General features: G+C 42.3%; 33 protein-coding genes, 1 other RNA gene and 4 pseudogenes (1 of these 38 running past the window's edge). 26 read left to right on the top strand and 12 right to left on the bottom strand.

Annotation, left to right across the window (positions count from 1 at the left end; all coding sequences use genetic code 11):
• Window positions 1-435, bottom strand: partial view of a type IV pilus twitching motility protein PilT gene (locus L2096_RS14380; RefSeq protein WP_004935479.1) — the 5' portion only. 600 nt of this gene lie to the left of the window's left edge; the window shows 435 of its 1,035 coding nt (coding positions 1-435); the start codon lies at window positions 433-435; the stop codon falls past the left edge of the window.
• A 125-nt stretch (window positions 436-560) separates the two neighbouring features.
• Here L2096_RS14380 and L2096_RS14375 point away from each other — a divergent pair, with 125 nt between their 5' ends.
• Both L2096_RS14375 and L2096_RS14370 read left to right on the top strand, forming a co-directional pair.
• Window positions 561-1,253 carry a YggS family pyridoxal phosphate-dependent enzyme gene (locus L2096_RS14375; RefSeq protein WP_250365719.1) on the top strand — a complete coding sequence of 231 codons (693 nt, stop codon included), beginning with the start codon at window positions 561-563 and terminating at the stop codon, window positions 1,251-1,253.
• Between the two features lie 105 nt (window positions 1,254-1,358).
• Window positions 1,359-2,204 (top strand): undecaprenyl-diphosphate phosphatase, encoded by an 846-nt coding sequence (locus L2096_RS14370; protein ID WP_250365718.1) that lies wholly within the window; start codon window positions 1,359-1,361, stop codon window positions 2,202-2,204.
• Between the two features lie 94 nt (window positions 2,205-2,298).
• Here L2096_RS14370 and L2096_RS14365 read toward each other — a convergent pair whose 3' ends face one another.
• From L2096_RS14365 to L2096_RS14355, 3 genes are all read right to left on the bottom strand, one after another.
• Window positions 2,299-3,090, bottom strand: a complete 792-nt coding sequence (locus L2096_RS14365) for a transglutaminase-like domain-containing protein (protein WP_250365717.1) — start codon at window positions 3,088-3,090, stop codon at window positions 2,299-2,301.
• 180 nt (window positions 3,091-3,270) lie between these two features.
• Complete coding sequence (locus L2096_RS14360) at window positions 3,271-6,867, bottom strand: AAA family ATPase (protein WP_250365716.1); 3,597 nt, start codon at window positions 6,865-6,867, stop codon at window positions 3,271-3,273.
• A 9-nt stretch (window positions 6,868-6,876) separates the two neighbouring features.
• The gene (locus tag L2096_RS14355; protein WP_250365715.1) at window positions 6,877-8,127 is read right to left on the bottom strand and encodes an exonuclease SbcCD subunit D; all 1,251 of its coding nucleotides are present in this window, start codon (window positions 8,125-8,127) and stop codon (window positions 6,877-6,879) included.
• 121 nt (window positions 8,128-8,248) lie between these two features.
• Between L2096_RS14355 and L2096_RS14350 the strand changes: the two genes are divergently transcribed.
• The 3 genes from L2096_RS14350 to L2096_RS14340 all read left to right on the top strand — a co-directional run bounded on the left by L2096_RS14350 (window position 8,249) and on the right by L2096_RS14340 (window position 10,473).
• The gene (locus L2096_RS14350; RefSeq protein ID WP_111812736.1) at window positions 8,249-8,722 is read left to right on the top strand and encodes an OsmC family protein; all 474 of its coding nucleotides are present in this window, start codon (window positions 8,249-8,251) and stop codon (window positions 8,720-8,722) included.
• Window positions 8,723-9,049: 327 nt separating this feature from the next.
• Entirely contained in the window at window positions 9,050-9,496 is a 447-nt protein-coding gene (locus L2096_RS14345; protein ID WP_048763854.1) for an ABZJ_00895 family protein, read from the top strand.
• Window positions 9,497-9,567: 71 nt separating this feature from the next.
• Window positions 9,568-10,473: a TIGR01777 family oxidoreductase gene (locus tag L2096_RS14340; protein ID WP_004945893.1), complete on the top strand. Its 906-nt coding sequence runs from the start codon at window positions 9,568-9,570 to the stop codon at window positions 10,471-10,473.
• Here L2096_RS14340 and L2096_RS14335 read toward each other — a convergent pair.
• Window positions 10,470-11,597 carry an NAD(P)/FAD-dependent oxidoreductase gene (locus tag L2096_RS14335; protein ID WP_250365725.1) on the bottom strand — a complete coding sequence of 376 codons (1,128 nt, stop codon included), beginning with the start codon at window positions 11,595-11,597 and terminating at the stop codon, window positions 10,470-10,472. The two genes, L2096_RS14340 and L2096_RS14335, sit on opposite strands and share 4 nt — an antisense overlap.
• Before the next feature lie 29 nt (window positions 11,598-11,626).
• Window positions 11,627-12,640 carry a porphobilinogen synthase gene (hemB, locus tag L2096_RS14330; RefSeq protein WP_119025159.1) on the bottom strand — a complete coding sequence of 338 codons (1,014 nt, stop codon included), beginning with the start codon at window positions 12,638-12,640 and terminating at the stop codon, window positions 11,627-11,629.
• A gap of 109 nt (window positions 12,641-12,749) precedes the next feature.
• Between hemB and L2096_RS14325 the strand changes: the two genes are divergently transcribed.
• The 4 genes from L2096_RS14325 (at window position 12,750) to L2096_RS14310 (ending at window position 18,417) form a co-directional block, all read left to right on the top strand.
• On the top strand, window positions 12,750-13,247 hold the full coding sequence (locus L2096_RS14325; RefSeq protein ID WP_004935516.1) for a thioesterase family protein: 498 nt from the start codon (window positions 12,750-12,752) through the stop codon (window positions 13,245-13,247).
• Between the two features lie 328 nt (window positions 13,248-13,575).
• Window positions 13,576-14,712, top strand: a complete 1,137-nt coding sequence (locus L2096_RS14320; RefSeq protein ID WP_250365714.1) for an HlyD family secretion protein — start codon at window positions 13,576-13,578, stop codon at window positions 14,710-14,712.
• Between the two features lie 6 nt (window positions 14,713-14,718).
• Window positions 14,719-16,251, top strand: coding sequence for a DHA2 family efflux MFS transporter permease subunit (locus L2096_RS14315; protein WP_004935520.1), 1,533 nt, complete (start codon window positions 14,719-14,721; stop codon window positions 16,249-16,251).
• Between the two features lie 198 nt (window positions 16,252-16,449).
• Window positions 16,450-18,417, top strand: a complete 1,968-nt coding sequence (locus L2096_RS14310; protein WP_250365713.1) for a gamma-glutamyltransferase family protein — start codon at window positions 16,450-16,452, stop codon at window positions 18,415-18,417.
• A gap of 54 nt (window positions 18,418-18,471) precedes the next feature.
• Here the strand turns inward: L2096_RS14310 and glpK are convergent, their stop codons facing one another.
• A complete protein-coding gene (glpK, locus tag L2096_RS14305) occupies window positions 18,472-19,959 on the bottom strand; it encodes a glycerol kinase GlpK (protein WP_250365712.1) in 1,488 nt (495 codons plus the stop codon).
• A gap of 130 nt (window positions 19,960-20,089) precedes the next feature.
• Between glpK and ssrA the strand changes: the two genes are divergently transcribed.
• Window positions 20,090-20,449: a transfer-messenger RNA gene (ssrA, locus tag L2096_RS14300) on the top strand.
• A gap of 86 nt (window positions 20,450-20,535) precedes the next feature.
• Here the strand turns inward: ssrA and L2096_RS14295 are convergent.
• The 4 genes from L2096_RS14295 to L2096_RS14280 all read right to left on the bottom strand — a co-directional run bounded on the left by L2096_RS14295 (window position 20,536) and on the right by L2096_RS14280 (window position 25,808).
• Entirely contained in the window at window positions 20,536-21,885 is a 1,350-nt protein-coding gene (locus L2096_RS14295) for a DUF3100 domain-containing protein (protein ID WP_250365711.1), read from the bottom strand.
• Between the two features lie 363 nt (window positions 21,886-22,248).
• Entirely contained in the window at window positions 22,249-23,403 is a 1,155-nt protein-coding gene (locus tag L2096_RS14290; protein WP_250365710.1) for a M20 aminoacylase family protein, read from the bottom strand.
• A 3-nt stretch (window positions 23,404-23,406) separates the two neighbouring features.
• Window positions 23,407-24,915 carry an aldehyde dehydrogenase family protein gene (locus L2096_RS14285; protein WP_250365709.1) on the bottom strand — a complete coding sequence of 503 codons (1,509 nt, stop codon included), beginning with the start codon at window positions 24,913-24,915 and terminating at the stop codon, window positions 23,407-23,409.
• 14 nt (window positions 24,916-24,929) lie between these two features.
• The gene (locus L2096_RS14280) at window positions 24,930-25,808 is read right to left on the bottom strand and encodes an NAD(P)-dependent oxidoreductase (protein ID WP_250365708.1); all 879 of its coding nucleotides are present in this window, start codon (window positions 25,806-25,808) and stop codon (window positions 24,930-24,932) included.
• Window positions 25,809-26,061: 253 nt separating this feature from the next.
• Here L2096_RS14280 and L2096_RS14275 point away from each other — a divergent pair, with 253 nt between their 5' ends.
• Window positions 26,062-26,970 (top strand): LysR family transcriptional regulator, encoded by a 909-nt coding sequence (locus L2096_RS14275; RefSeq protein WP_250365707.1) that lies wholly within the window; start codon window positions 26,062-26,064, stop codon window positions 26,968-26,970.
• A gap of 32 nt (window positions 26,971-27,002) precedes the next feature.
• On the opposite strand, the gene L2096_RS14270 is transcribed toward L2096_RS14275, so the two are convergent.
• Window positions 27,003-27,893, bottom strand: a complete 891-nt coding sequence (locus L2096_RS14270) for a LysR family transcriptional regulator (RefSeq protein ID WP_250365706.1) — start codon at window positions 27,891-27,893, stop codon at window positions 27,003-27,005.
• 182 nt (window positions 27,894-28,075) lie between these two features.
• Here L2096_RS14270 and L2096_RS14265 point away from each other — a divergent pair, with 182 nt between their 5' ends.
• The 15 genes and pseudogenes from L2096_RS14265 to L2096_RS16175 all read left to right on the top strand — a co-directional run.
• Window positions 28,076-29,020 carry a dihydrodipicolinate synthase family protein gene (locus tag L2096_RS14265; RefSeq protein WP_004935709.1) on the top strand — a complete coding sequence of 315 codons (945 nt, stop codon included), beginning with the start codon at window positions 28,076-28,078 and terminating at the stop codon, window positions 29,018-29,020.
• Window positions 29,021-29,190: 170 nt separating this feature from the next.
• Complete coding sequence (locus L2096_RS14260; protein WP_004935711.1) at window positions 29,191-30,576, top strand: MFS transporter; 1,386 nt, start codon at window positions 29,191-29,193, stop codon at window positions 30,574-30,576.
• Window positions 30,577-30,656: 80 nt separating this feature from the next.
• Entirely contained in the window at window positions 30,657-32,003 is a 1,347-nt protein-coding gene (locus tag L2096_RS14255; protein ID WP_250365705.1) for an OprD family outer membrane porin, read from the top strand.
• A 285-nt stretch (window positions 32,004-32,288) separates the two neighbouring features.
• Window positions 32,289-33,971 carry a ShlB/FhaC/HecB family hemolysin secretion/activation protein gene (locus L2096_RS14250; RefSeq protein WP_502801300.1) on the top strand — a complete coding sequence of 561 codons (1,683 nt, stop codon included), beginning with the start codon at window positions 32,289-32,291 and terminating at the stop codon, window positions 33,969-33,971.
• Window positions 33,972-34,043: 72 nt separating this feature from the next.
• On the top strand, window positions 34,044-45,986 hold the full coding sequence (locus tag L2096_RS14245; protein ID WP_250365703.1) for a two-partner secretion domain-containing protein: 11,943 nt from the start codon (window positions 34,044-34,046) through the stop codon (window positions 45,984-45,986).
• A complete protein-coding gene (locus L2096_RS14240) occupies window positions 45,986-46,537 on the top strand; it encodes a hypothetical protein (protein WP_250365702.1) in 552 nt (183 codons plus the stop codon). The genes L2096_RS14245 and L2096_RS14240 overlap by 1 nt, the downstream gene beginning before the upstream one ends.
• 86 nt (window positions 46,538-46,623) lie before the next feature.
• A pseudogene (locus L2096_RS14235) lies at window positions 46,624-48,702 on the top strand (VENN motif pre-toxin domain-containing protein); the annotation flags it as partial.
• A gap of 8 nt (window positions 48,703-48,710) precedes the next feature.
• Window positions 48,711-49,109 (top strand): ribonuclease toxin immunity protein CdiI, encoded by a 399-nt coding sequence (gene cdiI / locus L2096_RS14230; protein ID WP_151839786.1) that lies wholly within the window; start codon window positions 48,711-48,713, stop codon window positions 49,107-49,109.
• A 203-nt stretch (window positions 49,110-49,312) separates the two neighbouring features.
• Window positions 49,313-49,696 (top strand): annotated as a pseudogene (locus L2096_RS16180) (VENN motif pre-toxin domain-containing protein); the annotation flags it as partial.
• Between the two features lie 419 nt (window positions 49,697-50,115).
• Entirely contained in the window at window positions 50,116-50,658 is a 543-nt protein-coding gene (locus L2096_RS14220) for an Imm42 family immunity protein (RefSeq protein ID WP_250365699.1), read from the top strand.
• A 226-nt stretch (window positions 50,659-50,884) separates the two neighbouring features.
• Window positions 50,885-51,994 carry a hypothetical protein gene (locus L2096_RS14215; RefSeq protein ID WP_250365698.1) on the top strand — a complete coding sequence of 370 codons (1,110 nt, stop codon included), beginning with the start codon at window positions 50,885-50,887 and terminating at the stop codon, window positions 51,992-51,994.
• Window positions 51,991-52,347 (top strand): Imm8 family immunity protein, encoded by a 357-nt coding sequence (locus tag L2096_RS14210; protein WP_250365697.1) that lies wholly within the window; start codon window positions 51,991-51,993, stop codon window positions 52,345-52,347. The genes L2096_RS14215 and L2096_RS14210 overlap by 4 nt, the downstream gene beginning before the upstream one ends.
• 366 nt (window positions 52,348-52,713) lie before the next feature.
• Window positions 52,714-54,651: pseudogene (locus L2096_RS14205) on the top strand (cysteine peptidase family C39 domain-containing protein); the annotation flags it as partial.
• Window positions 54,651-55,025: a hypothetical protein gene (locus tag L2096_RS14200; RefSeq protein WP_119690834.1), complete on the top strand. Its 375-nt coding sequence runs from the start codon at window positions 54,651-54,653 to the stop codon at window positions 55,023-55,025. The pseudogene L2096_RS14205 and the gene L2096_RS14200, both read left to right, overlap by 1 nt.
• Window positions 55,026-55,046: 21 nt before the next feature.
• Window positions 55,047-57,561, top strand: a pseudogene (locus L2096_RS16175) (hemagglutinin repeat-containing protein); the annotation flags it as partial.
• Window positions 57,562-57,671 lie beyond the last annotated feature (110 nt).

Here is a 57,671-nt window from a genome sequence, read left to right as displayed (position 1 = left end):
ATCGAGCATGGCGGCAAGAGTGGTCGACTTCCCCGAGCCTGTTGGGCCGGTCACTAACACCAAGCCGCGCGGATAGTCACAGATGTCTCTGAAAATTTTTCCGAGTCCGAGTTCTTCAAGCGTCAATACCTGTGAGGGAATGGTTCGAAAAACGGCACCTGCACCACGGTTCTGATTAAACACATTGACACGAAAACGGGCCAGATTTGGCACCTCAAAGGAAAAGTCGGTTTCGAGCTTTTCTTCGTAATCGCGGCGCTGTTTGTCATTCATAATATCGTAAACCAGTCGGTATACTTCGGAATGTTCAAGTGCGGGGAGGTTAATGCGTCGAACTTCACCATCGACGCGAATCATGGGTGCCAAACCTGCAGACAAATGTAAATCAGATGCTCTGTTTTGGACTGAAAATGCCAGCAGTTCGGTTATATCCATATTTCCCCCAAAAAATCGTTAAAATCTTTCATTATTTTGTAGAATATTAAGTGCTTTTCCCAAAGCTTAACAACATTCAAGGCCGAGGTTAAGTAAAAAATATGTTTGAAATGAGAACCCTGTCAATGAATCCGTTTAAAGATGCGCGAAATCACGTTATTGATCAAATCCAGTCGGCTTGTGCGCGAGTACAGCGTGATCCGGCAACGGTCGAATTACTGGCAGTATCAAAAACACATCCAAGTTCGGCGATACGCGATATGTACGAGCTTGGTCAGCGTTGTTTTGGTGAAAACTATTTACAAGAGGCGCTCGATAAAATTCAGGCACTCAAAGACTTAAATATCGAGTGGCATTTTATTGGCCATGTTCAGCGCAATAAAACCAAATCGCTTGCGGAACATTTTGATTGGGTGCACGGGGTCGATCGTTTGATTATTGCCGAGCGCCTGTCATCGCAGCGCGCCGAGCATGCGGCTGATTTAAATATCTGTCTTCAGGTCAATATTGATCACCAGCAAACAAAAGATGGCTGCCCACCTGAGGACGTCGCGGAACTAGTGCAAACTATTAGCCGCTTACCCAAGCTGAAGTTACGCGGAATTATGGTCATTCCTGCACCAGAGCATGCAGAGGCTTTTGAGGCAGCCAAAACGCTTTTTGATGCTGTCAAAGCCCAGCATGCACATCCTGAACAGTGGGACACCTTGAGCATGGGCATGTCGGCAGATTTGAATGCTGCCATTGCAGCAGGCTCGACCATTGTACGCATTGGTACGGCTTTATTTGGTGCACGTGACTATAGTCAAGGCGTATAAATCTGCAAACTTGATATATGAAATATTTGTGATCATTGAGATTTTTTAATTCAGATTTAATGGTTGGCTCGTATACCACTAACACTGGTTTTCACGAGACATTTCATGGATCTTTTGCATGTTTTTATTTTAGCGGTGATACAGGGGCTGGCGGAGTTATTGCCAGTTTCTAGCTCTGCCCATGTGATCTTGGCAGAAAAGCTGATGGGTTTCGACCCTTCGGCGCCAAATATGACTTTTTTGCTGGTGATGCTCCACACAGGCACCATGTTTGCGGTCATTGTGTATTTTTGGCACTCATGGAAAAAAACCTACTTTTCTGATTGGGCGTCATTTAAGCAGCGCGCTTGGTATGTGTTACTGGCGACTGCCATGACGGGTGTGTTGGGACTTTTGTTGCAATCACTGATTAAACACGTATTTTTTGGTGGAGCGAGTAGCTTTGAAATAGAGCATTTATTCAGCAACGCCAAATTAATGGCTGCTGCACTTGCTGCGGCAGGTGTGTTGATTATTTTATCTTCTCGTTTGGATCGTGGTCAGCAAGGTGATGTGCGTTTGCCAAGTGCCATCATCATCGGTGCGGTACAGGCGTTGTGTCTGCCTTTTCGTGGTTTTTCTCGCTCGGGTGCCACCATTTCCACAGGTTTGTTTTTGGGAATTTCCCGTCAGAAAGCAGAAGAGTTTAGTTTTGCTCTGGCGGTAGTTTTAACCCCAGCGGTAATTGCCAAAGAGCTGTTACGCTTGTTGCATGCCCAACACACCACCACTGGTACAGCACATCTGGCCTTAAGTAGCTTATTTTTGCCGAGCTTGTTTGGAATGGTTTTTAGCTTTCTAACGGGGTTGTTGGCACTGAAGTGGCTTTCGGCGTGGCTGGAGCATGGTCGCTGGTATTTATTTGGAATCTATTGCCTGGCCTTTTCAAGTGTGGTGTTGGCATTGGCCTAGATGTGTGCTTTTACAAAATACGTTGGAGAGCATAGGTTCTCCAACGTATTTTATTTCTATATGTATTTGTTCAATTGAACGTTGAATACATAATTTAAGGCTCAACACGTTCGATAGCAGGTTCAATCGATAACAGTTCGATTTCACCAAATACCGTGGCGAAAGGAACGTCTTTGGCATCGAGTCCAGTGCCGATTCGAACAAACTGATCGATAGGCCCCATGCGTGTGGCATCGAATAATACCCATTGATTTTCAAGATACACTTCAAAGATGGCATGGAAGTCGGGATCTGCATTGTAGAACGGCATGTAACCCACCACAAAGCGCGCAGGAATATTTAAGGCACGGCAAATCGCAATACCTAAGTGAGCAAAATCACGACATACACCTGCACGATTGACCAATATATCGCGCGCTGTGGTGGTACTGTCGGAAGATCCAGCTTGATACACAATATTGTCATGAATCCAGTCACAGATGGCTTGCACTCGTGCATAACCTTTGGGAAATTCACCAAAAGTATTTTGTACCATAGTGCCAATCAAATCTGATTCGCAAAAGCGGCTTGAACCCAGATAAAACAGCGTATAAGACGGCAATTCATGAATTTCACATTCGCGTAATGCGGTATTACGCTCAGGGATATGCGTATCTACGTCGGCATGATAAGAAACACGCAGTTCACCTTCTGGTGCATGTAACCGAATCAGGCGATTTAATCCGCCGTCGCGCTCATATTGCTCGAAATCGAGCTGAGGTTGAAACTCAAATGACTCCTGCTTACAGGTTTGCCATGGATGATTGGCTGCTTCAAACTGAAAAATAAATTCGGTCGCTTGAATCACCCGGTAATGGAGATGACAGTCAATTTTAAAGCTAGGCATATTAAAGAACTCAAAGAAAAAATAAGATTTAATTCTTCTTCATCTAAAAAATTGATCTTTATTGTTGTCAGAAGAGATCATTTTTTGTTTTGAATCTGAATGAAAATCAAAGCTATCAGTTCTGATGAGTTTTTCAATTGTTGCTCCACCCAAAATGCGTTGTACAAAGGTAAAGCGTGTTTAGCCCACCACCTGAATTCGACTTGAACCTGAACCCAGTGGTTGTACCTGAATCTGGACTGGAATTCGTTCGTGCATATCCTGAATATGAGAGATTAGTACCACCTTACGACCCTGACTTTGCAACTGATCGAGTGCATTCATCACCATATGCAATGAAGATGCGTCGAGCGTGCCAAAGCCTTCATCGATAAACAAGGATTCGATTTTCATCGATCCAGAGGCCATATTGGCAATTGCCAGTGAAATGGCCAGCGCAGTAAGAAAAGATTCACCACCAGAAAGTGAGGCCACAGCACGTATTTCACCGTCCATATCATGATCGACAATGGCCAGACTCAGTGAGTTTTCTAGCCGTTTTAGCGTATAGCGCTGTGAAAGCTGAGTCAGTTGCTGATTGGCATATTCAAGCAGAATATCCAGATTATATTGCTGCGCCAGATCTCGAAATTCTTTACCCTTGGCATCGCCAATCAGGCTTGAGATTTTGTGCCAGCGATGCTCTTGTTGCTGGATCAGTTGAATTTGTGCTGCAAACTGCTGCTGCTTGATCAGATTTTGCTGATGTAACTCGAGTTTTATTTTTAAATCGTCACGCTGATCTGTACATTGCTGTAAAGCCACTTGATTGGTGGCAATCTGCTCAGATAACTGCGTAGCCTCTATCTGAGGCGCTGCCTCAAGATGTACATCGAGCTGATGTTGTAGTGTGTTGAGTGCAGAAATAGCCTCGCTCAAGCCACGATCTGCGTGTTGGATGGCTTGGCGAATCTGCTGTTCTTGAGAAGATGATATCGCCAGTAATGCTAGCAATTGATCTTCTTCAAAAAGAGGCTGCTGTGCCAGCCATGCATTGATTTCAGTGGTGCATTGTGTCAGTGAATCATGTTGTTGCTGTTGCTTGGCCTTTAATTGCTCGAGCGCATTTTTATGCTGTTCAAAACGTTCGCGTGCGAATTCAAAGCTTTGTTTAATCTGTTGATACTGCTGCTGCAATTGCTGGCGCTGCTGATCATGCTGTAGTAACCATTCATTGGCTTTAAGGTCTGTCGAAGCTGTCATGGTGATGATGAGCTGGTTGGCAGCTTCAGTATTTTGTTTACCCATCGTCTCAATGTCTTTTAATTGCTGCGTGCATTCTGTGTGCTGCGCATTGAGCCCGGCGAGATTGGATTTTAATAATAGTAACTGCTGATGTTGTTGCTCTTTATGTTTAACTAAGCGTTCTGTTTGTTCGAGCAACTGGTTCCGTTGTTGTAGTGCATTTAATATAGTTTGTGAAAATGTCACGCCATGCGTGTACCAAGCCGATTTATCCTCGGTAGTTAAGCACGCGACAATATGCTGAACGTGTTGTTGTAACTGATCGATCGTCTCAAGCTGATGGCGGGTGTGCTGAATACGTTGACTCAGCTGATGTTGCTGTTTACTGGCTTGCTGGAGTTGATGTAACTCATGCTCAAGCTGCTGTTGCTCCTGAGAGGCCTTTTGCATTAAAGCATCAAGCTGAGCGTTCGCCTCTTGTTCAGCCAAGCGCAAGTCGAGCTGTATATTGCACGCCAACAAATGCTGCTGTAATTGCTGTTCATGCACATTTTGTTTTTCATGCAGTTGCTGTAAATCGTCTTGCAATTGCTTGAGCTGGGTTTGACTTTGCGTGTACTGCTGCTGCGTTTTTTGCCAAAGGTCGAAACACTGTTGTTCCTGCTCAATGGCTTGCTGTTCTTGTTGTTGCTGGAGTTCATACAACGCTTTGGAGAGCTGGCTTTGATCTTCACGATAAGGATGTTCGGTACTGCCACACACTACACATGCTTCACCGTGTTTTAGCGCTGCGCGTAAATGTTCAATGTTTTCTGCGTGGAGCAAACGTTGCTGTTGCAATATCTGCTGAATTTTTTCGCGCTCTTGCTTTGCCAATACATAGGCTTGTTCGGATGTGTGGGTCGATGCATCTAATTGTTGATTGTGCTGTTTGATTGTCTCAAATTTATGTTTCAGACTGATCATTTCATTATTTAATTCGAAATATCGCTGAATTTTTTGCTGTGTACTGTGTAAATGGTTGCTATGAATCTGCTGTGCTTGTTTGCGTTGTTGTTTACTCTCGATATGCAGATCAATTTGTGCTGGAGTACCAAACTGCGATATTAAAGCATTTAATTCAGCCTCATCATGCTCAAGCTGCGTTTGTGCATCCCGAATGGAACCTAAACTCTGTTCTACTTTTTGGTACTGCGTAATAAATTGGCTCAACTGCTGCATGTGCGCATTTAAGCCTTGGTCTAGTGGGGCGTACTGAGCACTATTTTTTAATTGTTCCATGCTTGCTGTATGTTGTCCATCAAGCGTGTGAATGGTTTGCTCTAATTGCTGCTGTTGCTCAAGCAATGGCTGTTGCTGGCTTGTAATTTGGGTTAAGCGATGTCTGGTTTTGTTATAGTCTTCTTTAATATGCTCGCGTTTTTGCAAATGACCGCGCAAATCGGCAAGCTCTTTTTGATACTTTTGCTCAAAGGCTTGAAACTGATGTAGGCTTTGTTCGACTTGGCTATAGCGCGTTTTTTCTTGCTCGAATTGTGTGCTTAGGGTATTGAACTCGGTGTGCTGAAGTTGAATTTGCGGAATGAGTTGTTGTAGTGTTTTTTGGATCTGCTGCTGCTGAAATACAATGGGACGTATCTCAGAAAATGTTTCTAACTGGCTCAGCAACAGGCGATCTTTCTCAAGGCTTTCTTGTGCTTTAAGTTGTACATCGTAATGTTGTTGTTTTAAGCGGATATCCTGATCAAGTTTATCGCGTTGCTCAAACCATTGCTGTTGTTGTCTGAATTGCGTCTTTGCTTCTTCAAGCCGCACCACCTGTTGCTGAACCGATTCAAATTGCGCTTGTAACTCCGCTACTTCCTCATCTGAGCGTATCTCGATATAGCCCAAATGACTTTCTAAACTTTTACGCCGATTGCTGATTTCTCTGGTTTTTTCAAATGCCAGTTGTCCAATTTTAGCAAAAATCGCCGAGTTGGTCAGGTATTCAAGCAGTTCACCCCGTTCGTTGTCACGTGCTTTTAAAAAAGCCGTCACCTCAGATTGCGCCAGTAATACCGCACGGGTAAATTGCTCAAAACTGAGCTGCGTGATGTGCTGTATGTGTGACTCTACCGCTTTACTTTTGTCTGCAACCACCACGCCATCGGTGAGGCACTTGAGTGAGCGTTGAACATTTTGCAGTTTGCCGGTGGCATTCTCACGGGCACGTTTAATTTCCCAGCGCGCCATATAATGTTTTTGATCCTGCGCGACAAAGCAGAGTTCAGCAAAACCGTGCGCACAGCCGCGGCGTAAAACGGTCAAAGGGGAGTTGGTCAGGAGCTCGGAGCCATCGACATCGGTAAGCTTGCCATCGCTTTCTTTGAGTCGTGGAATTTTGTTAAATAAAGCCAGACACATGGCATCTAAAATGGTGGATTTACCTGCGCCTGTTTTACCCACAATCGCGATCAGCCCTGCACTGGCCAAAGGCTCAGATTCAAAATCAATGAAATGCTCGTCAGACAAAGAGGCCAGATTTTTGAGTCGGATGGATAAAATTTTCATGAGATGGCTTTAATTCTTTTTAAGTTCTTCAAGTTGTTGTTGTGCCTGCGCAACAAGGCTCATAAAGTCTTTTTTAACATCATCATCTGCGCTATAGCCTTTTTTGTCCCAAAGTTGTTCGAACAGTTTTTCAGGCGTTGGCGGTTCGAGATGAACCTGTTGCTCTAAGCGATGGCTTGATCCATCTGTGGCGTATTGTCTGGAAATCCGAACCAATCGGTAACGGTTTGTAGGCAAAGCCTGTTCAAATTGTTGACGAAGATTCGGCTGAGGTGGTGTGCGGCTGAAATATTCGATGTCGACGTATTCGCGCTGATCAATCTCTTCAATTTCGCCATGTGGGAGTGCTGCCAAGCTTGTTAAAACATCTTGCAATTCACCTGTAATTTTATGCAGCTTCACGCTTCTTGGCACCAGCAAGGCATCACATTGAAGATGATTGTCTGAAATTTCTGGCTTAATGGTCACATCCATTACTTGGTGCTTATAGTTGATTTCACTAAACGACAGGGGAATAGGGGAGCCGCTATAGCGAATATGGGTCTGACCCACTTTCTGAGGTTTATGTAAATGCCCCAGTGCGACATAATCGATCGCATCTTCAAAGAGTGCTGTGGAAAGTGCTTCTTCGTTGCCAATGATAATCGGACGTTCTGAATCTGAGGTTTCACCGCCCTGCATATGCGCATGTGACATCAAAATTAAGGCCTGATCATCGGTTTTGCGGCGTTTGGCCTCGGCAATCAGTTGCTGGTGTAAATAACCAATCGCATTTTGACTGTTACTGGTCTGTTCGTTCACGCCCGTAATTTCGGCCGAGCGTAAAAAAGGAAGAGCAATGCACCACGCCACAATCTGTTGTACCTGATCGTAAATCGGTAAAATCAAGCGATCAAGATTCAAGGTTTTATCTTGATTCCAGCGAATCACACCCACCGCTTTGGCATTGTATTTTTCTAATAACGGCTCGACCTGTTCAATGCGATAACCCGAATCGTGATTTCCTGCAATCATTAAGGTTTGCATATGCGGCGCAAGGTTATGCGCATCTGCCAGAAATTGATAAAGCTGCTTTTGGGCCTGTGAACTTGGATTAATCACGTCAAAAATATCACCCGCTATTAATAAGGCATGAGGTTGTTTGACCTTGATTTGTTCAAGTAACCATGCCAGAAATTGTTCATGCTCGTAGTGGCGGGAGTGATGATAAAAAAACTGCCCCAAATGCCAGTCTGAAGTATGAAAAAAACGCACGGTCATTGCTGATGAACTACCTGTTTTTGAATAGCAGATAAGGTAGCATAAATCACAATCCAATTCAGATGCTACTCAAGTGAAAAGCTGATTTGGTTTTTACTTAAAACAGAACAAGAGATTCATAATGACCATTCATCAATATGATTTAAAAATTCGTTGGATTGGAAACACAGGTGAAGGTACTCAAACCTATCAATCCTATCAACGTGATTTTGTCGTTGAAAGCAAAAATAAGCCCGCAATTCCTGGCTCGGCAGATCCAGCTTATCGTGGAGAGGCTAGCAGATGGAATCCGGAAGATTTGATGATTGCAGCAGCATCGGCTTGTCATAAATTATGGTATTTGCATCTTTGCGCAGTGAATCATATTTGTGTAGTCGATTATATTGACCATGCATCTGGATTTATGGACGATGCTCATCCTGAAAAACGAGGCCACATCACGCACATTGTTTTAAAACCACAGATTATTTTAAAAGCAGGTGCAAATCTTGATCTGGCACGTCAACTTCATGAGCAGGCGCATCATGAATGTATGATCGCAAACTCGGTGAACTTTCCAATTATGTGTGAAGCTTCTTTTGTATTTAACGCATAGCCTTTAAAATTAAAGCAATAGATTGAAAACTAAAAAATGGTCTTGGATAAAAAAAACAGATCACTAAAAAATAAAGACCGACGATTCGAGTGATGAGAAATCGTCGGTCAAAAACTTTAAATCACGTTTGGCTGCTAACAAAACATATCTAAAGTGGATGTCATAGTGAAAGGTCTCCGATTTATTGCGGATGCCGTGCAATTAAAATCGGTTGCTGCAGACCTTATACCCTTAATAACGAATGACCGACCAAAATGGTTGACAAGAACATGAAAAAAAATTGAAAAAAACATAAAATAAATTTTTATTGTTGATGTTGTGGTGTGCATGACTGCTTTACGCCGTTATTTTATCTGGTTTTTTCTGATCTGTTTACTGACTACCCTCATTGCAGGCGTAGTGGCTGCAATATTACCAATAGGCGTGGGTGGAATAGTAACAGCCGTACCGTATTTGGTGGCTATGATTGTAGTGCTCTATCAGTTTTTAAAACGTGAAAAACGCGCCCCAACGCAGCAAGAACGAAAAAAACTGACTTTGGGTTTCACCTTAATTTTCTGGGGCTATAACTGCGCTGGCGTATTGCTGGGTTTGTATTTGTTTTCACGAAATGACCCAGAAATTATTCAAAACTTTTTACTGTATTTGCAACAACCTCAATTTGTGAGCCTGATTGCGATTATGGTACTGGTTTTGGCGATTCCACTATATCTGATTACGTACTGGTTTTATGGTAAGCAGGCGCAACGTATGGCCGACAAAATGTTTCAGTAACAGGGTTTTAGTGGATCAATCGAGTGCGTTACACTCAAGCTTAAGAAGAGCAATAAGCAACGTGACAGACTATGAACCAAAAACTTCCAACACTTTTAATTACAGGCGCCTCAGGCTTTATCGGTAGCCATCTATTGCCTTATTTGCTGCATTTGAATTATCGCATTTATGCCCTGACGCGACATTTGGCGCAATCCTTTCAACATGAAAATTTACAATGGATTGACGATTTAAACCAGATCGATCAGCCTCTCGATTATGTGGTGAATCTGGCCGGTGAAAATATTGGTCAGCGGCGCTGGACCAAAGCACGTAAGCAAGCTCTGATCGACAGTCGGATCAAGACTACACAACGTGTCTTTGAATGGCTGCTACAGCATCAGCAACAACCAAAGCGGATTGTATCGGCATCTGCCATTGGTTATTACGGCATTGATGAAAGTGAAACTTGGCAACAGGTATGCGACGAACAATCACCACCGCAGTCAATTTTCATGTCTGAACTCTGCCAGCAATGGGAAAAAACTGCGCTGTCGTATACGCAGTTTGATACCAAAATCATGCGCTTGGGCGTGGTATTTGCCAAAAATGGGGGCATTTTGCCACAGATGATGCTGCCAATTAAGCTCAATACAGTGGGTGTGATTGGTTCTGGGCGCCAACCTGTAGTCTGGGTACATATTGAAGACGTGCTGGCGATTATTGAATTTTTACTGCATGTGCAGAGTGAGCAAATTGTGTTTAATGCCGTTGCGCCCGATCACACCACGCAAAAAGCCTTTGTAAAAACCGCCGCTCAGCAAGTAAAACGCCGTCCGTTTCTCCCTGCACCGGCGTGTTTGTTTAAAACTTTACTGGGTGAACAATCACAACTTATTTTAAATGGCCAGTTTGTTGCACCCAAAGCATTATTGGAAGCTGGATATCAGTTTAAATTTCCAGCTTTAGCGCAGGCCCTTCAAGATATTTACCCTTAAACGCTCAGCTCTATTTCGCTGCCCTGAAATAGTCGCTCGGGCGCGTATGGCTTTGGATCGGTGAAAGTGGGTTGATCAAGCATAAGCTGGCGTAACAAACGTGCAGAGGCTGGCCCCATGCACAGCCCATTTCGAAAATGTCCGGTGTTGAGCCAGAGATTTTCGATATTTGGCAGCATGCCGATATAAGGCACCCCGGTCGGCGAGCTAGGGCGCAAGCCCGCCCATCTTTTAATAACTGGAAACTGTGCCAGTTCAGGCACCATGTCCAAACAGGCCTCTAAAATACGTTGCTGTGTGGATGTGTCGGTGTCGGTGCTGTAGCCACAGTCTGCCATGCTCGAACCGCATACCACATGACCATCTTGTCTTGGAATCAAATACATCACCTGATTCATACACATGGTAGGTAACCAGTGCGCAGGCGTTTTAAATAACAGCATTTGGCCTTGTACAGGGCGTACTGGCAAACGAACGCCCAGTTGATCGCTCCAGAGTTGACTCCATGCACCCGTTGCCAGCACAAACTGGTCGGCGTGAAAAACTTGACCTGTAGCACTCTTCACGGCCTGTATGCTGTCTTGGTCAAATATAAATTTTTCAATGGGTTGATCATCAAAAAACGCAACGCGTGGATGCTGTTTTAAATACTGCACAATCGATTGCAATAGACGCGGATTACGAATATTAGACAGCGCTGAAAAATAAATCGCGTGCTGATATTTATTGGCTATCCATGGATTAATCTGTTCAAGTGCATCACGCTCGACATAGTCAGCGCGTTGCATAGGTTGATGAAAATGCTCGGCATAATCGAGCCCGATTTCAAAATCGGATTCATCGAAAATAAGCATGCCAGTATTGTGGATTTCAAAATCAATACCGGTCCGAGGCTGTAGCTTTTCATTCCATGTTTGGTACAGGTCTTTGCCATGCTGGGCAAGGGTATTGACCGCATGTGGATAGCGCCACGGATACATCGGTGACAATATTCCACCACCTGCCCATGAGGCAGCCTGACCGGCGCGCTGCTGATCAAAAATCGAGACCCGACAGCCGTGCTCGACCAGTTCCAAAGCGGTTAATAGGCCACTGATTCCAGCACCAATAATGGCAATATGCATGCTCATGTTCGATTCATTCACACGTGAGTTTAGTTCATCTCTTTAAGTTTTTGGGCTGCAACATCTGCAAAGTAAGTCCAGATTCCATCTGCACCTGCGCGACGACAGCTCATGAGTGATTCAAGAATCACGCTTTCGGATAACCAGCCATTTTGAATCGCACCTGCCAGCATGGCGTATTCACCACTGACCTGATAAATAAAAGTAGGCACGCCAAAGGTATCTTTGACTTCACGTACAATATCTAAATAAGGCATGCCGGGCTTAACAATCACCATGTCGGCGCCTTCTTGCAAATCCAGTGCAATTTCATGTAAAGCTTCGGCACGATTCCCTACATCCATCTGGTAATTGTATTTATTACCGCCTTTTAAGTTACTGGCCGAACCGACCGCATCACGAAACGGCCCATAAAAACTTGAAGCATATTTGGCTGAATACGCCATGATATTGGTATAGATAAAGTTGTTTTGCTCAAGTGCCTGTCGAATTGCCCCGATACGTCCGTCCATCATATCGCTTGGTGCAATTACGTCGGCACCCGCAGCGGCGTGGCTTAACGCTTGCTTGACCAGACATTCTACGGTTTCATCGTTGAGTACATAGCCGGTGTCATCGATAATGCCATCTTGACCGTGTGTGGTATATGGGTCGAGCGCGCCGTCGGTGATGAGCACCATTTCAGGCAGTTCTTTTTTGAGTAAACGACAGGTTTCTTGTACCAGACCGTCGTCACGCCAAGCAGCTTCAGCATTCAGGCTTTTGTCTTCTTGCGGGGTGACCGGAAAAAGAGCCAGCTTAGATACCCCAAGTTCGAGCAGCTGTTCAGCTTTTTTTAGCAACAGATCTGCCGACAAACGATGAATATTGGGCATACTTGGAATTTCTTGGCGCTGATTTTGGCCAGGCAATACAAATACTGGATAAATGAGATGATGAGGTGTCAGATGCGTTTCACTGACCATGGCGCGCAGTTGATCATTTTTACGGATACGACGCATGCGGGTTGCTGGAAAAGCGGGACGATTGAACGTATAAGTCATAACAATCTCAAGGTTCAGTATTAAACTTGTGGGATATTGTAGACCCATCAGCAGGCATTTGTACAAACTGAATTAGTGTTAACGCAGATTTATCGATATTGAGTGTTTTATGAGTGAATCAACAAAACTATGGACAGGGCATATTCATTTAGGTGAAGAAATTGACCTAAATGTAATTTTAAACCAGTTATGTCATGCGTTTAATCATTCGCCTTTCTTCTCGCACAATGCCATGACCATGCGGGTGGTCGATGGGCAAATTGAAGGTTATTTTGAAATGAAGCCCAGCCTGATTGGCAATGTTGCCTTTCAGATTTTGCATGGAGGGGTTGCCGCAACGTTACTCGATAGCATTGGTGGAATTGTCGCGATGGCAGAAGTTTATAAACGTACTGAAGCTGCGGATATGCCAGAGGCCATCAAAAAAGTATCACGTTTAGCCACTGTCGATATGCGTGTCGATTACTTGGCGCCGGGGCGGGGTAAATTTTTTATTGCGCGGGCGGAAACCTTAAGATTTGGCCGCAAAGGCTGCACCATGCGCATGACCATGTTTAACCACGAGCAAACCCCGATCGCTACTGCGATTGCCTCATATGCCTTTTAAATAGTCACCCAAAATCCACAAATCTGGGCCACAATTTTGAAGCGCTTTGCTGCGTGGTCGAGCGTTTGTGGGTTAAAAGCAGTACATCAGGTATCAGATTTATTCAAAAAGACTACAGGTCTGTATTCTCAATACATGCGGTTTTGAACGCTCAAGTTATTTTTTTATTCTCAGCATATGAAAAAAATAAGTAGAATTGCAAAATTTTGAAAATATCAATTGTCATCTTGCGTTTCTTTTAAGGTTCAGTTCAGGTTCTCTTCCTAAACTTAAAATTATCTTAAGAACATCGTGGCAATTTTTACTTGAGCTGATTTAGGAATACCCAATGACTGATTCTCCACAGGCTTCTGCATCCGATCAAAATGGGGATGCTTTAAAGGCGAAACGAAAGAAATTATTAAGTATTTTTGCTTTGGTGGTCATTGTTGCCGCGATTGTGTTTGGCATCTGGTATGTGTTTTTCAATCACACTGTGAATACCGATAATGCCTATGTGGGCGCCGACACTGCACAAATTACTTCCATGGTGACAGGGCAGGTGTCTAAAATTTTGGTCAATGATACCCAGCAAGTGCATAAAGGCGATATTCTGGTCAAAATTGATCCGAGAGATGCCGAAATTGCATTGGCAGAGGCCAAAGCAATGCTGGCCAAAGCACAGCGTACCTATCGTCAAACTGCTGCCAATGGACAATCTCTCAATGCACAGGTTCAGGTGAGTGATGACGGCATTGCCAGCGCACAGGCGCAAGTGTTAAAAGCACAGGCCGATTACAATAACGCCATGGAAGAACTTAAGCGTCGTCAGGTATTGAGCGAATCGGGTGCCATTTCTAAAGAAGAATTAAGCACTGCCCAAACTGCATCGCGCACAGCCAAAGCGGCTCTTGATGTGGCCAAAGCCGCACTGTCGCAATCGCAATCGAATCGTAATGCAGCACAGAGCACATTCGATGCCACACAGGCATTAATTAAAGGCACTTCTGAAGCTTCTGCACCGGATGTACTGAGTGCGCAAACACAGGTTCAAAAAGCACAGCTAGATCTTGATCGTACCGTGATCCGTGCCACAGTCGATGGGGTGATTGCAGGTCGAAGCATTCAGGTGGGACAGCGTGTTGCACCAGGTACTGTGCTGATGAAAGTTGTACCGGTTTCGCAGCTTTATGTCGATGCCAACTTCAAAGAAAGCCAGCTTACTAAAGTACGTGTAGGCCAAGCAGCTACGCTGACCTCCGATCTATATGGCGATGACGTGGTATATCACGGAAAAGTCATTGGTTTTTCAGGCGGTACGGGTTCGGCATTTGCACTCATTCCTGCACAAAATGCCACGGGTAACTGGATTAAAGTGGTACAGCGTTTGCCGGTTCGTATTGCACTTGATCCGAACGAACTCAAACAGCATCCTTTGCGTGTGGGCTTGTCGATGGAAGCCACGATTGATTTGTCTAAGAAGTAAGTTCTCATGACAACCCAGATAAAAACTCCATTTGCTGAACTCAGCGGCGCACGACTTTTTCTGGCCGCCTTCGTGATTGCACTGTCAAACTTTATGGTGGTGCTCGATACCACCATTGCCAACGTTTCGGTGCCACACATTACGGGTAATCTGGCAGTTTCTGCCTCACAAGGCACGTGGGTAGTCACATCCTATTCGGTGGCCGAAGCGATCTGTGTTCCACTGACTGGCTGGTTGGCCAGCCGTTTTGGCACTGTGCGTGTGTTTGTCGCGGGATTGATCGGTTTTACCCTGTTTTCTTTTTTATGTGGCCTGTCGACCAGTCTTGAATTACTGGTGCTGTGCCGAATCGGGCAAGGTTTGTCGGGCGGCCCACTCATGCCGCTGAGTCAAGCTTTACTGATGCGAATTTTCCCGAAAGAACAGCACGCGCAGGCCATGGGCTTATGGGCCATGACCACGGTATTGGGTCCGATTTTAGGTCCGATTTTGGGTGGGGTGATCAGTGACAATCTGTCATGGCACTGGATTTTCTTCATTAATATTCCGGTCGGAATTATTTGTGTCATGGCAACTTTACGGCTGTTACGTGTTGCTGAAACAGACACTATGCAATTGCGAATTGACCGAATCGGATTGTTTTTACTGGTGCTCTGGATTGGCGCGTTACAGTTAATGCTCGATTTGGGGCATGAGCACGACTGGTTTAGTAGCAGTCTCATTGTAAGTTTTGGAGTAATTGCGGTACTCGGCTTTATCTTGTTTTTGATCTGGGAAATGACCGATCAACAGCCTGTTGTGAATTTGAGGGTATTTCGGCACCGAGGTTTTACCGTTTCTGTACTGGCGCTGGCCTTTGGATTTGGTGCATTTTTTGGCAGTATCGTACTCATTCCTCAGTGGTTGCAAATGGATTTGGGGTACACCGCCACATGGGCAGGCTATCTGACTGCCACTATGGGAATTGGTAGTATTACAATGTCGCCAATTGTGGCCAAACTGGCCAGCAAGCATGATCCGCGCGCATTGGCCTGTTTTGGCTTGATCTTGCTGGGTGTTGTGACCTTGATGCGTGCTTTCTGGACATCCGACGCCGACTTTATGGCTTTGGCATGGCCTCAAATCCTGCAAGGTTTTGCGGTGCCTTTTTTCTTTGTACCGCTCTCGAATCTGGCGCTAGCAGCCGTCGAGCCACATGAAATCGCCTCGGCTGCGGGACTCATGAACTTTTTGAGAACCATGGCCGGTGCAATTGGTGCATCGATTGCAGTTACCTTATGGGATGACCACGCCATTGTGTCGCGCAGTGAGTTGGTGTCAAAACTACAGCCGCAAGAGGTACAAAATACCTTAACGCAAAATGGATTTAGCACTGAAACAGCGCTGGGCACCATTTCCAATTTGGTTGATAAAGAATCGATTACATTGGCCACCGATCATGTTTTCTTGGTATTTTCATTGGTGTTTTTGGTGGCTGGTCTGATTATCTGGTTAAGCCCTAAACCAAAGCATATGATGGAAGGTCCACCGCCGCATTAAGTCATTTTTGTTTTGATTAAACGTGGCCGTATTGAGCCACGTTTTTATTGTTTAAGTAAAAAATAATAAAATTCAATGGCATAAAATAATATGCTAGAAAATTGATCGATTGATCAAAAAACATTGTATTTTTTCTCCATATTGGCTTCATAATTGCTGACACAGGACGTTCGATAACAAGTAAAGCATGGAGATTCAATGCAAAAAAAATACACCCTGATTCTTGGCGGGTTTTTAAGTTTAGGATTACTACACGGTTGTAACGATTCTAATGATCAAGAACAAACTCAAAACTACACCATCACCGACAATAACCTCAATAGCTGTAATCAGCTCGCAAGTAATGGCTCAACGGTTGTTGTGGGGAGCGGGCAGGCAGGCGATCCATCAGCGCCCGAGCCAGCATCGGCTTACCGTTTGGGGCTTAAGGCCAAAACATCAGATCAATATATGGTGGTTGCCAATACACCACTTGCGACCAAAGCTGGCTGTGATGTTTTAAAAGCCGGTGGGAGTGCAGTGGATGCTGCGATTGCTGTACAGGCAGTACTGGGCTTGGTCGAGCCGCAATCAAGTACCATTGCCGGTAGTGCATTTATGATGTATTACGATGCAAAAACCCAGAAAGTCACGGCATATGATGGTCGTGAAACGGCACCTGCGGCTGCCAATGAATATTATCTGGTTCGACAAAATATTGACGATGCAAGCTCACCAGCACCTGTACCTAGCGCACGACGCAGTGGACGTTCAATTGGGGTGCCTGGCGTGATGCGCATGCTGGAAATGGCACACAATGAGCATGGCAAACTTAAATGGAATCAGTTATTTGACAATTCGGTACAACTGGCTGAAGGCGGCTTTAAAGTACCGGGACGTCTAGCGGCAGCCATTCAAAGCAATGCAGCATCGTTAGCTCTCGATGCCAATGCAGTCAAAACCTATTTTCACCCAGATGGAACGGCCTACGCTGTGGGTGAAACCATGACCAATCAGGACTATGCCAGAACCATCCGTACGATTGCGGCCAATGGTGCACAGGCGATGTATTCAGGCCCGATTGCACAGGCAATTGTAAATAAAGCCCAGCAAAGCGTAGGCGATGATGCAGCCAAAACTCCGATTACGCCAAGCTTGATGACACTCAATGATTTGTCGAACTATCAGGCTAAAAAGCGTGATGCGATCTGTTTTACGTATCGTAGCCAGTATCATGTATGTACCATGCCACCGCCGTCGTCAGGAGGGATTGCAGTGGCTCAGACGCTGGGAATTTTAGAGAATTTTGATCTTGCATCATATGCGCCGACACAGCCTGAAAACGAAGGCGGTGTACCAAGTGTCATGGGCGTACATTTAGTGTCTGAGGCTGAGCGTCTGGCGTATGCCGATCGGGATAAGTATGTAGCAGATACCGATTTTGTGGCTTTACCAGCACAAGGTATTAGCAGCATGATTGATAAAGCTTACCTGAAAAAACGCGCTGGATTGATTAACACTGAAAAATCGATGGGCGTTGCTACTGCCGGTGATTTTAATAGTAGTGCCGCAATTGATAAAACAGTGGAGCGTGGCACCACCCAATTTACCATTGTAGATGCCTATGGAAACGTGGTTTCCATGACCTCTACAGTTGAATCGAGTATGGGTTCGTTCCATATGGTCGATGGATTTTTACTTACTAACCAGCTAACCGATTTTAGCGCACAACCGATGGACAGTTCTGGCAATTTGGTTGCCAATCGTGTTCAGCCAAACAAGCGCCCAAGAAGTACCATGGCACCGACACTTGTATTTAAAGGAACTGCGCCGGGCGACTTTTATATGGCTACAGGTTCACCGGGCGGTGGAACGATTATTCAATATGTGGTGAAAACCTTGGTGGGTGCGCTAGATTGGAAACTCGATGCACAGCAAGCGACCTCATTGGTAAATTTTGGCGCAACCAATAGTGCTACCACCAATGTTGACAGCTCTAATACATCGCTAGATTTAAAAGCGCTTGTGGCAGGGCTGGAAGCCAAAGGCCATAAAATCAATTCCGCTGCGCAAAGTAGTGGTGTTGCTACCATTATGCGTATTGCTATGCAGAACCAAAAAGCGAAGTACGTTGGTGGTGTAGATCCGCGCCGTGAAGGTATCGTTTTGGGCAATGGTGCGTTGTAATCAAAAGCCTTTTTTAACTGTAAAAAAAGCTGCAATTCGTTGCAGCTTTTTGAATTAAATTAACTCAGATTTTGCGCGTTTCAGTGCCTGATTCCACTCAAACAATCGTGATTCACGTTGATCTTGCTGCATGGCAGGCTCAAAGGTACGATCAAGCTGCCAAGAGGCAGAGATTTCATCCAGATTTGAAAACACACCCGCTTTCAAACCCGCCATGGCAGCAGCGCCCCATGCGGTCGATTCAAGCATTTTGGGACGAAGTACGGGTACATTTAAAATATCGGCCTGAAACTGCATCAGCATATCGTTCTGACTGGCGCCACCATCGACGCGTAATTCTTTAAGCGGTTGAGACAAATCAGATTGCATGGCACACAGCACATCCGAAACCTGAAAGGCAATCGCTTCAAGTGCAGCGCGTGCAATATGCGCTTTTGTGGTTCCGCGTGACATTCCACATAGTAGTGCTCGGGCTTCGCTGTCCCAGTGAGGGGCACCAAGTCCGGTAAATGCAGGCACCAAAATCACGCCGTCACTACTTTTGGCTTGCTGCGCCAATTGTTCGACCTGCGCACTGTTTTGAATAATTCCAAGTCCATCCCGCAGCCATTGTACAATTGCCCCAGCCATAAATACGCTGCCCTCAAGAGCATAGCGGGTTTGATTTTGGCATTGCCACGCCAAGGTAGTCAGGAGCTGGTTTTGGCTTAATTTGAGGTGGTCGCCCGTATTGAACAGCATAAAACAACCAGTGCCATAGGTATTTTTGGCTGCCCCTGCATCGAAGCACGACTGACCAAACAACGCAGCTTGCTGGTCGCCTAAAATACCGGTAATGGGAATGGTACTGCCGAGTAAGCCAGGTGCCGTGTCTGCAACGTAGGCATCTGATGAAATAATCGTGGGCAGCATTTGATGGGGGATATTAAACTGAGCCAGAAGTTGTTCGTCCCATGTTTGTGTTGAAAGATTCATGAGCATGGTACGAGAAGCATTACTGGCTTCAATAATATGCTCGGCACCTTGGGTTAGATTCCATACCAGCCAACTGTCGATGGTGCCAAACGCCACATGGCCTTGTTCGGCCAGAGCACGAAGTCCGTCAATATGTTCGAGTAACCACACCAGTTTGCCTGCACTAAAATACGGATCGATGCGTAGCCCAGTTTTTTGCTGTACGGTATCCAGCATTTGCTGTTCGATTAAATGATTGCACCACGATGCAGCACGCCGATCTTGCCAGACAATCGCTGGCGCCAACGCTTTGCCTGTGCGTTTATCCCAAACCACAGTAGTTTCGCGCTGATTGGTTAGCCCTAAAGCTTTAATATCTTTGGCCAGAAGATGAGCGGAAGCCAACGCTTGTTGGATGACAGCAATCTGACTAGACCAGATCTCATTGGCATCTTGCTCCACCCAGCCAGAATGCGGTGTTTTAATACGGGTTTCGCGCTGAGCAGTGGCATGGATATGACCTTTTTCGTCAAAAATAATGGCGCGGCTAGAGGTGGTTCCTTGGTCGAGTGCAAGCAAGTAGCTCATATTTTTATAGTGATGGTCTTGAAAAATAAAATAGTAGCTCAATTATCAGGTTAAATACATGACTGCTGTTTAGTTGGTTATAAATTGCATAGCAATTTTTCAGGGTTGTGCTATAGTGTAAAACTCATCTGGGGATGTTATTGGCTTCGACGCTGGTGATGAAGCTCATAGATGCATGCCGAGAGCGCATTTTCTCTCGTAAATAAAATTTGCATTTTTATAGTCGCAAACGACGAAACTTACGCTCTAGCTGCCTAAGGGCAGCTTGTCCGCTTCCTAGAATACTTGTGGTTTAGGAACCCGACCGAAGCGCACGCACACAAGTCCGTATAGAGCCAAGCCTCGGGGCTTTATACCAAACTTAGAGGATCGCGCCTTGTACCCTGTTCGTCGGGTCGCTTGGTGTTAAATCAATAGACGATATCTAAGCATGTAGTATTCTCGAGTGTAGTGCTGGCGGACGCGGGTTCAACTCCCGCCATCTCCACCAAAATTCGAAAAAGCCCCGAATTCATCATTTGGGGCTTTTTTTATTTTGTTTTAATGTTTTTAAAAATCGGATAACTCATTCAATTTTTAGTGAAAAAATTCAGCCACAAACGCCGCTGCAATAAAAGTTCCAAAATTTGCGCATAAAGAAACGACCACGATACGCCAGCCCAGTTTTCTAAAAGCAGGAATATCTTTTGCAATTGAAAGGCCTGCAAATGCCAGCATAGGGGTAATTACAGATAATATATGAATCTCACCCACAATTCCTGTAACTGTTTCATGCCAAGGAAACCATGGAGAAGCCATATACATCGCGATAATCGATACATAGCAAACCGTTGGAACTTTCTTGCCAGTAAGATGGTAGATCAGATCTCCCAATATTGAGATTAAAACTAAAATAACACCCGCAATGATCACGGTAGCGCTAAATTTTCCAGTTAAAATGGTATTTGCTGTTGTCGCTAATGAAATAAGTGCAATCCAAGTGAAGGCTTTTTCAGCTAAACTTAACTTGGTTTTTTCCTCTTCAGATTCTTTTACGGTGCTATAAAGAAACTCATTGTCATGCTGTTCTACTTGATTTCTTTTAGAAAAACGCCCTAAAACTGGTTCGAGTATCTTATAAGCATAAATGGCCAACGGGAGTGAAATAAATAAAGTAAAGTAGGTGCCAAGTGTTGTGGTTAATAGATTAGACGCGGCAGCCAAAGCCATCACTTGTTCAGCCGTGGCCGGATCGACTTGAGCAGAAATAGCACCCGCTGCTGCAGCCATCATACTACCAGAGCCAATACCTGAGGCCATAGCTAAAGATAATGGATGAAAAACATTCAAGCTCGCGATAAAACCGGCAACGATAGCAATAAATAAAGCACCAATTAATGTTCCCGTTATGTATTCAGCTAAAACACCACGGCCTTCGGCAGAATTTAATCCATATTTTTCGGTAATGATGGCTAGACTAGGTTCGCGTCCGACAGAAAATGTTGCACCAATTGATTCGCGTTTGATACCTAGTAACAAGGCAATTGGCATTGCAAATAAAATGGTACCGACAAAATGCCCGAGCTCTTGAAACAATAATGCCCAACCCGATTGAATAATCAGTGGAATCGATGAGCCTACAATCAGCCCTTGTTTGGCGATAAAAACAAGCAGTGCAGGGTAAAGAATATGTGCACTTTTAATCTGTAAAGGCTTATCTATTTTAAGTGGCATCCATTGTTTTTGACTCAGTAAGCCAAATGTACAACCTAAAATCAGAGCCCATACCATCGGAAGTAAGGCAATTTTTCCGGAGCCTAAAGGGATATTAATTGTACCAATAGATTCGGCAATACAAATGATGAGAAATGCAGATAATATTATATATCCGTATCCATAATTTATATTTCTTGCGTTGGTTTTCATATTAAAAACATTATCTCGCATTTTACTTCTTCCTTTTAGTGGGCATAATTTATTTATTAATAAAATTGCAAAATATATGCCATGATTTCCTGTTTTTATAATACGCAATATGTATACAATGCTCAAATGATGTGCATCAAAATAAAAACACTAAATTTCATGTTTAATTATTTATTTTTCAATAACTTGTTATGAATTTTTGGATGGATGGTTGAGCGCTAAAAACATAAAATTTTGTTGCTTAAATTAGAACATAAGCTTTTCAAAATATTTTTTAAAATTAAAATAAATTTGCATAATAAAAGTGCATTTTAAATTTACTGATGGAAATAAAAAATCTCTTATAGAGGCTATAAGAGATTTTTTAAATATTTATTTTGATGATTATTTTGATAAGGTGGTTTCAACCAAACCGATCCAAAATTTTATACCCGTTTCAATGACATTGTCATTAAAATCATAATAAGCATTATGCAGTGGTTTGGATGGTTCTACTCCATCGACGCCTAGCCAAAAATATGCACCAGAACATTTTTCTAAAAAATATGAAAAATCTTCTGATGCCATAGAAGGTTTGATATTCCAGTGAACTTTAGAATCTCCAAATAGTTTTTGGGCGACATCGCGAATGGTGATGGCTGCATCTGTATGATTCATTGTCACTGGATAAGCGGAAAAAAATTGGATACTTCCTTTTACGCCGTGTACAGGAGGGAGCGCCTCAACCTGATCTTGAAGGAGTTGTTTGACCTGCTGACGAACTTGAGGGTCTAAACAACGAAAGGTACCTTTGATCGTGACATATTCAGGGATGATATTGATTGCTTCACCTCCCTGAATTTGAGTGATACTGAGTACAGCAGAATCTTGAGCAGCCAATCGTCTAGAGCTAATGGTCTGAATCGACAGAATGAGCTGGGCAGCTGCCACAATTGGATCAAACCCTAATTCCGGCATAGCAGCATGACAGCTTTTACCTTCAAGCTGGATTTCAAAGGTATCCATAGATGCCATCATTGCGCCAGGATTGACGGCAATATGGCCAGCAGGAAGTCCTGGCCAGTTATGTAAACCATAAATAGCAGACATTGGAAACTGATCTAACAAACCTTCTTCAAGCATTTTGGTTGCACCGCCTAAACCTTCTTCAGCAGGCTGAAATACGAAATGCACTTTTCCATGAAAATTTCGCTGTTCACTTAGGTATTTGGCCGCCCCTAAAAGTATTGCAGTATGTCCATCATGACCACAGGCATGCATGGTACCGTGATGACATGACTTATGCGGAATATCTGCCAGCTCGGTAAAGGGTAGGGCATCCATATCGGCACGAAGTCCAATTACTGGGCCAGAGCCATTTTCTAAAGTTGCCACCACACCTGTGCCAGCAATGCCTTCTAGCACATCCAAGCCAAACGAGCGTAACAAATCAGCGATACGTTTTGAGGTTTGAATTTCCTGAAATCCGATTTCAGGGAAGCGATGGAATTGTTGACGCCAAGTAATGACTTCATCAATAAAGACTTTAGAAATGTTCATAGCTTATCCCTCTCCAGCACCATAATTAAAACTAAAAGTGGGGGAATCAGATGTTTCGACCCAAACACTTTTTACTTCACTATACTCTCGAAGTACATCAATTCCTGAAGATCGGCCATAACCGCTGTCACCGTAACCCCCAAATGGTGAACTGACATGAATGGTTTTATAGCCATTAATCCAGAATGTACCCGCATTGATTTGCGCTGCTACACGATGTGCGCGTGCCACATTATTGGTCCAGACTGCACCTGCCAAACCGAAACGACTGTCATTGGCAATGCGGATAGCATCTTCTTCATCTTTAAATGGAATAGCAATGACCACTGGACCAAAGATTTCTTCACGCGCGACATACATGGCATTATGGCCTTTAAGCACCGTTGGGTTGATATAGAAGCCATCTGTCTTAGGCACTGAAATCACATCGCCCACTACTTCTGCACCTTCTTGTGCTGCCTTTTCTAGCATATTACAAACATGGGTATATTGTTTGATATTGTTGATTGGGCCCACTTCTGTATCTTTACTTTCAGGATGACCAACACGAATTTTTTGAGCTGCCTTAGCAACATCAGATACAAATTTTTCGTAAATACTTTCTTGGACCAAAAGACGTGACCCAGATACACAGCTCTGACCTGCGCCACCAAAAATTGCGGAAATTGCACCTTTGACGGCATGATCCCAATGTGTATCTTCAAAGACAATATTGGCAGATTTTCCACCTAACTCTAAGACACATGGTAAACAACGTTTTGCTGCTGCCATCGCAATATGACTACCCGTTGCAGGTGAACCGACAAAACAAATTTTTCGAATATCTGCTTTGGCAATCAGTTCTTGGCCAATTGTGTGGCCATAACCCAAAATAACATTGACCAGACCTTTAGGTGCACCTGCACGCTCAATTAAAATGCCGACAACCAGCGAACTAATCGGGGTTAATTCGGATGGTTTTAAAATGACGGCATTGCCTGCAGCAAGGGCAGGAGCAACCTGCCAGCCACACGTATTCATGGGGGCATTCCACGGGGTAATCTGCATGATGGTACCCATGGCTTCATAACGCACATAGTTCAAATGGCTGGTCGGTACCGGAATAACTTCACCATGAAATTTATCAACCCAACCTGCATAGTATTCAAACATTTCTGCCACACGAACCACATCACCGCGTGCGTCGTTGTAAGGTTTATTTGAGGTGACACATTCAATGTGTGTTAAACCGTCAATTTCTTTTCTAATCTCGGCACCTATCATGTACATGATTCGACCACGGTCTTTAGCAGTCAGTTTCCACCATTGTTTTTGTGCCTGTTTTGCCGCATCACTTGCTAAGGCAACAATCGACGCATCTGCATCTGGATAGCTAAACGTAACCTGATTGTCATGTGCTGAATGCATTTCAATGAGTTCGCCTTTTCCAATGACGAGTTCACCATTAATCCAGCTTCCGAGTTGTTCTGTACCTAAGTAAGACTTGATAATATTTTTTAATTCTTGAAACATGATGTTCTTTGTCCTTATCCAAAAATTTCGAGATCGGTATGTTTTACAATCGCTGTAAAATCATCTGTGTCGGAGAGCTGTGGCTTACTGCCTTCACGCCACAAAGCCACGATTTTTTTAGATACAGGTAAGTCGAGTTCAAGCGCATCAGCCATATCTTGGGCCAGTCCTACATCTTTGCGCATGAGCCCCATACTAAATCCAGAGTTGTAGGCTTTATTGAGTACCCACTGTGGAAACATGGCTTGGCTTGCTGCGCTTCGGCCTGAACCTGCATTAATGCCCGCTAACAGTTTTTCTGGGTCTATTCCGCAATGAACAGCAAGGCTCATGGCCTCTGCGGTGGTAATTAAATGTGCTGCTGCCAAAAGATTATTGGCAATTTTGGTAATATTTCCTGCGCCAACTCCACCTACATGCACTTGTGTTGTACTCATTGCTTCCAGCACAGGTTTGATTTTATGCATGACGTCATCTTCTGCACCAATTACCATACTCATCGTGCCAGTTGCAGCACCTTTTGGTCCACCAGATACAGGTGTGTCAGCAAAATACATTTGTTTTTCTGCAAGCGCTGCGGCAACTTTGCGACTCGTTTCTGGTGTCGAGGTGGTTGTATCGACGATAATTAAGCCAGCGTGACCCCGTGTTAGTACACCGTTTTCACCGAAAATAACTGCTTCAACATGTTCAGCTTTGGGTAATGAAATAATTAGAATCTCAATATGATCCAGAAGTTCTTTTAAATTTTTTACTGGCTGTACACCATGCTTTTGCGCTTCGATAATTGCTTGTGTTGATAAGTCAAATCCGTAAACCTCAAAATCTTTTGAAACGAGTGTGGCGGCCATACCCGCTCCCATATTACCTAACCCTAATACACCTACTTTCATATTTGATACTCGTAACGCTCAATGCGCTAAAGATGGTTTAAATCAAGATCTGTGCAAAGCCAAAGCGTATTTAGAAGCGTTTGAGATGTTGACCAAGTCATGATTGGTTTGGTCTGTTTAAGCTTTTATAACGGTCAAATATGCTTTACAAGATTTATGAATACGAGTATAGATATCAGACAAATTGGTTATCAATAACAACGATTCTTAAAGTTTGTTGCTTTTAGCGCAACACACAAGTTAGGTTAAAAGAATGAGCTATGTGCACGAAAACCGTATTAAATTTTTCTTTGAAGCGGTGAATAAAGGGAGTGTCCGTGCTGCTGCGGATGCGCTGGATGTTGCACCTTCTGCGGTGAGTCGACAGATCAGCCAACTTGAGCAAGAACTTGCGGTGACATTAATTGAACGACATCGACGTGGGATAAAAGCCACTGAAGCTGGCGAAGAAGTTCTCAAATATTACAAAGCCTACTTAATTCAGCAGGAATTGCTATTAGAAAATCTTCAATCTTTACAGGGATTGCAAAAGGGACACATCTTTATTGCAATGGGTGAAGGATATATTGACGATGTTGCGGGCTTACTCAGTGAGTTTTCTTCACAATTTCCCGAGATTAAGTTGCATTTATCGATTTGTAGCAGTAACGAGGTGATTCGAAAAGTAACGGAAGATGAGGCACATCTAGGATTGGTGTTTAATCCGGCAAGAGATCCCAAAATTCGTAGTCACTTAGCAATGGATCATCCGTTGTCTATTATTCTTCATAAAGAGCATCCGCTTGCACAAATAAGTCCAATTGAATTGAGTCAACTGAATCAATATCGACTTGCCTTAACGGATGTTTCACACGGAATTCGACAAATTATTTCTCAGGTGGAAAATCTCACAGGGGTCGTGTTAACCCCAACTTTGGAGTGCAACAATCTATCTACTTTAAAAGCATATGCGATAAATGGCGGAATTACCCTTTTACCGAAATTCACCATTGAACATCATGCACATTTATATCCTGATCTCATCGCACTTCCATTGCACCATCCGACATTTGCGCAAACAAAATCGCATATTATTACTCGATTAGGCAGGCAATTGGGCAACGCTTCTAATACGCTGTTGCACATGTTAGTTTATGAAATGAAAAAGCGTGATCACGATTAAACTACTCGAACTTCAAAAGCTTTAAGGCAAACTTACAGAAGATCTGCGATACGCTTGATCTCCTCCATCACCGCTTTACAGGCAGGTGTAAGATAACCATGCTTTGAAACCGATAGCGAAATATAACGTTTCAACTCAGGATTTACGATTTTTGCGGCGTTCACTGCCGTATATTGAGATGCCTTGATTAATGCTTGAGGGCCCAACAAGCTATATAGTCCATTTTCAGCAACCAGATGTGTCTGCAGGCTAATTGAATCTGCTTCAAATACAATATTTAGATTTAGCCCGTGTTCATAAGCCATATGATCAAGAAAATTACGCCAGTTACTTGGCCGGCAAAAGGTAACCAGAGGAAGGTGCTCAATGGCTTTAAACTCGATCTCTTTGGCTTGGGTGAGAGGGTCATTTGCGCAACTGACCAGATAGGTATCCGCTTCGGCCAGATAAATATCACCATGTTTAGGGGTTGGACTAAACCGATACAGTAAAGCGAGATCGACATTACCTTCTTCAAGCCATTTTTCCAAATGTACGCCTTGCCCCTCGCGAACCGATAACTTAATAAGCGGATATTTTTGCTGAAGTACTTTATAGAGCGTGGTGAGTAATGGGTGCGCGGTAGAGGGTAAGCTGGCAATCCTGACTGTGCCAACAGGCGTATCGGTTGAGTGTAAAATCTCATTATTAAACTGGTCGGTTACATTGATCCATGCATAAATTTTGGGCAATAAATGCTGACCTAAATCGGTCAGTTCGACACCTCGGCCTGTCCGGTTAAATAGCCGGCCTCCACATACGGCTTCAAGTTCATTGATTTGTCGGCTGATTTGCGGCTGATTGGTATTTTGTAGCGTTGCGACTTTACTTAAGCTTCCTAATTCAACTGCATCTAAAAAGGTTTTCCATAACGCGTAATTCATCGATCAATCCTGAATCGTTTTAAAAAAAGGTATACAAAAACAGTATAACTGAAATGCAAGAAATGGTAATTCCTCTATATCTGAACTCTTTCTATACTCCATTTATGTTCTCTGAAATCAAAAATGAACCCTGCTTAAGGGCGAATGAGAATGATAAATCACATAGTATAGGAAGTACGGTTATGAGCTTAGATTTACGTGGACTTACCCCAGCACCAGTAACACCATTCACACGCGATGGTGCGGTAGATCACGACGCGATTCAGCGCTTAGGTTCTTGGTTAGGTAGTATCGATGGCGTAAAAGGCCTAGTGGTTTTAGGCCACGCAGGTGAAGGTACATTTCTTTCACAAAAAGAGCAGATGCAGGTGATTGAAAGCTTTGTCAAATCTGTCGATGATCGAATTCCTGTAATTGCAGGGATTACGCTTGAAGGTACGTCTGTTGCGGCAGAAGAAGCAAAGCGTGCAGTCAGTGCAGGTGCATCGGCAGGACTCATTTACCCTTCGCATGGCTGGCTACGTTTTGGATATCAAAAAGGTGCTCCACAAGATCGTTACAAAGCAATTTATGAAGAGAGTGGTTTACCTTCAATTTTATTCCAATATCCAGATGCCACTAAAGCCACTTATGATTTAGATACCTTACTCGATATTTCTGCACAGCCTGGCGTATTTGCCATGAAAAATGGTGTGCGAAACATGCGTCGTTGGGATGTCGAAATTCCGATTATTCGCCGTGAGCGTCCTGATTTACAGGTATTGACCTGCCACGATGAATATCTTCTACATACCATGTTTGATGTAGATGGTGCTTTGGTCGGCTATGGCAATATTGCTCCAGAGCTATTGATTGAAATGATCAAGGCAGGTAAAGCCAAAGATTACGAGAAAGCACGAGCATTGCACGATCAGCTGCTTCCTGTCACACGTAATGTTTACCACCGCGGATCGCATATGGAAGGCACCGTCGCACTCAAACATGCTTTGGTTGCACGCGGGATTCTAGATCATGCAACTGTTCGTTCACCTTTACTTCCACTGGCAGAAGGGGCAGAGCAGGAGATTCATGAAGCGATGCGCCAGGCTGGCATTGGAAAGGTCAATCTCGCTCAAGCAGTCGCTTGAAGAAAAAAGGCTAGCCTATGCGCTAGCCTTTTTTTAGGTTACTCTGCCTGAGGTAAAAATCGGGCATGTCATTTAAAAATAACAAGAAAATATGCGTGCGATTTTTAGTCAAACGGTTTAGGTATAAAACAACAAAACTACGAGGAATGTAGTTGATAAGGAGAACGGAGATGACCAATCTAGCGGATGTAGAATCAATTCGTCATCATCAACAAAATGCACACATCATTGCACGATTAGAGCGACTACCCGTCACTAAACGATTGCAATTCATGCGAATCACCATTGGAATAGCCACTTTTTTTGATGCCTATACCGTACTTGCAATTGCCTTTGCTTTACCCCAGCTGATTACAGAATGGCATTTAACTCCAGCCTACGTGGGTGCCATCATTGCAGCGGGTTATGTTGGCCAACTCATAGGTGCCATTTTTTTTGGTTCTTTGGCTGAAAAAGTAGGGCGGCTACGGGTCTTGTTTTTTACCATCATGTTGTTTGTGATGATGGATATTGCATGTTTATTTGCATGGAGCGGATTATCGTTACTGGTTTTTAGGTTTTTACAAGGTGTAGGTACAGGTGGTGAGGTTCCTGTCGCGAGTGCTTATATCAATGAGTTTATTGGAGCAGAAAAACGTGGCAAATTTTTCTTGCTTTATGAAGTGCTCTTCCCGATGGGACTGATGTTTGCAGGAATGGCTGCATATTTTCTGATGCCGATTTATGGTTGGAAAGTCATGTTTATTGTCGGGCTGGTTCCATCTTTACTGGTTATTCCATTACGTTTTTTCTTACCTGAATCACCACGCTGGCTCGCCTCGAAGGGACGTTTTACTGAAGCCGATAAAGTTGTGAAAATTTTCGAACAGGGGGCGTTAAAACAAGGTAAGGCACTTCCTGAACCTGTCGTGAAAGATATCAATCCACAGGCAATGGCGAAAACCAACTGGCGTGAGCTATTTCAGGGAATCTATCGTAAACGTACCTTCACTTTGTGGGGAATGTGGTTTTGCGTATATATGGTGAATAACGCTATGGTGACCTGGTTACCTTCACTATATAAACAGCATTTTGGCTTACCATTGCAGACCAGCCTTGGTTATGGCTGGATTACCTCGGGAGTCGGGGTGATTGCTTCGATCATTTGTGCGCTCATGATTGATAAAGTGGGCCGCCGCCCTTGGTATAGTGCTGCTTTCTTTTTGGCGATTATTCCTTTAATGAGCCTGTCTGTGCTTGGCGCAACATCTGCGATACAGGTTGTGGTACTCGCTACGCTCAGTTATGCAATTTTACAAACCATCTCATTTTCTCTATATCTCTATGCTGCTGAGCTGTATCCGACACGTTTACGTGCGATGGGAATCGGCTTTAGTACCGCTTGGTTACGTGCAGGATCTGCAATTGGGCCAGTAATTGTAGGATTAATTGTTGGAGGTTATGGCATTCAGTATGTATTTAGCGTACTGGCAATTGTGGCACTAATTGGTGGATTGGTGACGTTCTGGTTTGCCATCGAAACCAAGGGCCAAGTCTTAGAGAAACTCTCTCCTTAACTTTATATGACATATCTAAAAATTGCCTAGCTGAAAGGTTAGGCAGTGTTTTTATTCATGCTTAAAAAAGGATATTTAAAATGAATAAGGGCTTATTATTAAGCGTATTTGGCTTGGGATACACTGCATTTTGCCATGCAGATATACCTCAGAACTATGGCCAACTCGAACTTAAACTCAATACCCGTTACTGGAATGATCAAGGCGTTGCACATCCAACATTACTCAATCCCAACCCGACGACCAGCCGCTATGAGCAAAGTGCGATAGGGATGGAACTAAATTACCGTTCGGTATATTGGCATGACTGGTTGGCAATAGATGGTTCTATATATGCGGTATCGAAACTGTTTGATACGGGTAAACCTACGGCGCAGCTGCTTGAAGTTGAAAATAATGGCAAACTGGCACAGAATTTTGCAGTTTTGGGACAGCTCTATGTTAAAGCCAAATTGGGCGAGGGGAGCGAGATTAAAATCGGTCGTCAGCTGCAAGATTCACTATTATTAAAAAGTACCAATACCCGAGCTGTACCCGATACATTTTCAGGCGTTAGTGCTCAATTTAAGCTGAATCCCGAGCTCAATACTTATCTGTCCTACTATGACCGCTGGAAGCCACGTAGTATGGACAGCTTTGAAAAGTTAGTAACAGATAACAACGAACATATTCCTTATGTGGCTTTGATTGGTGCGAAATATCAAACGCAGCAATGGACGCTAAATACCGAATACTTAAAGAGTAAGGATTATTTAGAAAAGTACGGCACAACGATTCAATATAAATTGCCGTTTGCGTCCAGTACATGGTTATTGACAGGCGGTGCATTCTTCTCAAGAGATGATGGAAATTTGTTTAAGTGCGCAGCAGAAGCGGATCTGGATTGTATAAAAGGACAACAGATATCTAATCGTGGGAACGGCTATTTTTTTGATATTAACTGGATGATCAAGCGTTTTGAACTGGGTGTAGCAATCTCAAAATTTGATGGTTTCTGGATTGAAGATAACTTTTCGACGCATTCAGATCGTATAGGGGGAATGACTCAGGATCATGGGACCAATCCTTTTCCGACGTCTTCTGCTATAGGGCCAGATTTTACCAACAATGACGAGACGGCGGTTGCGCTTCGCTTTAGATATAACTGGTCGGATATGATTCAGGGCCTCAAGACTGAATTAAAATACGCTTATGGATTTGGTGCGCACCAGAGTAACATCAGCAGCGAGATTGAAGGTCAGGAACGTTATTACGATATTGGCTTTAGCTACAGTGTACCTTGGATAAAGAATCTGGATTTTCGTTATTCATATCTGCATTATGATTCCAAATTTGAGCATGCTGCGTTAGGCGAAAAAATTAATGGAATGACCCGAAAAGATTGGGATCAGCATCGCTTACTGATCAATTATCGTTATACATTTTAATGCGCTATTAAACTGTAAATGAAAATTTGGAAATAATAAGTATCTAAGAAAGTGAAACAATAACGACCAGTCCCAAATTCATCATTTGGGTCTTTTATTATTTTTTTTAAATTATAAAGACAAATCTGTCTAAAAAATATTTACAAAAATGTAAAGCTTGCTATTATTTTGTTAACTGGTTCTCACTTTTATTTTACAATAATGAAAAATATGCATGCTCAGCTTCAAATATCTTTTAAAAAAACAGTATTGGCCTTAGCTTTAACGGGTACGTATAGCGCAGCAATGGCTGCTGAACCGAATCCGCAGCAGCAGATTGATGCGGCAAACTATCAGATTTTGCAGCAACAGCGTGATGAGGCCTTACAAAAACAGATTCAGCCGTCGGTCAACGTCAATTTGGGACAAAACGCTCCCGCGCTCACGGCGAATCAACGTCAGTTCCTACAATCAAATTCTGAAACGCCGTGCTTTGCCATTCAGTCGATTCTACTTGATGGGGATGGTGCTCAGCAATTTCAGTACACACTTAAAGACGTGACGCATGGGCAAAATAATGTCATCGGCAGATGCCTTGGTGTACAAGGCTTAAATCAAGTGTTGAATCTGGTGCAAAACCGGATCATTGCAGATGGCTATGTTACGACACGGGTTTTACTGCCTGCACAAAATATTGCCTCAGGCCAGCTTCGTATGGTGGTGATCCCTGGGCGAATCGATCAGGTCAAGTTTGCTCAAGGCACCTCGGTACGCGCGCACAAAATCAATGCGCTTCCGATTAAATCGGGTGATGTGCTCAATATACGTGATCTAGAACAAGGCCTAGAAAACTTTAAACGTGTACCAACAGTTGAAGCAGATTTTAAAATTCAACCTGCCGAAAATAACAATACACCGGGTTATAGCGATGTCATGCTTGCATGGCAGCAATCGAAACCTTACCGCATCAATTTAAGCCTTGATGACTCAGGCGCTAAATCAACTGGACGTTATCTGGGAACGGCCACCGTATCGCTCGATCATTTACTGACACTCAATGACTTATTTTATGTCAGTTACAACCATGATTTGGGGGGAGGTTCTGGAAAACACGGCAGCGATGGGGTGTATATAAGTTACACCATCCCGTTCGATTATTGGTTGCTCACCAGTAGCTACAGCAAATCGGATTATAACCAGACCGTGGCAGGTGCCAGCCAGAGCTATCAATATAGCGGCGAAAGTGAATTGGTGGGTGTCGATCTCTCGCGTGTGATCTATCGGGATGCGCACAGAAAAACCTCACTCGGGGTGGGAGGCTGGTCGCGTCAGTCTCGAAATTATATTGAAGATGTTGAAGTTGAAGTGCAACGCCGAAAAACCGCAGGCTGGAAAGCCATGCTGGATCATGTTGAATATTTCTCTAATGCGACTTTAGCAACCAATCTGACCTATAAACGAGGCACAGGCTGGCTGGGAGCCATGCGTGCACCCGAAGAAGCATTTGATGAAGCATATACCCGTGTAGGAATTTTACAGGCCAATGCTAGCTTGCAAGTACCATTTAAAGTGGGCGCGCAGAATCTGCAATATACCGCCGAATGGCGTATGCAACGAAGTAACAAACCTTTAACCCCACAAGACCGTTTCTCGATTGGTAACCGTTATACCGTACGTGGCTTTGATGGCGAACAAACCCTACTGGCCGATAACGGCTTTTTGGTGAGAAATGAATTGAGCGGTTCGATTTTAAGTCAACCGCATTACTGGTATGCCGGTATTGACTACGGTGAAGTGGGTGGACGCACAGCGTATCAGCCGAATCCATTGCCAGGTACAAGCTTGCTGGGCAGTGTCGTGGGTTTACGTGGCCAGATCGCGCCACTGCGCATGAGTTACGACGTCTTTGTGGGCGCTCCGCTGAAAAAACCAGATAACTTTAGAACAGACCATTACACCACGGGCTTTAGTGTGAACTGGAGCTATTAAGCATTAGACGATCAAAGCGACCGTCCAATGGTGTGCATGTGTTTTTATAGAAATGAAGATTGAGTAAAACAAATGAATAAGAATTGCTACCGCGTTATTTTTAGTCAGGCCCGTGGTCTATTTATTGCCGTGGCCGAAATTGTCAAAAGTCAAACCAAACAGGCTGGGCAAACTTCCGCCTCAACGTCGGCAGATACGGTGGCAGTCACGGTTTCGCCGATTCATTATAAAAAACTCAATCCGCTTAACTTTGCCGTGATCGGGTGTTTGGGGGCTTTGGTGATCAGCCTACCCATGAGTACGGTGGCAGATACGCAAATTATTGCCGATAAAGGCGCACCGACGTCGCAGCAAGCCACCATCTTAAACAGTGCTAATGGTACCACGCAGGTGAATATCCAGACGCCGAGTGCTGGTGGTGTGTCACGCAATACTTATACTCAGTTTGATGTGGGACAAGAAGGCGCCATTTTAAATAACTCACGAAATAACACCCAAACTCAAATCGGTGGCTGGGTACAGGGCAATCCTTGGCTTGCAAAAGGTGAAGCCAAAGTCATTTTAAATGAAGTCAACTCGAGTAATCCGAGTCAACTCAAAGGCTATATCGAAGTTGCCGGAAAACAGGCGCAAGTGGTCATTGCCAATCCGTCTGGTTTGGTCTGTGATGGCTGTGGTGTGATTAATGCAGATCGTTTTACCCTGACCACAGGGCAGGCGGTGATGAATCAGGGTTATCTGGAATCGTTCCGTGTTCGCGAGGGGCAAGTGACGATTGACGGTAAAGGTTTAAATGGAAGTCTAACCCCGTTTACCGATATCTATACACGTGCTTTAAAAGTCAATGCAGGCCTATATGCCAATGAGCTGAACACGGTGTTAGGTCAAAATGATATTCAAGTCAAAGACCAAGTAGCGCCTCAAATTACTGCAACGACGGATGCGACAAGTGCACCGATATCCAACTTTGCTTTAGATGTAGGCCAATTGGGCGGAATGTATGCTGGGAAAATCTTTCTGGTGGGAACCGAGCAAGGCTTGGGTGTACGTAACGCCGGCACGATCAATAGCACTCAAGGTATGCTGAGCCTCAATGCCAACGGGGATTTGGTCAACACAGGCAATGTGATTGCGAATAAAGATCAGGTACAGCTGAAAGCTCAAAATGTTCAAAATACGGGTAACGTGAGTAGTGCCACATCACAAATTTCTATTGAGAGTCAAAATCTAGACAACACAGGTTTAATCAGTAGTGCCGATGAGTTGCATCTGAATCAACAAAATCGTTTAAATAATAGCGGCACATTGAACGCTGCTCGCGTTGTGATAGATGCGACCAGTTTAAAAAATAGTGGATCTATCGAACAAACAGGTACGCAAGCGCTGGATTTGAAGTCAGGTTCAATGACCAACCTTGGCGGTAAAATTGGAATTGCCAAAAGTACCACAGGTGGTGGTACTGGCGGGTCGACAGGTGGAACAGGATCAGAGACCGCTCCATCAAATCCTGCACAAGATGGGGGAAGTTTGGAAGTTGCTACCCCAATAGACACCACGCCAAAAACGTATGGCCAAGGTTATATTCATGTTAAAGACCAACTGAATAATGATCAAGGAACCATCATTGCCAATGGCGGTGTAGATGTCGAGAGCCAAAATGGGTTAGATAACCAAGCCGGTCAGCTCAATTTGGGTCATGTGAAAATTCAGGGCGAGCGCTTTAATAATGATCAGGGGCAATTGACCGTTAAGCAGGCAGAGATTCAGACCAGTAGTTTTAGTAATCAGCAAGGATTACTACAATCACTCACATCTTTAGATGTAAATAGCCAGTCGGTTGATAATCAGGGCGGTAAAATCAATGCCTTGAATAATATTCGTCTGATCTCAAGTGGAAATATTCTCAATCAAGCAGGGCAAATCGCAAGTTCGTCTGAACTTTATTTACAGGGGTTGGGCCTAAATAACAGTGGGGGTGATCTGGAGGCTGGACAATTATTAAAATTGAGTCTTTCAGGTCATTTAAATAACCAGAAAGGAAAAATAGTCACTAACAATAACTTGGATAGTTCACTTGTAGGTTTAGATAACGACCAAGGTGAAATTTCTGCAAAAAATATTACGATTCAAAACCAAGATCAGGCTTTAAATAACGGCGCTGGAACGATTTATGCTGATCAAATTTTAAAAATTCAAACCGGGTCTTTAAATAATGCAGTCAATGGTACGTTATCGAGTCATGAAAATCTGCAAATTGACAGCCAGCAACTTGCCAATCAGGGCTATATTCGTGCTGATCAACAGTTAAAAATTAACAATACAGGTGTTATGACGCAGCAAGGAGGTATTCTTTCTGCCTATGGAAATATTGATTTAGCGAGTCAGCGTCTTGTTGGTGACGAAAAAAGTGTGGTCGCGGTCGGTATCAATGCTCAAGGTGAGCAAGATCCAAATGCTCAAGCCGATTTAAAGATTAAAACAGAACAGTCACTTGAGCATCACGGCAAATTACTGGCAAGCCGTAATATTGATTTAGATGGAGCAAATGTAGATATATCGCAAGGCTCGGCAGCAGCTCAAAATATTACGATTACAGCGCGTGATGGAGATATAAATAACCAGTCGGGTGTATTGCAGGCTGATGCTATTCAATTCATTGCAGTACAAAACGAGCAAAGTTTAATTAACCAAAGCGGTCAGATTCTTGCGAAAAAACTGCATCTGAACATTGGGAAAGACATTAATAACCAACAAGGTTTGATTCAGCACACCGCAACAGATGACCTGAATTTAACTGTTCAGGGAATTATTAATAACCAGAAAGGCCGTATTCTCACCAATGCAAATCAGTTCAATATTCAAGCACAGGGACTCAATAGTGACTCTGGTGTGATTTTGCATTCTGGCCAAGCCGGCTTAACTATGGATATACAAAATATTCAGGCGCAAAAGGCTGAATTGAGAACGAACGGCGCACTTAAACTTACGACCAATCAAGCACGATTAGATCAATCAAAAGTGTCTGCTACTCAAGCCAATATTCAAGCCAACCAATTGACTGACCGTAATGGTGAAATGCTGTTGAGTGCTGCAAATGGCCAAAGTTCAATTCGTGTAAATAGTGACTATCAACATCAAGGCAGTGTATTACAAAGTCATCACAACTTAGACATTCAAGCAGGTTCGCTGAATAACCAAAACGGAACCACTCTGGTCACTCAAAATGATTCATCTTCACAACCTGTTCAGCTCAATATTGTCAGCCAAAATGATATTCAAAATGATGTGGGTAATATTGTGAGTGAAGGCCAGCTTACACTAAAAGCTGGAAAGGGATTAAGCAACCAACAGGGTAGTATCGTTAGTTCGAATGCGCTTGAGCTTAAAACAGATCAGTTAATTAATAACCAGTCAGGGCAGATACAAGCGAAGGAGATTAAGCTCTCTGCATCAAACTTAGATAATCGTTCAGGAGTCATTGCGGCTAAAACGGGTGATGTATCACTCAATATTAATAATGAACTCAATAATGGTCGTGTTGAGCAAGCTAAGTCGGCTGGTATTATTCAGGCAGTACAAAATATAGATGTGCAGACTGGGCAATTAGACAATAGTGGTCTGATTTACGCCGGCCAAAATCAACAACTCAAAGTTGCTCAAAATCTTAACAATACTGGACAGATCGCTGCTCAAGATAACTTAAATATACAGACGGCTACACTGACCCAGACTTCTGCAGGGAGCATGATTGCCGGTTTAACATCAAAGGGCGCATTAGCAAATCAGGGTAATCTTGGCATTGATGCTACAGGTGCTATAAATGCGCAGGGGCAACTCATCGCGGGCGGTGATTTGAAGAGTCAGGCCGCGAGCCATGTGTTAAATCAAAGCCTTGTTCAAGCAAAAAATATTTCGCTTAGCAGTAAATCTGGTCAGTTGAGCGCTCAACACAGTTCGATTCAGGCCGCAGAGCAACTTAATTTAACCACTCCAGATACGCTAGATACCCAACACGCCAACTTAAAGGCAACTAAAGTTCAAATTAATGCTAAAGACTTAAATAACCAGTCAGGACATATCCAGCAAACAGGTTTAGATGATACTCAAATTTCGTTGACAGGTGATTTAAATAATCAAAACGGGCAAATTGACAGTCTAGGCCAAAAACTACAGATCAATGCCAATCATTTAAATAACCAGGATGGTCTGATCCAGTCTGGCACAGCAGACAGCCAACTAATACTCGCAATTGCCAATACGCTCAATAATAATCAGGGCAATATCAAAACTGCTGGTCGTTTGCAAACCAATAGTTCCGAGTTAAACAATGACGCTGGAATGCTACTTAGCTTCAATGGCTTTAACATCAATACACAGCAGCTCAGCAACCAAGCGGGTCAAATTGTTGAGGCTGGAACACCAGACAATATTGTTAACCAATTCATTGTTAAAAATCTTCTAAATAATAGTCATGGCAAGATTCAGACCAATCATAATCTTGAAATTCAGGCTGGTGCGTTAAAAAACAATGCGGGCAGTATTGTCACCGCAGGTACAGCAGGTCTTAATCTCAATACAGCCTCACAACTCGATAACCAGTCTGGAAATATTCATTCGAGTGGTGATCTCAATCTAAATGCACAAAACATTTTGAATAGTCAGGGACAAATTCTTGCTGCAAAAAATGCTCAGCTAAATAGCCAAAACACCTTAAGTAACCAAGCGGGATTAATCGCAGCACAACAACAATTAATGATTCAAAGTGCCGCCTTAAATAACCAAGCGGGTCAAATTGGGTCGGTCGATGCGGGCATAACGATCCAGACGACTCAGCAAGCACTGAATAATCAAAGTGGTAAGATTCAGGCGAATCAAGCGATTAAACTCGATGTACAGGGGCTTGATAATAGCCAGCAAGGCTTGATTAGTAGTACTAAAGGTGACCAAAGCAACATTCAGATTGATACTCACCAGCAGAGCCTGAATAACCAAAATGGGCAGATGAACAGCGGGAATACCTTACAGATTAGTACCGATAGTCTGAACAATCAGCAAGGTCTCATCACTGCACAGGGTGATCTTGGTATAAACGCCGTGCAACTCATTGATAACCGTAAAACTAATTCAAATTCCACCCAGACAGCGTTGGCTCAAGGTATTCAATCTTTAGGGCAAGTCTTATTACAAACTTCAGAATTAAATAATGAACAAGGTCAGGTTATTGCTGGTAATGGATTAACCATTCAAGCGCCTCAGGTGAATAACAGTAATGCGGGCTTATTCGCCAGTGGACAAAACTTACTGATCGATAGTGTTGGACAAGCAGGTACGATTAATAATCAGAAAGGCAAAATCAGTGCGAATCAAAACATTAGCCTCAATACAGGCCTGATGGGTGGAAGCCAACTCGATAATAGTCAGCAGGGCCTGATTAGTGCAGCAAAGCAAGTCAAAATTGCGAGTCAAAATATTGATAATTCAGACAATGACCAGAGTTACGGTATTCAGGCAGGACAAGTAGAAATAGCTGCAAGTAGTTTAAATAATAGTGCTGGGCGCATCTCTGCTGAGCAGCAACTGAATTTAAATATTTCGGATAATTTAAATAATACCAAAGGCTTAATTAGTAGTCTTGATCAATTAACAATACAAGGTCAGCAAGACAATAACCGTCTGATTGTAAACAATCAGCAAGGGATGATTATTGCAGGTGAAGAAGGCTCATCAACTGCAGGTTTAAATATTCTAGCCAAAGGTTTAACAGGCGACGGTAAGGTCTTAAGTCAGGGACAGCTCAATCTTCAGCTCAATGATGATTATGTACAAGATGCTCAAGGTCAGTTGCAGGCACAGGGAAATTTAAACCTGCGCTCTAAAGGTAAAGTGAGCAACCATGGCGCGATCAAAAGTAACGGACAATTATCTATTTCAGCAAATACAATTGAAAACGCTGTAGATGGCAGTTTGGAAAGCCAGCAAACTCAACTTAAAGCTGTAGGCGTACTCAATAACTATGGACTCATTAATGGTGCAAATACATATGTTCAGGCAGGCCAACTCAATAATATTGCCGGACGTATTTATGGTGACCATATTGCAATTCAGGCGAATACTTTAAATAACCAAAGCCTCAATGGTTTAGCGCCAGTCATTGCCTCAAGAGGTGATCTGGATCTGGGGGTACAGGTTTTAAACAATCTGGAAAATAACCTTAATCATCAAAGTGGGTCGCAAATTATTGCCATGGGAGACTTGCGTATAGGAGGTTCGCTTGACTCTCAGTGGCATGCGCAAGGAACTGCGCAGCAAGTCAATAACCGAAGTGCTGTAATTAATGCCAATGGCAATATCGACTTGAATGTTGATACGGTGAATAACCAGAATGTCTTTTTTACAACCAAACAACAGCAGACTACAGCGCAACTTGATTACTGGAATATGTATATTTCAGATTCGCGTGCCGGAAGGTACAACCCTGGTTATCAGTTCTTAATTACGCAGGAAATTTATAGCCAGAATCCAGATCTGTTTAGCAAGTTACAGGCTACAGATCCAACCGTGACACAATACTATAATGCCACGATGGAGGATTATTTAAGCCGTCCAGAAGGCCGCTTCTTTATTGTCAGTAACAGTGGAGACAGTTCGGCTGGCAATATGTTTAAAGGTTATGTGGTTTACAACGGACAACTTTACAGTACTGACCACTATGAACATGTGAAAAGTACTCAAACGACCACGACGACGGTAGCTGATGAGTCAGCGCCTGCTGTGATCAGTGCTGGAGGCAATTTAAGTTTCACAGGCACAATCAATAATGACAAAAGCCAAATTATGGTAGGTCAAAAGCTGATTGGAGATGCCAAAGCAATTCACAATGTCGATGCCAAAGGCACCAAAATTACGCATGAAGAAGGAACTGTAACGCCGAGTTCGGGCAGTTATGACGGTAAGGGGCACGATCGTGTCTGGGCTTCTGGTGAACAGGCTTATAACCCAGCAGATGTGACCAAAGGGGTAGATTTATTTATCTATGAAAATCCGACCAGTGCGACGCCTGTTAAAGTGCAAGATCAAACCCAGCAAGTCAACAAAGATAATTTGACTGAACAGGCGCTGAGCCAAAACCATAATGCCAATGTGATTGATCAGCAAACTACACAAACGAATCAAACCGCAGCAGTTCAACAAACGACAGCTCAATCTGATCGTATTCAATCAAATGACGTTCAAATAGGTCAGGCACAGCTTAAAGGCGTAGTTGGGGCAAACACGACCGATTATAAAGCCTTGAGTAGTAGCGCAGTCGATCAAATTCAAAATAATGAGACAAAAGCGACATCTGTTGAGGGGCAAACAGCACAGATTGATGGTAGTGGTTTTGAAATTCGTACCAACAATGCCAACGTTAAAGTTCCAAATAATGCGTTATATAGTAAAAATCCAGACAGCCGTGCTCAGTACCTTGTGGAAACAGATCCAGCGTTTAGTAACTATCGCAACTGGCTATCTTCAGATTATATGTTGAATGCATTAGGGCTTGATCCAGCACTTCAACAAAAAAGATTAGGTGATGGTTACTATGAACAACGTATGGTACAGGACCAAGTTGCTCAACTCACCGGCTACCGTTTCTTACAAGGATATGCTTCCGATGAGGAACAGTATAAAGCGCTCATGAACAATGGGCTGAGTTATGCAAAACAGTACAACTTACGCCCCGGTATTGCACTCACGCCAGAACAAATGGCGCAGTTAAGCAGCGATATTGTGTGGTTGGTCGAAAAAGAAACTACCCTACCAGATGGTACAAAAACCAAAGCTTTAGTGCCACAGGTGTATGTTAAAGCGCGTGTGGGTGATTTAAAAGGCGATGGCACTTTAATTAGTGCCGATAGTATTCAGCTTAATTTAAGTAAAGATTTGACCAATTCAGGAACCATTGCAGGACGACAAGTTATTCAAATTAATAGCCAGAATTTAAACAACCTTGCTGGAAACATCCGTGGTGGCGTAGTTAGCCTAAGTACAGAAAAAGATTTAAATAATATTGGTGGTATGATTCAGGCCGATCAAGCCATGAATTTACAGGTAAAAGGTAACCTGAATATTCAGTCCACCACACAGAGCAGCCAAAATGCATTAGGCCAGAGCAACTATAGCTGGACAGGAATAGATCGAATTGCGGGTCTTTACGTCGGTTCAGCACAACAGCAAGCGTTGAATGATCAGCCAAGCTTAGTGATGAACGTTGGGGGTGACACTCGTATATTGGCGGCAAATATCCAAAATAATAGCGGTGGACAAACGATTATTCGTACAGGCGGTGACCTTAAAGTCGGTAGCCTGAATACACAAGTGACCAACAATGTGGTGGGTAGCTCAAAAGCTTATCATTTAGATACACGACAAGTTGAGGTCGGCAGCCAAATTAAGAGCCAAGGCGATTTAAGCTTACAAGGCAATAATATCCAGATTCATGGTTCACAAATCAGTAGTTCAGAAGGCCTAACCGCGTTACAAGCTAAAGAGCAACTCCAGATTGAAGAGGGTCGAAACAAACTTGATCAACAAGATCAGTCAAGCTTTACCAAGAAAGGTAAATTGAGCAGCTCTACGACCAGCGACTTTAGCCATCGTAGTTCAGATATTGCGGTGGGCAGTATTGTTGAAGGCAAAAAAGTGCTATTGGATGCAGGAAATATCAATGTCCGTGGCAGTAATATAGTGTCTGATGAGTTGACCCAGATACAAGCCAAAGAAAATGTGACGATTGAAGGTGCACAAAACCAGTACAACAGTGAAACCAATAGCGTTGTTAAAAAATCAGGTTTTATGTCTACAGGCGGTATTGGTTTTAGTTTAGGTAAAAAGCAAGACACCACTTTACAGACCGGCCAACAACTTACCAATAGTGCCTCTCAGGTGGGCAGCTTAAATGGCAATACCAATATTATTGCAGGTAAGACCTATCAACAAACAGGCAGTACAGTTTCATCGCAAAAAGGTGATGTAAATTTACAGGCACAGCAAATTAATGTAGAAGCGGCCAAAGAACAACAAGACAGCCTATACAAACATGAGATGCAGCAGAAAGGTCTGACCATTGCGGTGAATGTACCCGTAGTGACTGCGGTACAAAGTGCGGTTGAGTCGACCAAGCAAGTGGGTCAGAGCAAGAATGATCGTGTGAATGCCATGGCAGCAGCCAATAGTGCTTTTGATAGCTACAAGGCAGGTCAGACGTTATCAAAATTAAAAGATATCGCCAGCTCAGAAGGCAATCTTGCAAAAGCGGCGAATGTGAGTGCCACGATTACCTACGGAGAACAAAAGAATACCGATCAAACCCAAGTTCAGAGTACCAACGCCAGCGCCAGCCAGATCTATGGAGGCGGTAAAGTGAACCTGAACGCGACAGGCGCAGGGGATCAATCCAATATTAACATTATTGGCTCAGACGTTATCGGGCAAAAGGGCACACAGCTCGTAGCGCAAAACAACGTCAATATTCAAGCAGCACAACAAACCCGCAAAGAAGAAAGTAAAAACCAGAGTAAAGGCTGGAATGTGGGCGTCGCAGCAAGTTACGGGCCACAAGGAGGTGCGGCTGGCGTGACGGCAGGAGGTAATGTTGGCAAGGGTAAAAGTAGTGGCAGTGAAACCAGCTATCTCACCAGCCAAATAGGAAGCAAAGACAGCCAGACCACTATTCAAAGTGGTAATACCACAAACATCATTGGTGGACAGGTGCAAGGCAAAGGCGTAAAAGTCGATGCTAAAGAACTGAACATCGAAAGTTTACAAAACACAGCCAACTACAACAGCACACAACAAAACATAGAAGGCCAAGTTACGGTCGGCTTTGGAGGCGCATCGGCCTCAGGAAGTGCGAATAAAACCAATATCAACGCAAACTATGCTTCGGTACAAGATCAGGCAGGGATATATGCAGGCGATGACGGCTATCAGATCAATGTGAAAAACAATACCGATTTAAAGGGCGTAATCATCACCTCAAACCCACTTGCGGAAACTTTGAAGAAAAACAGCCTCAGCACAGGCACGCTCACCTATACAGATATTCATAACCAGACCGAATACGATGCCAAAGGCCTAGGAGTAAGTGGCGGCGTAAATGTGAAAGGTGGATGGGATGGCAGTGGAAAAAATAAAGAAGGGCGACCAAGCAATAGCGTCAACAAATCAGTTGGCTTTGGGCTAGATAGCGACAAAGACAGCAGCGTGACCAAGAGTGGTGTGAATACTCAAAACATCACGATAACAGAAAGCATTGCCCAGCAGGCACTCACAGGCAAAACCACAGCACAAGCCAAAGCGGACATATATACCACAACCAATACAGAAAATGCGAAGGAGAACAGCGGAGCAATTGCGAATAACTTTGACAAGGACAAAGTACAAAGAGAGATCGGCACACAGATCGCAGTGACGAAGCGGTTTGACGAAAATAGACAGGCAGCCAAACAAGAAGTTAATACTTTATCGGATGCAGCCAAAGAACAATATGAAAAGGGTGAGATTACAGAAGCACAATATCAAGCCAAACGGGAAAATTACAAAAACTTAGGCCTGCTGATCGATACAGTGGCGTCAGGCTTATCCGCTCCGACAAGTTCAGGTCTAGGAATAGCAACCGCGACACTCAGCCCAGCGGCAAGTTATAAGATTGGTCAATATTTCAAAGAACAAGCGAATAATAATCCAAATGGACAACTGACGAGTGGTCAAGAAGCGGCACATATTCTAGCGCATACGGTACTTGGTGCAGCAGTTGCCGCAGCGGGTGGAAATGATGCGTTGACTGCGGGACTTTCAGCAGGAGCAGCAGAGGCAGCGGCACCAGTATTGTCGAGTTTCTTATATGGAAAAGAAGCCAAAGACCTTACAGCAGAGCAGAAATCTACGATCAGTTCTATTGTCGGTTTGGCAGGCACAGCATTGGGTGCTACAACGGGTGATGTCGCAACTACAGTACAAAGTGGGCAGGTGGCGCAGAATGCGGTGGAGAATAATTTCTTAACATATAAAGAAGCTTTAAGTAAAGAGCAAGCAAAGACAAAGCTTGCTAGTTGTAATAGGACTAATAAATGTAGTCCTGAAGAAATTAGACAGGTAGAGTTAACATTAAAACTACTTGAGTCTAAAGATCAAATCACGGATGCAAAAATTCTAGAAACTTGTCGTAAAAATCCACAATCATCTGCATGCCAGAAACAGAAAAAAGAGTTGCAAGCAACAATTGCTTCATATGCATTTAAAGATAGTCCAGCTCAATATCAAGCAGCTTTGAATGCTGAACGAAATCAAGATTTAGGTTTATTGAAAAATTTACCACAATCTTCTATAGTCCCTGCCGATTATAAAAATGGCAATGGATTTATCTATGAGCTGTCACCGACATTCTTAACAGGATTACAATTAGCAGGTGGGGGTGGTATTTCAAATTTAGGAAGATATTCTGGTGAAATTATTGGAGCAATAGGTGGTGGAGCCGCAGGATATATTTCTGGTGGAGATATACAAAATGTGATATCGGGTGCTGCTGTAGGAGCCAGTTTCGGTTATTTAAATTCAAAAACAGTGGGGAGTGTAGGTAATGTATTAAGTAATGCAGGTTATGATCCATTAGCTATTGCGATAGCTAAGAGTACAACCAATATTGGTATGAATGGATTGGGTGGAGCTACAGGTACAGTTGCTTCTAATTTAACTACGAATCTTAATGCTGAAAATAAGAATCAGAAAGTTCAATGGGATAAAGGCATTTTGCAAGGTGCAGTAGTCGGTGCAATAGTACCTACAGTTAGTGGTGAAGCAGCAATTGTAGGAGCTGGTAAAGTTAGTAAAACAATAGAAAGTGTTGTGGGGATTAACTCTGCTCTAATTGGAGTTGGAACAGCTTTAATTGACACAACGCCGAAACCTATAAATATGAAATCTAAGGAGCAAATAAAAATGAATCAAAAAACTAAAGAAGGAGATAAAAAGTAATGAATACTCAAGATAATAATTTTTATGATGAGCCAGTATATGTTTACAAAGATGGTAAGAGGTATGGATATTTAATGGCATCAATTCCTTTAGTTATTTTTTGGGTTTTCTTTATACAATCTTTATTTAAAGATGGGGTGGGTGGTTTTTTTCAGGTTTTAATCCTTTCAATATTATTTTTCACTAACTTTTTAGTAATAAGTAATGGTTTGGCTTCATTATTTCCTGTTTATATAAATCAAAAAGGGATTTTATATAGATCTATATTCTTTATAAGAAAAAAATTAAAATGGACGGATGTGTGTAAGGTTAGAATTTTAATAGGAAAAGTTGGGAGTGATAATGGGTATAGTATTGTATTTGTTAGTGATAAGAATAAAACTAAAAATTATTGGGGTTTTCATGTGCCAAAGGATTCTAATTATGATGATTTTTTTAAAATAATTAATTTTTATTTAAAAAAATATAGGATAAAAGTAACCTTGGAAAGTGAGTTTGATGGTTCTATTAAAGAACTAATGGAAATACCAAAAAAATTAGATTTCTCGTAAATTAAAAGAGGAATTATAAAGACTTTAATGTATAAGCCCCACGTCTCGATACAAGATCAGACAGAAGTTTATGTAGACGATATGCCACGCTCACCTCTACGGATATTCACAACCAGACCGAGTACGATGCCAAAGGCCTAGGAGTAAGTGGCGGCGTAAATGTGAAAGGTGGATGGGATGGCAGTGGAAAAAATAAAGAAGGGCGACCAAGCAATAGCGTCAACAAATCAGTTGGCTTTGGGCTAGATAGCGACAAAGACAGCAGCGTGACCAAGAGTGGTGTGAATACTCAAAACATCACCATAACAGAAAGCATTGCCCAGCAGGCACTCACAGGCAAAACAGTAGAACAAGTCAAAGCAGATATCTACACCACAACCAGTACAGAAAATGCGAAGGAGAACAGCGGAGCGATTGCGAATAACTTTGACAAGGACAAAGTACAAAGAGAGATCGGCACACAGATCGCAGTGACGAAGCGGTTTGACGAAAATAGACAGGCAGCCAAACAAGAAGTTAATACTTTATCGGATGCAGCCAAAGAACAATATGAAAAGGGTGAGATTACAGAAGCACAATATCAAGCCAAACGCGAAAATTACAAAAACTTAGGCCTGCTGATCGATACAGTGGCTTCAGGCTTATCCGCTCCGACAAGTTCAGGTCTAGGAATAGCAACCGCGACACTCAGCCCAGCGGAAAGTTATAAGATTGGTCAATATTTCAAAGCACAAGCGAGTAAAAATGCAAATGGGCAACTGACGAGTGGTCAAGAAGCGGCACATATTTTAGCGCATACGGTACTTGGTGCAGCAGTTGCCGCGGCTGGTGGAAATGATGCGTTAACTGCGGGACTTTCAGCAGGAGGAGCAGAGGCAGCGGCACCATTATTATCGAGTTTCCTGTATGGAAAAGAAGCCAAAGACCTTACAGCAGAGCAGAAATCTACGATCAGTTCTATTGTGGGTTTGGCGGGTAGTGCAGTTGGGGCAACAACGGGTGATATTGGTTCTACAGTTCTGAATGGGCAGGTTGCGCAGAATGCGGTGGAGAATAATTTCTTATCCGTTAAAGAAGCTGCCAGAAAGAATGCATTAATTTATAAATCTAAACATGAAGAATTAAGTTCTAATGAAAAAAAAGAATTAGCTGAGATAAATAGAAAAGATAAGGCTCGTGATGAGTTTATAAAGAACGTATGCCAACTTGGGAACGTTTCTTCATCTGCTTGTCAAAGTGCTTTGCAAGCTGCATGGTCTACACAAGCAGATTATAATGCTGATATTGCAAATAACTTAAAAAATAGAGATGTTTACAGTCAAGATGCTAAACATTTAGACCAGCTAGTTCAAGGTTTGAGTCAAGAGCAAGTACTTGGTTTACAGGCTATAGAAAGAATTGCAAAAACGTCAGGTCGTCCAGTAGAAGAAGTTGCCAAAGAATATGATAGAGCTATGGCACTGCATGGAGTTGTAAGTACATTAGCTGGGTTTTATGGCGGGAAGGCAATTTCTGGAGAAAAAGTTAAAAATGGAGGTAGTAGCTTTAATGTTTTAACAGAAGCTGAAAAGCAACGTGTATTGGATAATATAGCCAATAGTAAAGCTGGAAGGGGACCTTCTAATTTTGATACTCATGTAATTAATGAAAAAGTTTCAGCTACAATACCATCTAATATGCAACAATTTCTTATGGAGCATAATACACAAATAGGTTCTAGAAATAGTCAAGGATCAATTGGTGGTTCTCATAATGCTGATTCATTTAATAAAGCACTAGACAGATCAGGATCAGCATTAATTGGAGAAGCGATAACAGATCCTAAGTATCCAGGTCTTAAAACTTATAATTATCAATCTCCTGGGGTTGATAGAGCTGGTAAACCAGATGGAAGTTACAAACGAGTACAGCAAAAAACTGTTTATGATCCAAATATTATTTCTGATAAGCAAATGGTTAGTATGCAAATGCAAGCAGTAAAAAAAGGTGCTGAATCATTTCTAAAAATGCCAGCAAATGAGAGGATGGTAAACGTGAATGTAAATGGCTATGTGTTTAGCGTAACTCGAGATGGAAAGACTGGAAAAATATCAAATGCATTCCCAACCATTCCTAATTCAGATGCACTTAAAACTACTATACCACCACAATATAAATCTAAATAGGGGAGTTTATGATGCAGTATATGATTGAGTGGTTGAGAACTAATCGAAATGATATATTAAAAAAATATCCAGAAGCAGAGCCTGAATTATCTTTTTTCATGGACTATTTTGTTACATCTACTGGAGGGTATACACTTATTAGCATCCTTAAAGATGCTATACGAGGTGAAGGTTATAGCCTCCAAGAAACATCAAGTTATTTCCTTATGAATGATGTAACGGATGAGGGACATGTTATTGATGCAGCGGAATTTTATTTTTATGATGAACTTGATGGTAAAGTGCCATTTAAAGTTTTTGCTTCGGTTTTAGAATTAATAGCATTAGCATATGCTGAGCATAATCTAGAGGAAAAGGAACAAATTATTCATTTAATACCGCGCCTTAAAAAAGTTTATGATATTTGAATAAATATAGTTGTTAAGCTAAGCTCCTATCTGAGTCTGGGATAGGGGCTTAGCTTATGAGAAGAGTACAAATATTTATTAATTTATAGAAAAGAATCTTCTATTTTAATTATTATGAGCTTAGTTCTAGTTAATTTTATACATATTGAGAAATTATAACTTTTTTAGCCAAATATTTTAAATTTGTTGCTCTAACTAGTTGAGCACTGCAAAACAACTTTGACAAGGACAAAGTACAAAAAGAGATCGGCACACAGATCGCAGTGACGAAGCGGTTTGACGAAAATAGACAGGCAGCCAAACAAGAAGTTAATACTTTATCGGATACAGCCAAAGAACAATATGAAAAGGGTGAGCTTACAGAAGCACAATATCAAGCCAAACGGGAAAATTACAAAAACTTAGGCCTGCTGATCGATACAGTGGCCTCAGGCTTATCCGCTCCGACAAGTTCAGGTCTAGGAATAGCAACCGCGACACTCAGCCCAGCAGCCAGTTATGAAGTAGGACAATATTTCAAAGAACAAGCGAATAATAATGCAAATGGACAACTGACGAGTGTTCAAGAAGCGGCTTATTTAGTATCAGTTGCTTCGGGTATTTGTATTGGTGGTAAAATTATTAAAGGAAAAGTATCAGCTAATGTTGATAAAAGATTACCTGTTTCAACACCGACAGTTGCTAATAATGGTTTAATCTATAAATCCAATCCTAAACATACCCTGGGCGGGGAAGGAAATCGACCAAATGCAGGAATTGAGCCAAAAAATTCTCTAGAATTATTTAATAAATCAATTCCTGTTTCTGGGGATTCTAATAAGCGTTATTCTGTTGATTCAAAAGGAAATATTCATAAATTTATTTATGAAGGAACCGGTTCTAATATTTATCATTGGGCAGGACGAACAGGGACAGATCAAAATCCTCAGCAGATAATGAAAGTAAATAAGATTCCAAATGAAGTATTTCAACATTTTGGTATTAATCCTAAGAAGGTAAATAAATAATGATTTTTGGTAATAAAGAAAAATTAGCTCTAGTCATGAATCCAATTAGTTATATAAAAGGAGTGAATGATTATGATTGTCTTTGTGGTTTTTTTATAAATGATAATGATTATATTTCTGAAGTGTCTGTAATGTTTAATGTTCAAAGGCAATCTATTATAGAAGGAGCTTTAAATCATATTGTTGATAATAGTGACTATTACCATATGGATTTGGATGAATGTTTTAAATCTATGCTTTTATATCGCTATTTAAATTTTGTAGCTGAAAGTGAGGGTGAATACAATGATAAGGATTGGATTAATTATGGTTATAATGAATTTGTATATAGTGCCAATTTAGAAAGTAGTTCGTTTGGAGAGGATAGATATGATTTATTTTGTATTGGATATAAAGATGAGATAAGGTTAATTTCTTATAAAATAGCTAATACATATTTCTCTCTAAAAGATTTAGAACAGTATAAAATAAATGAGTGCTTTATTAAGAAAAATGAATTAGAAAAGATAGTTTATGAAATTGAGAATGCAGCTTTTAATTAGAAGGAATATATGATTCTCTTATCTCTACTGAATAGTAAATTAGAGAGTTATGAAGAATAACTTGCATATCGAAAGGGCTTTTTTGCATAAAATGTACCAGCTCAAACCCGATCTGATAGTTACCCAAGTTAATAAATAATTCAATACTACAGGTACTGTCGCAGCTTAAGCACCTAAAATAAATGATTTCCAAAACAGTGTAGCTCAGGCTTTAACTCATACGGGTATGAGTGAAAAAGCAGCGGAAGCTGTTGCAAGTGGTGTAACCAGTTTGACCCTTGCAAGTGCAGGAGTTGCAGCAGGTTTAAATACAGGCAGTACAGCAACAGCCATCAATGTGGATTCAAATAATCGACAGTTACATGTTGATGAAGCTAAGGTACTGAAGAAATTAACAGAAGGGAAAAGCAAACAAGAGCAGGACCGACTAAGGGCAGCGGCTTGCGCACTAGTCAAATGTTCAGAAGGTGTTCCAGAAAGTGATTTGAATTATAAAGGTTTAAAAGCATTTGAAGCATTAGGCGAAACCTACACAAAAGAGAAAAATGCTTTAAAAGCAACTGGGCTATTTACCTATTCGGACTGGGATATAGCAAATGATTTTCGAACAAGTCATGATGAAGCTGTAACAAGAGTAGGAGGTGCAGGAAAGGTAATCACTGGTGGTGTTACAGCAATTGGTGGTAGTGCAGCAGGTGCTGGGCTATGTACCACAGGACTCGGTTGCGCAGTCGGAGCACCATTGGCAGGGGTGAGTGTAGTTGGTGGTGTAAGCACAGCAATAGAAGGAAAAAACCAAGTTTTTGGGGGTTATACGTCTCAAGAAGGGAAAAAAGTCATTGATTCTTATAATCCTAATAGAAAGCAAGAGCTTAGTCAGTTAAGCCAAGATGCTTTGAATGGAGCGGTAGCTGTTGCAGAGGCTGTTTTACTCGGTAAAGTTGGAAAAGAGTTCTCTGCAATTAAGATAAGAAAAGTCGATACACCTATAGTAATTAATAGTAGAGAAGACTGGCAAATTCTTAGCGGTATGCTTACTGATGCTGCTAAAGGCAAAGGCAATTTTGGTATAGGTAAAGCAACAGCAGAACAAGCTAATGTCATGGGTAAAGCGTGGGTTGGAGATGGATACAGAGTTGCAAGTGATGGAAAAACATTAGTCAGTGCTGATGGTTTAAGAACCTATCGTCCTCCTTCTTCAAAAAGTAGTTCTTATGCTGAAACTGGCGTACAGGCTAATTTTGAACAATTGCAGCCTATAAAATATATTGTTAATAAAAAAGAAATTTGGAAGAATAAAGTAATTAGTAATGCACATTTGGATGTAACGAAATGAAACCAGTTTTAAAAGAAATTTATTCTCTAGAAATTGATGAATCCTTAGAAAATTATATTCCAGAAGAAGAGGATAACTTTGAAATTGTTGTAAGATTAATGATAGGTTCTGAAGATAATGATAGTGCTGATTCTTATGATATAACAATCTGTACGCCTAAATGGATACAAGCACGTTGTGATTATGAAAATATTATTTGGGGTAAGAATCTATTAATAGTTTGTAAATATGATTATTCAATGATTTTGAATGGTATTAAAGATAAAATCTATCATATACAAGGTAATAAGTGGCACGATATTGCTATACAAATTAGCAGGTTGGCTGAATGGGAGTATGAGGGGTATCATTAATGCAGTAATCCTCCCATAAAAAATCGAAGTTAAAAGTAGAGGTTAAGTAACCATCAAAGGTGGTTTTCCTCCGTTGGCTTTGTGTGGTCGCTGGTGATTGTAAAACTACAGCCACTTTGTTTGTAATTGTATTTGGTCTTAATGGAAGTGGCGATTATATAATTTGATTATAGACAAGATCTTTAAACAAATAATTCAGCTGTAGTAATTATGTATCATGATAAATTTGTAAAAGATGAAAGTGGTAATCTTAAAATGCTTGCTGTCAAAGTAGCAGATAGTTTTGATGATTTTTCTAAATATGCTACATGAGTAATGTGAAGAATAAATTTAGCCATCACTTGATGGCTTTTTTATTGCTGAGATTCGTATTTGAAGAGCAAAGACAATACTCAAAACATCACCATAACAAAAAGCATTGCCCAGCAGGCACTCACAGGCAAAACCATAGCACAAGCCAAAGCGGACATATACACCACAACCAGTACAGAAAATGCGAAGGAGAACAGCGGAGCGATTGCGAATAACTTTGACAAGGACAAAGTACAAAAAGAGATCGGCACACAGATCGCAGTGACGAAGCGGTTTGACGAAAATAGACAGGCAGCCAAACAAGAAGTTAATACTTTATCGGATACAGCCAAAGAACAATATGAAAAGGGTGAGATTACAGAAGCACAATATCAAGCCAAACGGGAAAATTACAAAAACTTAGGCCTGCTGATCGATACAGTGGCCTCAGGCTTATCCGCTCCGACAAGTTCAGGTCTAGGAATAGCAACCGCGACACTCAGCCCAGCGGCAAGTTATAAGATTGGTCAATATTTCAAAGAACAAGCGAATAATAATCCAAATGGACAACTGACGAGTGGTCAAGAAGCGGCGCATATTCTAGCGCATACGGTACTTGGTGCAGCAGTTGCCGCAGCGGGTGGAAATGATGCGTTGACTGCGGGACTTTCAGCAGGAGCAGCAGAGGCAGCGGCACCAGTATTGTCGAGTTTCTTATATGGAAAAGAAGCCAAAGACCTTACAGCAGAGCAGAAATCTACGATCAGTTCTATTGTAGGTTTGGCGGGTAGTGCAGTTGGGGCAACGACGGGTGATATTGGTTCTACAGTTCTGAATGGGCAGGTGGCTCAGAATGCGGTGGAGAATAATTATCAAACTAAAGCGACGCTTAGGGTTGTTAATAAACAACTTCAAAAATGTAGTCCAAGTGATAGAGGCTGTATCGAGCGAGGAATATCAGCGTTAAGAAAAGCGGATAAAATTTTAGATGATCACTTTAAGACATGTGCACAGACCAATGATGCCTCTTGTGTAAAAAATCATTTAGAGCAAATTCTAGCAAGTGATGCTTCACCTGAAATGAAAGAAACCATTCAGTTACTGAAACAACTTGGCATATCGACAGAAACAATGGGGCTTTTGAATGAGACTACTGAGTACTCACAGAAAGGAACTAAATTAGTTGAAGATGCACGTGCAGGAAAAGATTTAGGTTGTATTAGTGGGACAACTCAAAACTGTATAGCACCAATTCCTGAAAAGACTTTTGGTGGTAAGGTTGGCACTGTAATTAATGATATGACAGTTCGCCAACTTGCAGCTGTTTTAGGAGCAAAATTCGATCCTTTAACTGGTAAGGAAATTACACCAAAAGAAAGGCAAGATGCTAAAGTTGGAATGTTAGGTTTAGGGTTTACCAAGACAGTATCTGGCGTAACACGTCTCAGTGATGATGTATTAATAGCAATTGAAAAACAGTACGGTAAAGAGATTGCCGAACAAATGCTGGGTGGGAATGTATTTTCACCATCATCAAAGAATCCACTTGCTAAGGATGCAATACCAAGAAATACAGATAGACTTGTTTTGGATCAGGGTCAGTCTCCAACTTGTGGGCATAATTCTTGTGCAATGGTTTTGGATACATTGGGTAAGCCTGTAAATGTAGAATCTTTAATTGCTTCGGTAAGACCTACTGAGAAAGGTATTTTATCTAAGGATGTTGCAGATATGCTGAGTAGAAATAAAGTTGAAACTATATTCCTTAATGGACGTACTATCAATGATCTTAGTCGCTATACCGATAAAGGAACCCCAGTTATTGTAAGAATTATTGATTCTAAAAATCCACAAGACTTCTCACATTTTGTTGTAGTGGATGGTATCACCGAAAGGTCAGGGCAAAAAGTGGTTGCAATTCGCGATCCACATGGTAAAAGTTATTTTAGTCCAGTTGAGACTTTTAAGAAAGCGTTTACTGGTGAGGCTATAATTCCAAGGAATTTTAAATAATGTTGCAGGTTCAAGTTAAATTTGTAGATGATCTTCATACAGAAAATATGCTTAAGACAGCACAAATACCGTGCTTATGTAAGATTGCTAAAAATTTTGAGATTGATTTTTTAGTCGCTTATCCTCAAGTTACAGGCATTGTAACAGGTTGGGATTATAAAGAGCTTGCTTTAAGAGTGGGTGCTGGTGCTGGTGGAGAGTATCTTCATTATAACTATGGCTTAATTACTTTATCTAAGCTTGAGAAAGATTTATATATTATTGAAAACTTGTGTATGTTCGAATCAGGAAGTGGATGGCTTCCAGTAGTTGAAAATAGAGAATATAGTCATGTAGCTGAAGTTGAAGAACCAGATTGGTTGAAAAATATGTAGTTTTTATAGAAACCTAGGTATGTACCTCAAGTCTATGTCAAAGCAAGAGTCGGTGATCTAAAAGGAGAGGGTACACTCATCTCAGCGGATTCAATTCAATTGGATGTACAGGGTGACGTATTTAATTCAGGTACCATTGCAGGACGACAAGCCGTTGTTTTAAATGCTGAGAATGTCGAAATACTGAATGGACGAATTCAAGCGAATCAAGTTGGGCTCAATACAAGCATAGATTTAAATATTGTTGGTGGTCAAATTCAAGCTGAATAAGCTGTTGATTTAAATGTAGGACGAAACTTTAACATAGAAAGTTCAACACAGCACAGTGAGAATAAGATCGGAGAAAGTGCCTTTACTTATACAGGTCTTGATCGTGTTGCAGGTGTTTATACCAAAGCACCAACAGAGATTAAATCGAGTGATACTGAAAACCTAAAAACCTCGATTTCAATTCGTGTTGGTGGTGATACGACGATTAAAAGGGCCGAAGTCCTCAACCAAACAGGGCATACTCGTATTGAAAACCAAGGTAATTTGAATATTGGTGGTATAACAACTGAAATTAATAACCGCGGATATGCAGATCAAAATAACTATAATTATAGTAAAAAGCAGCAAGATGTAGGTTCAGTGATTCAAAGTGTCGCTGACACCCGTTTACATGCTGAAAATATCGCAGTGAAAGGTTCACAAGTTTCCAGTGAGCAGGGTTCAACGATACTTTCTGGCCAGCAGGACATTGATATTTCGGAAGGTAGAAATGTCGCAGAAATTGAACAAGCAGCTCAATTTTCTAGTAAGGGGGTATTAAGTAGCAAAGTAGAACAAAAACGTACGCACAAACAAAATGATGAGGCTATTGCTAGCACCATAGATGGCAAACAGGTGATTCTTGATGCCAACAACATCAAGATTCAAGGCAGTCAGGTGGTGTCAGATGAGTTGACCCAAATCCAAGCCAAAGAAAATGTCAGCATTATTGGTGCTGAAAATAAATATCTCAACGAAACGGCACAAAGTGTTAAAAAATCGGGATTGATGTCGAGTGATGGAATTGGCTTTAGTGTTGGTAAAAAGCAAGACACCACTTTACAGACCGGCCAACAACTTACCAATAGTGCCGCTCAGGTGGGCAGCTTAAATGGCAATACCAATATTATTGCAGGTAAGACCTATCAACAAACAGGCAGTACAGTTTCATCGCAAAAAGGTGATGTAAATGTACAGGCACAACAAATCAATGTAGAAGCGGCCAAAGAACAACAAGATAGTCTATACAAACATGAGATGCAGCAGAAAGGTCTGACCATTGCGGTGAATGTACCCGTAGTGACTGCGGTACAAAGTGCGGTTGAGTCGACCAAGCAAGTGGGCCAGAGCAAGAATGATCGTGTGAATGCCATGGCAGCAGCCAATAGTGCATTTGATAGCTACAAGGCAGGTCAGACGTTATCAAAATTAAAAGATATCGCCAGCTCAGGAGGCAATCTTGCAAAAGCGGCGAATGTGAGTGCCACGATGTATAACCAAGCTTTAATCAAGCGAGGAAATATTTCAATATATAGAAGGTCAAGTTACAGTCGGTATTGAAACAGAAGTATCTGCTTCAGGAAGTGCGAATAAAACCAATATCAATGCTAACTATGCTTCGGTACAAGATCAGGCAGGAATATATGCAGGCGATGACGGTTATCAGATCAATGTGAAAAACAATACCGATTTAAAAGGCGCGATCATCACCTCAGACTCACTTGCGGAAACCTTGAATAAAAACAGCCTCAGCACAGGCACGCTCACCTATACGGATATTCACAACCAGACCGAATACGAGGCCAAAGGCCTAGGAGTAAGTGGCGGCGTAAATTTGAAAGGCGGATGGGATGGCAGTGGAAAAAATAAAGAAGGACGACCAAGCAATAGCGTCAACAAATCAGTGGGCTTTGGATTAGACAGTGACAAAGACAGTAGCGTGACCAAGAGTGGTGTTAATACTCAAAATATCACCATAACAGAAACCATTACCCAGCAGGCACTCACAGGCAAAACCACAGCACAAGCCAAAGCGGACATATACACCACAACCAGTACCGAAACCGCAAAAGAGAACAGTGGAGCAATTGCGAATAACTTTGACAAGGACAAAGTACAAAAAGAGATCGGCACACAGATCGCAGTGACGAAGCGGTTTGACGAAAATAGACAGGCAGCCAAACAAGAAGTTAATACTTTATCGGATACAGCCAAAGAACAATATGAAAAGGGTGAGATTACAGAAGCACAATATCAAGCCAAACGGGAAAATTACAAAAACTTAGGCCTGCTGATCGATACAGTGGCGTCAGGCTTATCCGCTCCGACAAGTTCAGGTATAGGAATAGCAACCGCGACACTCAGCCCAGCGGCAAGTTATAAGATTGGTCAATATTTCAAAGAACAAGCGAATAATAATCCAAATGGACAACTGACGAGTGGTCAAGAAGCGGCACATATTCTAGCGCATACGGTACTTGGCGCAGCAGTTGCGGCGGCTGGTGGGGTAATCCCCCCTAAAAATAAAAGGATGTAAAAGTAGAATTTTCTTTTAAGATAGAATCAGGAGATTCTGCATGAAAACCTCTAAATTTACTGACAGCCAAATCATGTCCA

It is taken from the genome of Acinetobacter sp. ACZLY 512 (assembly GCF_023614015.1).
Lineage (GTDB): Bacteria > Pseudomonadota > Gammaproteobacteria > Pseudomonadales > Moraxellaceae > Acinetobacter > Acinetobacter soli.
This window is presented reverse-complemented; position numbering and strand designations above follow the sequence as displayed.

Coding starts and splice junctions, on each gene's coding strand:
- L2096_RS14295 (WP_250365711.1), bottom strand. CDS start 21,885: ATGCGAGATAATGTTTTTAATATGAAAACCAACGCAAGAAATATAAAT.
- L2096_RS14365 (WP_250365717.1), bottom strand. CDS start 3,090: ATGCCTAGCTTTAAAATTGACTGTCATCTCCATTACCGGGTGATTCAA.
- L2096_RS14355 (WP_250365715.1), bottom strand. CDS start 8,127: ATGACCGTGCGTTTTTTTCATACTTCAGACTGGCATTTGGGGCAGTTT.
- L2096_RS14220 (WP_250365699.1), top strand. CDS start 50,116: ATGATTTTTGGTAATAAAGAAAAATTAGCTCTAGTCATGAATCCAATT.
- L2096_RS14210 (WP_250365697.1), top strand. CDS start 51,991: ATGAAACCAGTTTTAAAAGAAATTTATTCTCTAGAAATTGATGAATCC.
- L2096_RS14200 (WP_119690834.1), top strand. CDS start 54,651: ATGTTGCAGGTTCAAGTTAAATTTGTAGATGATCTTCATACAGAAAAT.
- L2096_RS14275 (WP_250365707.1), top strand. CDS start 26,062: ATGAGCTATGTGCACGAAAACCGTATTAAATTTTTCTTTGAAGCGGTG.
- L2096_RS14345 (WP_048763854.1), top strand. CDS start 9,050: ATGACTGCTTTACGCCGTTATTTTATCTGGTTTTTTCTGATCTGTTTA.
- L2096_RS14215 (WP_250365698.1), top strand. CDS start 50,885: ATGAGTGAAAAAGCAGCGGAAGCTGTTGCAAGTGGTGTAACCAGTTTG.
- L2096_RS14350 (WP_111812736.1), top strand. CDS start 8,249: ATGACCATTCATCAATATGATTTAAAAATTCGTTGGATTGGAAACACA.
- L2096_RS14270 (WP_250365706.1), bottom strand. CDS start 27,893: ATGAATTACGCGTTATGGAAAACCTTTTTAGATGCAGTTGAATTAGGA.
- L2096_RS14260 (WP_004935711.1), top strand. CDS start 29,191: ATGACCAATCTAGCGGATGTAGAATCAATTCGTCATCATCAACAAAAT.
- glpK (WP_250365712.1), bottom strand. CDS start 19,959: ATGAGCTACTTGCTTGCACTCGACCAAGGAACCACCTCTAGCCGCGCC.
- L2096_RS14255 (WP_250365705.1), top strand. CDS start 30,657: ATGAATAAGGGCTTATTATTAAGCGTATTTGGCTTGGGATACACTGCA.
- L2096_RS14285 (WP_250365709.1), bottom strand. CDS start 24,915: ATGTTTCAAGAATTAAAAAATATTATCAAGTCTTACTTAGGTACAGAA.
- hemB (WP_119025159.1), bottom strand. CDS start 12,640: ATGACTTATACGTTCAATCGTCCCGCTTTTCCAGCAACCCGCATGCGT.
- L2096_RS14320 (WP_250365714.1), top strand. CDS start 13,576: ATGACTGATTCTCCACAGGCTTCTGCATCCGATCAAAATGGGGATGCT.
- L2096_RS14340 (WP_004945893.1), top strand. CDS start 9,568: ATGAACCAAAAACTTCCAACACTTTTAATTACAGGCGCCTCAGGCTTT.
- L2096_RS14265 (WP_004935709.1), top strand. CDS start 28,076: ATGAGCTTAGATTTACGTGGACTTACCCCAGCACCAGTAACACCATTC.
- L2096_RS14325 (WP_004935516.1), top strand. CDS start 12,750: ATGAGTGAATCAACAAAACTATGGACAGGGCATATTCATTTAGGTGAA.
- L2096_RS14250 (WP_502801300.1), top strand. CDS start 32,289: ATGGCTGCTGAACCGAATCCGCAGCAGCAGATTGATGCGGCAAACTAT.
- L2096_RS14315 (WP_004935520.1), top strand. CDS start 14,719: ATGACAACCCAGATAAAAACTCCATTTGCTGAACTCAGCGGCGCACGA.
- cdiI (WP_151839786.1), top strand. CDS start 48,711: ATGATGCAGTATATGATTGAGTGGTTGAGAACTAATCGAAATGATATA.
- L2096_RS14360 (WP_250365716.1), bottom strand. CDS start 6,867: ATGAAAATTTTATCCATCCGACTCAAAAATCTGGCCTCTTTGTCTGAC.
- L2096_RS14310 (WP_250365713.1), top strand. CDS start 16,450: ATGCAAAAAAAATACACCCTGATTCTTGGCGGGTTTTTAAGTTTAGGA.
- L2096_RS14335 (WP_250365725.1), bottom strand. CDS start 11,597: ATGCATATTGCCATTATTGGTGCTGGAATCAGTGGCCTATTAACCGCT.
- L2096_RS14280 (WP_250365708.1), bottom strand. CDS start 25,808: ATGAAAGTAGGTGTATTAGGGTTAGGTAATATGGGAGCGGGTATGGCC.
- L2096_RS14375 (WP_250365719.1), top strand. CDS start 561: ATGAATCCGTTTAAAGATGCGCGAAATCACGTTATTGATCAAATCCAG.
- L2096_RS14290 (WP_250365710.1), bottom strand. CDS start 23,403: ATGAACATTTCTAAAGTCTTTATTGATGAAGTCATTACTTGGCGTCAA.
- L2096_RS14245 (WP_250365703.1), top strand. CDS start 34,044: ATGAATAAGAATTGCTACCGCGTTATTTTTAGTCAGGCCCGTGGTCTA.
- L2096_RS14240 (WP_250365702.1), top strand. CDS start 45,986: ATGAATACTCAAGATAATAATTTTTATGATGAGCCAGTATATGTTTAC.
- L2096_RS14370 (WP_250365718.1), top strand. CDS start 1,359: ATGGATCTTTTGCATGTTTTTATTTTAGCGGTGATACAGGGGCTGGCG.